Consider the following 57,671-nt stretch of genomic DNA (forward strand, 5'->3'; position numbering starts at 1 on the left):
ACCCTTGCCGTGCTTTGCAGCTACGAGCGAGCACATCTGAGCTGTTGCATTGTGTCTTGCCGAGCCCCACTTGTCGTAGAACTTATATCCGTCGCCTGAGAGATTGCCAAGCTCGGGAGCGTGTGACCAGTCGCCTGTGATAGATCCGAGGAGTACGCCTGCACCAAGTGAAACATTCTCCCAGTTCATTACCCAGTAACCAAGAGGACCATTCTTAAGGTCATTGAGATATCCTTCGTCCTTTGTTGCGAGGTAGAGCCAGCCTGCAGCCCATGCGAGCTCGTCAGCTGATCCGCTCTCGCCGCTTCCGTAGAACTCACAAGAGTAAGTTGCCGGATTCTGTTTGGAGAAGTCGTAAAGTGCCTTAGCGTAAGTAAGATCATCAGGGTTGCCGAAGTTTACATAGTTAGCTGCAAGAGCTGCCGCATATTCAGCAGTTACGTTTGCAGCACCGCCCGTGGACCAGAGCATACGGCCTCTGTCACCCTGAGTCTCAGGTGCTCCCCAGTACTGGTGATCCGTATTGCCTTCGCCTTTTTCAATAAGAACTTTTGAAACGCTATTTCCGTTGAGAACTGTAGCGTCACGGAAGAACTTGGCGAACTTGTCTGTTATAACCTTGAGGTGAGCGGTTTGTCCGGTTGCATCGAAAGCGTCCTTGAATTCGTAGTAGGCCCAGCCGAGAGTAGCTGCTGTGTAGCCCTGAGGCTGACCGAACATTACATGGTCACCAGCGTCGTGGAATCCGCCAGGGACCTCGTCATCTGTGTGGCAATTGCCTCTCCATGAGAGAGCACAATCGGAATTGTTACCGCACATATTGGCATCATAGAAATAGAGGGAATACTGAAGGAGTTTTGCGTAGTTGTCGCCATCTGCTGCATTTGCCGATAGAGAGGGGGTCACTGCTGCAAGAGGGGAAACAAATGCGGTAGCAGCAACTGCGCTGCTGATGATGGCTGATTTGAGCTTTTTTAGTTTTATCATGTTATCACTCTTCTTTCAAAATATTTGCCTATAACATGCTTAGTTTACATTATACAGTGTTTGGCTTAAAAACGAGTTACAAAACAGTTACAAAACGATTACTATATGGTTAATTGTGATATTTTGTTCAGAATTTTGCTATAAAGGACAAAAAAGTGTTATTTTAATTACATATAATTACCAGAATTATATGTAAAAGACTCTAAGGATTGATCAGCATTCCGATGTGAATTCCTATTGAAAGATACCTATAAAAGTGATATAATTAAATTGCTGAATAATATTGATTTGATATGCTTATATCAATGTATTGGATTTATTACGGAGGAGATAAATATGTCAGGAAGATTTTTTGCACTTATGGCAGCTGCTGTTATATCTTTTGCACCTGTTCATAAAACAAGTCATGTTCCGGAGGGCTGGTTCGTATGGCACAGCTACACTGATTACTCAGCTATGGACAGCTGTTTGTATTACATGGAGCCTAATGGAAAAGTAAGAACGATAGATGGGAATTTTGTTCATGCAATGAACGGCAGCTTTGGTATTACTCCGGATAAAGTTGCATTTATGGCAATAGATAAGAAAGCGGACGAATGGGATATTTTCATATATAACGCCGTAGATGGAAGTATTGAAAATATGACTGAACGAAGCGGATTTCGCAATGAAGATCCGAAATGGTCTCCGGACGGAAAAAGTATTGTATTCAAGCGCGGAAAATGGAATAGTACAATTAACGATTTCCAGTATGATCTGGCGCTTTTAGATGTTCAGAACAAAAAGGTTACAATGCTTACAGATGATGTTTCCGAGGAAGCTATGCCTTGCTTTTCTGCTGACGGAAAATCAGTTTATTATGCAGGATATGAGAAGGGTATAGGCTCCATATACCGTATGTATCTGAGCAATGGGAAACGAAGAGTTATTTACAGTGAAAATGGAGTAAATGCCTATTATCCTATTGTTAATGGTAAAGATCTGTATTTTACTAAATGGCTGAGCAGAAACGATCATCATGATCAGTTGATGCATTATGACGGCAGAAAGACTGTAAGACTTTCATTTAATAGATCGGACTGTGATTTCTCAGATATTTGTCCGGTAGGATTCGGCTCATATATCTACAGCAGTACACAGCACGGAGATTATGATCTTTATTATTTTAACGGCAGGGAAGCTGTATTGCTTTCAAAGATCAATTCAGAAAGAAATGAGCTCGGTGCAGATTTCTTTGCTCTGAGTTGATTTTCTTTGCTTGCATAAGTCACTATTTTTTTGCCAATAATAGTCGTTAATTTGAAGATAACGAGTGAAATACATGCATTCTGCTTGAATAAACCGTTTCCGCTATTGGGGCGAAAAATGTGTATCTGAAATGAAATATGAAAAAGTCAATATCCGAAAATAACGAAATATAGGGAAGTGTTGGGACTGCTCCGAATAATGGATTACTACCATCTTATTCTGGCAGTGTGGGGGTGAATTTCTTATGTTCCACAATACAAAAGGCTATAAACAGGCGTTCACGATAGCTAGATGAACGCCTGTTTATTTAACTAAATATCGAAGTGTAAATAAATTGTAAAGACAAAAATAAAGAGTATAACCACCTAAAAAACACCAATAAATGGAAAATATACTGATTAATTCCGGCTGCGAGCCTATGGCGTTGCTTACAACATTCAGAATAGCAAATAAGTTTCAAAAACTTTTTTATCTATATCGCAGGCGAAACTTCCATTGAAAATCATAATATTCTAACTCCATTTGAAACGAAAATGAATTCAGTTATCGCTTCAATAGAAATCATTTTTGATACGTATCAAAAAGTTTTTTCTTGTCATAGTGCACCAAAAAGAGAAAAGTGATTTGTTCCAAATAACAATTTTTATGTTTTACTATCGGTAATAACAAAAAATTCACATTATTCCGTGGATATAATGATATAATTAAGTAAAGCCTATGGCTCGATATGTAATAAGGGGTGATCATATGAGAAAAAACAGGTTGATATCATGCATGGTCTCATTAGCTTTATCAGTCAATATTTCAGTCGGAAGTCTGAGTATTTCACTGCCTGTCAGTGCTGAAAACAACGTTACTGCTGATGAATTGACCGGCATATCCGAAAATGAGTATGTAGGCACGGAACACGCATATGATCCGTTGGCTGAGCTGAAGGCAGCTGAAAAAGAGAAAAAGTTCAGAGAAACAGCCAATATTTCCGAAAATAAGGTTGTTTTCTCGATACTTGATGTGCGTTCGGACAATAAACAGGGGGACTATCTGAACAACAACAGCGACATTTGCTGCAAATATGGACTTTATGGCGTAAGCATGGTTTATGAAACATCTGCTGCGGAGAAAGATACTTATGAAGTCTTTTATGAGGCTTATACTTCGTCAGACGACGTATGGAGCGTTGTGGACAAGCTTACCGAGGACGAAAGCATAGTTTCGGCTGAACCTGTTTTCGTTTGGAAAAAGACTGCCACAGGCGCCCCTGTTGAAGTTTCTGAGGAGGAATTTGACCGTGCAGCTCATTTTAAGCTGCTTTGAAACAGAAAAAGTCTGGAAAAGCCTTAAAAACAGCAGATCTCCGGGCAAGGGCGCGATAGTTGCTGTTATCGACACAGGCGTTGACTATAACCACAAGGATCTTGCCGCAAATATATGGACAAATCCGGGAGAAAAACCGAATAACGGAATTGATGACGACGAAAACGGCTATGTTGACGATGTTCACGGCATAAATGCTATAACAGGTAGCGGCGACCCTATGGACGATCATGGTCACGGAACTCATGTTGCAGGTGCTATCGCCATGACCGCAGGAAACGGCGGCGGTATTGGTCTTGCTTATGGAGCGCAGATCATGTGTATCAAGGCAGGAAGGTCGGATGGAACCTTTGCAAGCTACGATATCGCAAAAGCTGTCAAATACGCCGTAGATAACGGCGCTGATATAATAAATATGTCTTTCGGCGGCGTGGAAAAGTCGCAGGTGGTCGAAGCTGCTCTCAATGAAGCTGCTGAGTCCGCTGTGCTTGTTGCTTCTGCAGGCAATGACGGCCTGCCTACAAGCGAGGCATATTCAAACGGCTACAAGAACTGTATGGACTCATATCCTGCAGGATACAGCTGTGTTATAGGAGTTATGGCCTCGGATAATTATGACCGTCTTGCAAGCTTCTCGAACTGGGATTACTTGTCGGGAAAAGGCTGCGAATATGAAATGACAGCTCCCGGTACTGATATCTACAGTACCCTTCCTGATAACAGATATGCAGTATGGAGCGGAACTTCACTGTCAGCTTCTATGGTTTCGGCAGCAGCAGCTATCATCAGAAGCGAATATCCTAATAAAAGCAAGTATAACGCAAAATATACCACTGGACAGCTCATAAATGCCCCAAAAAGCAGGGCTTCAGCCGAGCCTGCGACCGTAACTGTTCCTGTTTCCACAACCTCTGAAACTGCCACATCTGTCACCACAAGCACCACAACTTACGTAAAATCGGAAGACCCACTGGTAAATGCAGATGTTGACGGCATAGAAGGCATAACAAAGGACGATTTTGCATATATGCTGAAAGGGCTCGTTGGTATAAATGAGCTCAGCGGAAGCATGGGCGATGTGAACTGTGACGGAGCTGCCGATATGTTCGACGCAGTCAGCATACTAAGGCTCTGCAATAACCGTGATTCTCTGAAAGATATCATGGATTCAGCTACTATAAGCAAGGAAATTATATATTTTAACATACCGTCTGTCAATATCGAAGAGGACGGCAGCTGCACAAAATATACCTTTACATATAATTCAAATCTGCCATTCAAGGCTATAACGGGACAGCTCAAGTTCAACGGCAAGCCTTATTCGGGAGAATTTGACGATATAAAGCTTATCGAGTCCTCGAGCGGCGAGATACTTTACGAATTCAATCCTGAAAACGGTAAATTTGCCGCATACTGCGAAAACAACGGCACCAACGGCAGCTTTACCATATCGACATATGAGGGCAAGGACGGTTCCTACGCTATTGACATGAACAGTCTGACCTTCTATGACGAGAACGGCAAGGAGTTCCGCGATTTTGAACTGAGAACCTTCCGTCCTGAACTCACTAAAAAGTCAGTTGAAGCTCAGAACGTTGCGACAGCAGCTGCTGTCGGCAATCCCACGGCTGTGGCTGTATATGATAAAAAGGTGGAGTATCCACGGCTTAACATAATTGACAGCCTTACTGTCCAGCCGCGACCCGACCTGCGGATAATGGACGTTGTAAAGTCGATTCTACCGATATTTCCAAGGTAAACAACGGCGACGGCATAATCCAGCCGGGCGAAACTGTAGGACTCGGAATATCAATTTGGAATAAATGGGGAGCAGCCTCCGACGTTAATGTAAAGATAGAAGCTGTAGGAGCTGACGGCAAGGCTAATCCATACGTTGAGGTGCTGGATAAGACTGTATCTTTCGGCGATATACCGTCGTTCAGCGAAGCTGATAACGGCTTTGCACGCGACAGCGACGGCGTTAAGGGCGTTTCAAAGCCGATACGTATCAAGGTAAATGATAACGCGCCCAATGACGGAAAAATGGAGTTCAAATTGACCGTTACTGCCAAGAATGGATTTGATTTGGAAGATAAAGAGGTCTATACCGTAACTGATGAGTGCTCGTTTATAGTTCAGAATATTCAATATCTCAGAGGCAAGATTAAGAAGGATATTACTCTTGACAGGTCGAGATTTTGGATAATTGATGAAGATGTTACTCTTAGTAGAGATGTAGCTATGAACATAAAGCCGGGAGCACAGGTGAATATTAATGCTACATTAAACGCAGAATCAGGATATTTTTTGTGTAAAGGAACAGAGGATAATCCAATCATATTATCTGGTTCCGGAAATTTGCGTGGAGGCTCAAAATCGAAATTATATTATACTGAAATAAGCGGCATTGGTTTTTCACTTAATTACTGTGACCATTGCAAGTTTAATATAAAAGATCATAGCTATAATAAGAGTATTGATGAAGCTTCAAATTCTGTTTTTAATGGTTCTCCTCCTACAAGCGCAGTAATGATGGTTCATGCTGGAATATTTTGTTTAAAGGCGTATAATTGTTTATTTAACTATGTTGATGCTTGTGTCGACCATGGCAACAACACTTTCACATCTTATGGAGAATATAATAATAATGTTGTAATAGTTAATCCAAGCGAGTATAAGGAAACTATACCATTCTTTCATAACCGAATCAACAATAACGCATTTCTAAATAATTATAATATTACTCCTCCGTCATATCAAAGTATAACATTTAGTTTTAAGGAGATTCAAAATAACGAGCCTGAAAAATACCATGCAGAAGCATGGGATTGTATGAACTTGTGTGGGAATTGCAACTATTACGGAACAGATGATCCTGAATTGATAGGCATTCCAAAAGGTGCTGAAAAAGAATATCCGGGAATAGAAAAATCATATCTTAAACTTGATTCGCCTGAAATTGAAAAAATATATCCATTTATGACAGAAGCATATATTACGGATAATTATGGTGAAAGGCTTGACAATGTCTATTTAAACCAAGAAGTAACACTTCATATATTTTTTAATCGTGATATGGCTCGGGATATTCAGCCTCAAGTTACAATTGGATATCCTTATAGGGTAGATAGATTTAGAAATCCTGATGGAAGTTATTATGAAGTAGGCGAGGCCTCATATACTTATGATAATTATGCTATAAACGGTGACTGGATTTCAGCAAGAGAATGGGCAGGTAGATTTGTATATAACGGCGAAGGAGCATATATCCGCTCCGAGGGCGCGGTAGCAGCCGACGACCGCTGGCTCGTCACTGGAAACGACGGTGGAAGATTTGGCTTCAATGTTGTAAAGCCTGCGACTGTACAGGCTATTACTCTCAAGGGTACGGGCAAATCAGGCGCAAATCAGCTCACATGGTCGCAGGACGAAATGGAAACTCTTGCAGGCTATAACCTGTACCGTTCAATCGATAATGAGTATTTCACAAAGCTTAACAAGACTCTCTTATCAAATGAAGAGTTGCAGTACACTGATACCGAGGTTATTACAGGTCAGAAATATTACTACTATTTTACTGCCGTCGATACGGACTTTAAGGAGTCATCGCATTCAAATACGGTAGAATGTATTCCTCTTGACAGCGCAAAACCACAGATAACGCATACTCCCGTAACCTATTCAGAACCCGAAAAGGCTGTTATTATCAGCGCCAATGTTACCGATAATGTCAAGGTTGATTATGTAACCCTGTATTATAAGTATGCAGATGAAAAGGAATGGAACAAAATAAGCATGAAAAATCCTACGGGCGCAAACTACAAGCATACTTTTTCATCTTATGAAGTCAAAAACGGAGAACTGATGTATTATATTGAAACCTCCGACGGTATCAACAAGTCGTTTTTCGGAACCGAAAAAGAGCCTTGTATCATTGAAATAATGCCTGTTTCACAGACAACCGTTGCAGCATCGACTACCTCGACAACCACAACAACGATGTATAATTCGGGTTATTCGTATACAAGTACCTCAACAAGTATTCCTCAGAAGGAAAATCTTATACTGAACGGAGTAGGCGTTTCAGGCGTTAATATGCTTAACTGGTCGTATAACGGTAATCGGGAGATACTTGGCTATTCATTGTACCGCACAGAAGTAATTAATACTGCTTGGTATAATACGACTGCAAATTACAAGAAGCTCAATGATTATATTATCCCGACAAATGAAACGAAATATACGGACAAAGATGTTCTGCGCGATCACGAGTATTGTTATTACGTTACGGTAGTGTATACGAATTGCAATGAATCAGCACCTTCAAATATAATAAATTGCAGTCCTTATGATACGTTAGATAACGTGTGTCCGACAATAAGCAATGTCCACAATTCAGGTGTTATCCCTGATATAGGCATAACTATCTTTGCCGATATTGCCGATGATTTCGGCGTGAAAAATGCTATACTTTATTATAGGAACAGAGGGGATTACTCCTGGAATACACTGACTATGGAGAATACTACAGATAAAACGTATTCGGCAACAATTCCGCTTTCAAAAATCAGAACAGGTATGATAGAGTATTATATTTACGCTCAGGATTCAAGAAATACGGCGGAATACGGCAGAAGATCAGTGCCTAAATCTTTGAGCATAGTTGTGCCTTTGACTGAAACTACTACCACGACCGTAACTACTACCACGACAACAACAACAACTTCAACTTCTACAACAGTTACATCAACGACTGCTGACGTATCAACTTCGCAAACAACAACTACAACGACTTCTCCGCCTTTGGAACTGCCTATAAATTCGATAGCTGTAAGCAATGGTGAGGAGTACAAGATACCGCTTGACCGCAGTGATGTTTCGTTTGTTTCGGATAATACCGATGTTGCGGTGGTTTCACCCGACGGAACGATAAAAGCTGTTGGAGCTGGTGAAGCTACGATCACAATTACAGACAGCCGGTATAACGTAGTTAAGCTTAAAGTCACTGTAAGTGCGGTGGAGGATTATAAGCTTGGCGATGTGGACAATAACGGAATAATCGACGCAGTCGATGCTTCTGCAGTTCTTGCGTACTATGCGCGTATTTCCACTAATCAGGACGGAGGATTTACCGAAAAGAAAAAGCTTACCGCAGATGTGAACCGTGACGGTATCATAGACGCGGTCGATGCAGCAAAGATACTTGCATACTATGCCTATGCTTCCACAACAACAAGTGAATTGAAGCCGATGGAAGAATTTTTAAAGAAATAGCTGTGTAATATTGCCAACAGCCTGTACATTTGAAAGTACAGGCTGTTGTGTTTTTTACTCTCCATTGTAATGGGGCACTTATATCCCACTTTAATGATATGTGCGCTCTACGAGATAAAATGTATGATATCTGCTGAATACAATATGGGAATTGAACGTTTGCCCAGTGGTAAATTTGAAACAACTGCACTGAGTCTAAAACTTAAAAAAGAAAAGTATTACTTTGAAGCTCTTTTTGAATTGTAAGCATGTACACCAATCCAAAAAATTGAAAAAACAATAATATAGGCAAATATCAAAGAATGTAATTGCTTGAAAAGATAAAATCAGACTCTGGCAGTGTGGGAATTTAGGAAAAGTAAGCTTTTCCTGCCGGGGCACAAGAAAAAGATGGCTGAGATTGAAAGGAAGCATTAAATTGAGTAATTGACTGATTTCGGCAGCGAATATCCAGAGCATACCCTGTTTTACAGGCGTTTATGAAACCGTTCAATTATAAGGAAACTTAAAACCTTTTCCCGAAATATTGACATAAAAAATAAAGAATGATATAATAAATAGGCGTTAAAAATATTATCTTTCTATATTATATCTTTATAATAACTTTTGATATGCTTCAACAATTATTCCTGAAAGTTGATATTAGCCTGTAAAGCCGTCAGAACAGGCTATTGATCATAGATAAATACACCAATTATATTTGCACTTATTACTCCGCTAAAAAACACTTTTTGTTGCTGTAAATGTAATTAGAAAGAGGATTTGATGAAAAAAACAAAAAAAATTCTTGCCTTGTCCGTGGCAGCAGTTATTTTATCAGGCATAACAGCGCCTTATTCCGGGATGAGAGCTGTTAATGCGGCTGATAATACTGCTTCGGAAAACTATGTATTTAGGGCCGGGGAAGTCCTGATAAACGTAAGTGATCTCGGTATCAGCGGTGATATCTGCGAGACATCTGATATTCCCGATATAAGTTCGGGTATAATGAGCTTTCTTGATGACAAAACCGAGATAGTATCACATTCAGATATCTGCGGCAACGTCTTTGAGATCACAGAGGGAGCATACAGCAGTTCGGATTACTGCATAGGAGCTTCAAGGCTCATAGCAAATAAGGAGATAGTTTCAGAGAAAAACATAAGACTGAATGCTGAAACTGTCTCAAGCGGTGAAAGAACTGTTCTTTACTCAAAGAGCGGAGATATTTATGTCAATGCTCTGCGATTTGCTTTCAATGGTATCATCTATGCGCCCAATGGCACGGTATATATCAACAGCCATGATACGGAAATAGTCGGCGCGGTAATAGCAAAGAAGATAGTTATTGAGGGCAGCCATGCAAGCCTTTCTTCAACAGCTGAAACAATGTCAATGCTGAATGACCTTGAGTTTATTCGCAATGACAGGATATCGGAACCTGTTTCGTTCTATAACGGCGAGAACGGAAACATAACGTTCATGTTCAGTGGAGATGATGAGCTGTGCAGCAAATCTGTCTATGCAAGATATGACGGAGGAGGTTTCAGAAAAATCACCGAAACATCTGACAATACTATATATCTTGATACAGGTGCTTTTGCAGAGACTGCCGATTATATGATAGCCGCAACGGACAAGTTCGGCAATAAGATCAGGAGCAGGATATCCACATTCAGAAAAGAAAATGATAGAATAAGCAAAGCGGTCATCGACACTGACGGTGATGAAATACCCGACGCTTATGAGGCAATGCTCGGAACTTACCCCTATTCAGCCGATACTGACGGTGACGGTTTTAACGACGGATATGAGCTGCTTACACTTTATACTGATCCGCTTATTTTTGACAGTGACAGCGACTTTGACGGTGATAAGCTTAATAATTATGCTGAAATGCTCTCAGGTTCAGACCCGTATCTCATTGACAGCGACTTTGACGGCATATACGATAATGCTGATGCTTCTCCCCTTGAACCTCAGGACGGAGCTGAACTGAAAATCATGGATGATATCACTGTTAAGACAGGTAAATTTGATATTGTGCACCGTTTTATAAACGATAACGGCGAGAAATGTGAATCAGTTTATAACTGGCTTACAGATTCCGTCAGAACAAAGTCTGTCGGAAACAAAAGGGTTTATGGCATATTTGACGCTGAACACCGTTGTATCGATATGGTAACGGTGACACCTGACGAGTCTGTAGTCAATGCATATACATATGACGGAGATGATCTCAGTTCCGTTTCGCACAATGGAAACAGGTATGAGTATACCTATGATGAGAACAGAAATCTTACAGGTGTGACCATAAACGGTTATGAGCTCCTTAACAATGAATATTCCGATAATCAGCTGTCTGCTGTTCACAGTGAAGATACCGATGTAGAGTATAGCTATGACAATGACGGACAGATAGTCGGAATTGAATTTGACGGTGAAGAAGCATATGAAGTGGATTATGATGAAAACGGCTCCGTTACTGCGCTGTATGACCACATAAATAATACCACATATGAATACAGCTACGATAAAAATGGCGATAACAGCGTTTTGAGCTCGGTGGAGACAAGCAGCGGATTTGGCTATGAGTATTCCGGAGACGAGAGGTCTCAGAACGTGGTATATAACGACAACGGAACGCAGAAGTCGCAGAATACCGTAATTACAGGGGACGTATTCAATAAAAGCTATAATGCCGATACAGCGCTCATTACAGGCAACAGCAGCGTTAATACAGTGGTTGAAGGCTATGAGCATTTCAATCAGATTATAAGCGTGAATGATAATGAAATCTTATCAGCTCAATGGCAGAATTCCGAATACGGTACCGAAAAGATAGAATTCGGAGACGGGAGAGCTATTGATTATGATTACGACAGAAATGCCAATATTTCTGCAATTAATATCAATGATAAGAACAGGTCGTCCTATGAATATGATGATCTTAACAGGCTTGTCCGCGAAAATAACAGGGCAGCCGGCAGGACATATGTGTATTCCTATGATAAGTACGGAAATATCCTTTATGTTGCTGAATACAGCTTTACGGAAGGGGAGCCCGGAGAGCCCTTAAATATAACTTCATACGGATACAATGATAGTTCATGGAACGATCTTCTTACAGAGTATAACGGGCAGAGCTTCACATATGATATGTCGGGAAAGCCTTTATCATACCGTAGCGGAATGGTTTTCGGCTGGGGAAAATACGGGAAGCTTGAAAGTGTTAAAACCAGTGACAGTGATATCGTTTATACGTATGATATCAACGGCGCCAGAACTTCTAAAACAGTAAACGGAGCAGCAACTTCCTATAACTATGAGGGCGATAAGCTGATCGAGCTCAAGAACGGAAATGACAATATTTGGTTCATATATGACGAGGGCGGCAGCATTATCGGAATGGAACATGGCGATGAGGCTTACTATTTCAGTAAGAATGCTCAGGGAGATATTGAGCGCATTGTTGATAGCAGAGGTACATATGTCTGCGAGTACAGCTATGACGCATTCGGAAATATTGTATCAGTCAGCGGTGACAGTTATATTGCTAAACTCAATCCTTTCCGCTACAGGAGCTATTTCTACGATGAAGAAACAGGCTTTTACTATCTTAATGCAAGGTACTACGATCCTGAGGTGCGCCGTTTTATAAATGCTGATGATGTGCAATATATCGGCGCTAAGGGCTCGGCAGCAAGCTACAACCTTTTTGCATACTGTGAAAATAATCCCGTAATGTACAGCGACCCAGGCGGAAATACTTTTAAATTCAACCGTTATTTAACGATTTCCGGAACTTTTGATAGCAGTCCCGTGTATTCAGCCTCAATATGGAACGGTTTAAGGAAATACAAAGCAAACTGCTATTGCTATGCTCTGAATATGTATGCAAGTGACAGTATATGGGAGCCAAATCAGTATATTGCTGTGAATCCCGGGAATATCAGTGGGGCGGATTTCAATTTGCGTCCGGGAAACAGCTATGCAGAAAAGATAATTAACGCACTGAATGCTGATATTCAGAAAATGAGTGAAGATATCGGCTATGTCAGCAACAAATATCTTGAAGCCTGGAACTGGATATATGCTGATCCTGCCTACGGTTCGGGCTATGATATTGCCCTTGTACTGGACCTCAGTAATGGATATACGGATTATCACTGGTACAGAAAGGACAGTAACGGAAGGTGGTCGCACAAGCCCGGAAATACAGAAGTGCGTGATGTTGACGCTTCTGGAAATCATATCTATGATCCGCAGAACGCAGACAGGGATTACACGAGCACTACAGGTCTGAATTACAGTACCTATGTCGGTACATTCAGGATATATCGCTATGCTGTATGGTGATATATATTATGAAAAAGTGCTCGTTAAGCTAACATATAATTTAATATGAGACAGTTATGTTATTGAGATAAAAGAATACATTTTTATAGGATTGAATGGAGAGGCATGATGAATTATGGCAGGTAAGTATATACAGATTTAAGAAAATTATTTAATAGCAATTAATGGTTAGAACTTATTGTATAAATCTGATACAATATAACATATTGTTGCATGAATTAAGTGCAATAATGCTTGCAAAGTTGATATTCTGCTTTAAACGAGCTTAATACTGCCTTTTGGACAATTGTCGTAATACAATAGAAGCAATTACTTTGGTCGGATTTGTTCGGTTTCATATTTATTTCCGTAAAAAATATTTTTTGAAATATGTTACACTTTACATGAAGAATGCGTTATTATAAAGGGAGAAATTATTTTAATAAAATAAGGCATATGTAACAAATATTCTTTGATGCTCATTGATCGGCGCATTTTGATCTGAGTTTTTTGCGTCGAATCCTGAACATAAATACTAAAATACTAATAAGGAGGAACCATTTATGGAAAACAAATGGAAAAAAGCTGCTGCATTTGCAATGTCATTAGCACTTGTAGCAGTAAATTCAGCAGGTTCATTGTCAAATTCCAACATGATCGTGGCAAAAGCCGCAGAAGCAACCGTGGAGTCAAGTGAAACAGCAGGAACTGTTTCCAAACAGGGAGAGGATGAGTCGTATTATGACGCAGAGACAGAAACTCTTCATCTTAAAGGCTATGTAAGAAACGGTGACAATCATACAGGCCTTATTTATCCTGACGGAATTGATGGTGCTGTCATGCATATTGTTGCTGACGAAGGAACAGTACTTCCTGTCGATTCAAGCTTTTTGTTCTATGAGAAAAGTATAGAAACAATTGATCTGAAAAATGCAGATACTTCCAATGTAACAGACATGTCACATATGTTTGCTGGTATGCTTAAAATAAAATACCTTGATCTCAGCGGTTGTGATACATCAAATGTAACGAATATGTCTGGTATGTTCAGTTCATGGTGGCATAGTGCTGACTATATTAATATCAGCGGATTGGATACATCAAAAGTCACAGATATGTCAGATATGTTCACTTTCAATGACGTAGGACCATTTGACCTGACAATTTTCGATACATCAAATGTAACTGATATGTCTAATATGTTTGGCTGGAGCGGTGCTGATGTACTTGATCTGAGCAGTTTTGATACTTCAAAGGTTACGGATATGTCCGATATGTTTTATGTAGCAAACCCTAAAACTATATATGTTGGTCCTGGCTGGACAACCGAATCTGCTATCGGTGCGGATATGTTTGGGGAATGCTATGATATCGTTGGCGGCGCAGGAACAGTATATGATCCTAACCAAACTGGCATAGAATACGCTCACGTAGACGGCGGTTCGGAAAATCCGGGATACCTGACATTTAAAGATCCCCAAAAGGACGAGTCATACTTTGACGCAGAAACAGGAACACTTCACCTTAAGGGCTATGTAAGAAACGGTGGGGAAGAGACAGGTCTCGCTCTGCCCGAGGGCGTTGAAGGAATAGATGTTATTAATATTGTTGCTGATGAAGGAACAGTACTTCCCGAGGATTGCAGATGGTTACTGTTAGGTCTTGACTCCGTCGAAACGATAGATCTGAAAAATGCAGATTCTTCCAATGTTACGGATATGTCATATATGTTTGGCAATACTAATCTGTATTTAGCATTGTATGAAGAGGATTATTTGCCTTACTCACATATAAAGTCTATTGACCTTATAGGAATGGATACAAGCAACGTAACTGATATGAGTTATATGTTTGCAGGCTGTTTGGAACTTGAATCTCTTGACCTGAGTAGCTTTGATACATCAAATGTTCAAAGTATGAAATATATGTTTTTGATTGACGCGGCTCTTAAATCTCTTGATCTCAGCAGCTTTGATACATCTTATGTTTCTGATATGAGTAATATGTTTGATTTATGTTTCGGTCTTGAACACATTGATATCAAAAGTTTTAATACAATGTACGTTAATGATTTCAGTGGGATGTTCAATGGCTGCAGATCTTTAACATCTCTTGATATAAGCAATTTTGATACGAGATGGGCAAAGGATATGAACCGTATGTTTACGGGATGCGAAGAGCTTTCAGATATCGATCTCAGCAGTTTTGTTACAAGACAAGTTACTGATATGAGTTATATGTTTTGTAATTGCGACAAGCTCAAATCGCTTGATATTAGTAACTTTGATACAGCATATGTTACTGACATGAGCAATATGTTTGGAGGTTGCAATTCTCTTGAAACAATAATAGTCGGTAATGGTTGGTCGACCGAGTCCGTCGAAGAAGCCTCTTATATGTTCTACCGTTGTGAAAAGCTTAAAGGCGGTGAAGGAACAGTATACGATGAAAAACATATTGACATAGAATACGCTCATGTTGATGGCGCCAATGATAATCCCGGATATTTCACTCCTATGGATACTAATGGTGACGAAACATATTATGATGCAGAGACAGAGACCCTTCACCTTAAAGGCAACGTCAGAAACAGCACTAATGGTACAGGCATTATTTATCCTGATGTAATTAATGGGGACATCAAGCATATTGTTGCTGATGAGGGAACAGTACTTCCTGTTGATTCCAACCATCTGTTCAGCCATACGAGCGCAGAAACGATTGATCTGAAAAATGCAGATACTTCCAATGTAACTGATATGTCTTATATGTTTGAATGGGGATATAGCATACAAGCTATTGATTTCACAAACTTTGATACTTCAAAAGTTACGAATATGGCAGGGATGTTCTCAAATTGGTATCATACTACACCTCCGATTGACATAAGTGGTTTTGATACAAGCAATGTTACGAATATGTCGGGTATGTTTTCAGCTTGTACCGCAGAGTCGTTTGATTTCAGTCATCTGGATACTTCAAGTGTTACTAATATGTCAGGTATGTTTATGTGGGGTGGCTATGATTCACTTGATCTGAATAACTTTGATACATCAAATGTAACTGATATGTCTAATATGTTTGGTTGGAATTATGGTATAGAAACTATTGATATCAGCAGCTTTGATACATCAAATGTTACTAATATGGATAGCATGTTCGCAGCATGTGGAAGGCTCACTACTGTATATGTAGGCCCAAACTGGACTACAGAAAATGTTGTCCTTACTCCATGGTTCCCTATGTTTACGGACTGCGAAAGTCTGATAGGCGGCGAAGGAACAAAGATTTCATCAGACCATGATATTGATTATGCCCATGCAGATGGCGGCAAGGAAAACCCAGGCTACTTTACTCTGAAAGAGAATAATAAAGACAAATCATATTTTGACGCAGAAACTGGAACACTTCACCTTAAGGGCGAAATAAGAGGTGCAGGTTACGATAAGGGTCTTGTACTTCCTGCCGGAGTAGATAGAAATAAAGTTAATCATATTATTGCTGAAGAGGGTACTGTTCTTCCGGAAGACTGCAGTTATTTCTGTATACGCATTCCAAATCTTGAAACAATAGATCTCCATAATGCTGATACTTCAAATGTTACGGATATGTCTTATATGTTTATGCCCGTTGACGACGAAAATTATGACATGAAAGAGATCAATATAAGCAATTTCGATACATCAAAGGTAACAAATATGAAGGGTATGTTCAAATGGTGCACTATGGCCAAAGCACCTGATTTCAGCAGCTTTGACACTTCAAATGTTACTGATATGTCTGAGATGTTTGCATACAGTACAATGATCAGGGAACTTGATCTCAGCAGCTTTGATACGTCCAATGTTACGGATATGTCTGGAATGTTTGCAAAATGCATTCTTCTTGAATCAATAGATGTAAGCAGTTTCAATACATCAAAGGTTACAGATATGTCTGAGATGTTTATGCTGACCCCTGTTGAATATCTTGATCTTAGTGGCTTTGATACGATCAATGTTACTGATATGTCGAATATGTTTTGTGGATCACATATCCGTTCAATTGATACAAATGGTTTCGATACAAGAAATGTGACTAATATGCAGGGAATGTTTTTCAATTCTTGCATTGAGTCGATAGATGTAAGTAAATTCGATACATCAAATGTTACTGATATGTCCGATATGTTCGATGCTTGTGGTCGTCTTGAATTACTTGACATGAGCAGTTTTGATACATCGAATGTAAAAAATATGGCGGGTATGTTTGCTGGATGCAATTCACTTGAAAAAATAACAGTCGGAGATGGCTGGTCAACTGAGTCGTTAGAAGAATCAGCTTGTATGTTTTCGGGCTGCGAAAAACTCAAGGGCGGTGCAGGAACAGTATATGATGAAAATCATACTGACGCAGAATATGCACGTATCGACGGCGGCAAATCCGCTCCCGGCTATTTTACATCTGTCAATGGTAACAGCGAAGAGGATACAACTATTGTTATAGTCATTCCTGAGGAAACAATGAATGTGATTTCATATCTGTATGATAGCATAAGTGATCCTACGATCAAAAACATTGCTTCTACAGCAAAGAACTTCCTTAGCAAGTATTTTTCTTTCAGAATAATATGATAGTTAATGATGGAATTGGGCTTAAATTAACCTCAAATTCCGTGCAAACGAAAAATAGTGCAATAAAATAGTATGTGATGAGACCGATTGCGAAAGCAGTCGGTCTTATCTGTATATTAGCAAATGATTATTTGACACTTACGAATATAGTCCATTGCAGGGACCATGACCGGTATAGAATAATAATTACTTTGAAAAAGGCAAGAGGCTTTACAATGTCATTCGCGTTATCAACAGAGTTGACTTTTATCGTGGACAGAGTTATAATATTTAGAGGATTTATATAAGGGAGAATGATTTTTATGAAAATGACAAGATTTATATCAGTAATTAGTGCGGCGGCAATATCCTTGTGCTGTATCTCAGTGAGCAGCGCTGCGGCAGCAGTATCGGCAAATAATGATATATCTGCGCTTTCTGCCAATAAGCAGGCAGGATATAACCCGTGCAATAAGCAGGATAACAAGGAAGTGCCCTATGACGGCTCAAAATGGTTACAGCCAAAAAAGTGGGGCTCAACAAAGGTTGATCCTAATAATTATAAGGGGAAAGCAAAGCTGTGGTTCGATAAAGTATCGATTACTGTTAATGATGCAAGAAGTATGGCTGATGCCGGTGAGGTTCAGCGTATATGCTTTCATGCGTCAGGTATACAGGATAAAGTATCGACAATGGAATTTCATATTTATTATGATGCAAGGCTGACTTCCCAAAAAATAGGACGCTCTCCAATATTAGCCGGAGGTGCGGCGGCTGATTTTTCACCTGTTACGACATTTATATAAGATGGAGCTATTAAGTGGTCAGCATGTGCGGAAGGTGATTACTCATATGACGGCGATCTGTTTTACATGGATTTTATTCTACCTAAGAACGCTAAGGTCGGCGATATTTATCCTATCGGTATTGAATATTATTATGACGGAGCATTTAGTGACATTTTTTATAATTATCACCAGGATGACGAGGGAAAGCTGCAGATGGCCCATGTTTTTACCAAAGGAATACAGAATGGGTATATTAAAATAGTAAAAGGCGGTGCGCTTGGCGATCCAAATGGTGACGGCGATATAAACGCCGTGGACGCTTCAAACATTCTTTCTGTTTACAGCAGGATATCCACCAAAAAGGCAGCGCTTACAGATACGGAGCGAGCATACTGTGATGTGAACAAGGACGGTTTCGTAGATGCAGTTGACGCTTCCAGAGTCCTTTCATACTATGCTTATATTTCTACGAATAAGGGTAAAAATAAACTTGACTTTGTGACATATGTGATGAATTCATAATAATGCGAACCGTCTATGTGGTCGGTACATGGCTTTTGATTCAACTGAACACGAAAAAAGGACTTCTCAAATGAGAAGTCCTTAATAATTTATATTACTTTTTCTTCTTTGACGGCTCTGTGTATTTGCCTGCCTTGAAGTCCTTGATAGTTTCCTCAGTGAGGTCGTTATCCATGCCGAGGATATAGAGGGAGTCGTTCATACGGTTCTTGAGTTCCTTTTCGTATGCCTTTTTGTCAGTAGTTTCGCCGTTGATTTTATAAACCACTTCTGCATTTTCGTTCTGTTTCATGGCATTTTCGCTGTCGCCGTAGGTGAATACCTGTGCAAGCTTGTAATTCGGCTCGAAGGTATAGATACTTCCTGCGGTATAGCTCGGACTGTCGACCTTTGAATAGATCTCCTTTGCCTTTTCGTCATAGCCGATAGTGCCCTCGGAGTTTCCGAAGCTTCCGATCGGAACAGGACAGCCGTTCCATGAGAACATCTGAACGTAAGGCGCATAGTGATAAGCTCCTGAAATGAAGAGCTCAGGGACGTCATCGCCGTTTATATCCATAAGCGAGAAGTGATTGTTGTCGTTTTCTTTTTTGGTTTTTAGGTAGTCGTTGAGGATAGCTGCAAAAGCGTCCTTCCAGTCGTCATATTCGCCGAGAGCCGCTTTTATAACGTCTTCGTCGAAGCTGTGATCCTCGCCGATATCCTTTGTAAAGCCCGAGAGGAAGTGATTATAGTCCTCGACGAATTTTTCCTCTGTAACGAATTCGCCGTCCTCCTTGACAGCCAGGTTTGAACGCTGGAACGAGCCAACATTGGCGAAAGCCTTGCCCTTGAGGCGGTAGAGCTGTATATTCATTACCTGTATATCGTCACGGGTCCTTGTGGTAGTGATAAGGCTCCTGTCCATTACATAATTGAGCATTTCGCACTCGGTAATGGGGTCAAACTGAGTATACAGACCATTGCTGATAGTTTTGATGAGGTAGGTCTTGTTACCGGGCTGACCATAGGAGATTACCAGCTCTGGTACCAGGTCGTCGTTGATATCATATACGGTAAAACGGGCTGTATCATCGTATTTGTCGGATTTTTTGAAGTCCTCGAGGGCTTCGCGGTAGACCTTTGACCAGTCGAGGTTTGCAACGGTGGTCATATCCTTGGTATCACCCATTACAGGCATTTCCGATGGATCAAGGTCGAGTACGGGGTCTGTAGGTGCAGGTTCGGTAGGTCCTGTAGTTTCGGAAGTACCGTTATTATCGTCGGTTGCGTCCGCAGAAGCAGTCACATCGGGAGATGTTGTGGTGTTATCGTTTGAGTTTCCGCTGTTTTTGCTTGTACAGCCGCAAAGCAGCGCAGTTATACAAAGTAAAGCTGTAAGCTTTTTCATGTTCTGACCTCCAATGAAGTTATAATAGATCGTAAGTATTATAACATAAAAAAAGGGATTTGTCACCACAATTATTGCGATTTTCGTTAATTTTTCACTTTTCTGAGCTGCTTATGATACATTTGTGATAGCATGATCGGACACGGCAAAATAAAATCCCCCGTACATCGCATACGGGGGAGAAAAAACTATATCATGTCTCTTGTGTGATCTCAGTGGTATTATCGAGTTCAAGCCCCGAAACAACGGCGCACAGTTTTCTTACAGTGCCGTTGTCGAACTCGATGGTAACGACGGTATCGCCGCCGAGGGGCAGGGTGTCGATCACAGTACCCCTGCCGAAAAGGCGGTGTATAACGCGGTCGCCTTTTTTGATCTCAGCATTTTCGGGCATAGCGTTTAACCCTGATCGTAATACACATTTGCCGCACCGATGCCTGTGTCAACATCGAGCTTGTACTTTCCGACCTTGCGATCGAAGTCCTCCTGCGGATTTGTAAGTCTGAATGTCATTTCGCCCACGCCGCCGTCAGCGTCGATGTCGCCGTTGATAGTGCCGATGAACTCAAACTCGCCAAGTCCCTGATCGGCGTCAATACCCCCGAGAACTCCGCTGATGTTAACATCTCCGGCACCGCCGTCGATCTTGAATTTGCCCTCACAGTTGATATCTGTGATATTTACTTCACCTGCGCCGCAGTTGAAATCGCCTGTGCTGCATTTGACATTTTTTAAGTTTACCTCGCCTGCGCCGCAGTCAATTTTCATCTTGTTGCAGAGGATATCGGAAACCGTTGTTTCACCGGTGCCAAGTTCAAGAATGAAGCTGTTGTACTCCTTTTTGGGGAGCAGAATAGTTACAGTCGTTTCATCATCTTCATTTTTCCAGAAATCCACAAGGTTGTGTAATTTTATCTTCTTTTTTGAGTGATATGTGCGGAAAGTTCCGTTTTTTACTTCGGCACCGAAGCCCTCGGGAACGTTTTTAGCGTCAACATATATATTGTTGTCCTCGCTCTGTTCGATAGAAAGGTCAGCCCAGTCTATCTCCATATTAAGTTCCTTAACGTCTGAAACGCTGAAGCTTTCGCTGTAGTCTGTAAGGTGGAGGCTCGACTTTGCGCCGAATGCCCTGAAAAGCGCATATCCAAGTATAAACAGGATAAGACCTGCAAGTATGCAGATGAGCCATACCCAGCTGCCGCTTTTTTTCTGAGGAGCTGTCTGAGCTCCCTGTGTTACTTCATTATTCTCATACATTTTCTTTCTCTCCTTTTTTGAAAAGACTCATTATCCAGTTCCAGAAGCGTTTTACTGCTCTTCCGCAGGCAGGTATCAGACTGCTGAATGCAGGTTTGCAGATGAGAAGAACGATACCTGTTACAACAAGACCTGCGCCTATGAACATGAGCGCAAGGAACGGCGACTCAAATATAGTAGCCAGACCGCCAATGATGAGGGCTATAGCAGCTACAGCCGCTGCAAATACCAGCGAGCATACGACTACTATAATTGTGAACAGCAGCGAGCAGATAACGATAAGTACGGGGAGCCATATGGGGAAGGTGAGTACGCCTATCAGTATCCTGAGCGCCCATGTGCCGCCCGATGTCTTTTTTACGGGCTGAGCTGCTGCATTATTGTTGAAGCTCTGTGCCCCTGTGTTCTGCGGAGGCATAACGGGAGCGGGATCAACGTGGATACCGCTTTCGCGGAGAATATTTACCGCAACATCTTCGGGCGAACCCATAGAAGCAGCAGTTTCCTCCTCCTTTCCGAAGCCTGCGTCGAGGAAGACCTCCTCATAATAAGTCAGGGCGTCGTTGATATCCTCTTTGGGAAGTCCGCCTTTCTCAAGGCTGTTCCTTAATCTTGTAAGAAATTCAAGCTTGTTCATTATTTTCAGCTCCCTCATTCAATAAAATACTGTCGATCTTTTTCTTATGGCTTCGCCATTCCTCGCGATATTCCTCAAGGGAATCGTTACCCTGGGAAGTGATACGGTAGTATCGTCTGTTCCTGCCCATAAACTCCTTGTCATATGTTTCAAGAAGCTCGTTTTTCTGCAATCGTCTGAGGACGGGGTAGAGGGTAGATTCGGAAATGTCCACAGCCTTACGCAGGTATTGGGTTATCTCGTAGCCGTAGGTGTCATTGTTCTGAACGATAGAGAGCACCATTGCGTCGAGAAGCCCTGCATTGATAGAAAAACCCATAGTGCAGCTCCTTTCCTAAAAGATATAATATTTTAGCGCTTGTAATATCTAAGCTCTGACAATATTATACGACGTATAATATTGTTTGTCAATACAATATTATGAAATTTAAGTAAGACTGTATATCTGCACAATACGACCCATGTGAACCTGTCTTCTTATTGTCAGAATATAACAAAAGAGCCCGCCTGAGCGGACTCTTTATACTTGATTATTCCTTTCATATCATTGGCAGATATTTTACTGAACAGTTCTGAATACTTCGGCAACATCAATAGGATCGGCATTCCGTTTTGTTATATTGCCGTTTGCGTCGCGTATGTATTCAACTCTATAGATAAGAGCTCTTTTGTTATTATTTGTATTCAGAAGATATACGCTTAAAGATGATATCTTTTCAACATCGTCGGCTTCAAGCTCTATAGGCACGCTTTTTGTTTCGGGGCACAAGAACACGCCGAAATCATAAGTCGTGTCGCTACCGTCAGTCTTCCTTAAAACGCCGTCTAACTGATATCTTCCGTTAACGTCATCGGGAAGTCCTATAGTAGATAACATCAGCCTTTCGTTGGCCGTGTCGCTGCTGTAATAGAGAGTTATCTCATCGCCCTCCCTTACAGTTTCACCTGCTGGTGGGGTCTGAGCTACTACTATATCATTTTCTTTGGAAGAGCGGACGGCTTCTGTAATGACCTTGAGACGTCTGTAGCCTGCCATTACGGTCGCGTCCTTAATGTTCATTCCTGCATAGTCTTTCATAGTGAATTCTTCCGCTGAATCTTCTTTGCTGACGTAAAGCGTTACCTCCGAGCCCTGAGGCATTCTTTCGCCTTCTGCTGGCTGTGAGCTGATAACGTAGTTCGGCTGTACCTTATTATCATAGGTCATTATCGGAAAGACCTCAAATCCACTATCAATGAGCAGCCTTTTTGCAAGCTCGAACTGCATACCTGCAACATGAGGGACTGTAACAAGTTCTTCATCAGCATTCTCGATGATATTTCTTATCGAATCCTTAATACTGTCTGATATTTCAAATACGGCTTCACAGCGATTGAAATAACAACATACAATGTTAAAGCTGTATATTTCCATCTTATATGCTGTTGATAATTCTTCACTAGCAAAATAAATAGTATATTCGGGCGGTTCCTGCAAATTCAGATTTTTTTTATCTAAATCAGTTGTGTATTGTTCTGTTTCCTGCCATTCAGCTGACCGCAGAATTTTTTTAATATTTTTGGCGCTGTCTTCGGATATTTCGTATGTTTCAGACGGTTTGGGGCTTTTTTCGACTAAAGTAAGTACGTTTCCAAACATAAATGGCATTTTATCGGGAGATATATTATCCTTGACGAATTCGTATTCTTCAAGGACAGATGAGAATAATCTGTCTGCGCTTTCTTTTCCGATATTATAGGATTTTTGGATTATTGTATTTCCGTCATCAGCGTTTGAAAAATGAACGTTTACCAAACCGTTGTCGTAGAACATGAAATCCAGTCTATAATTGGTGTCGTAGTCCTTATCAAGATCTATGAAGGAACAATCAATTAGTATATCTTTATCGTTTATGTAATCATTGGGATCAACTTCTTTCCAGTCAAACGAAACGTATGATTCGGCCAGTTTGGCAACGTTTGTACAAATCATTTCATACGTTTGAGTGTATATGTAGGTTAAAATGTCTGATTCAAGATATAAATGACAGCGTTTTACAGCGAACTCATGTTCTTCGTTCAGTATAGGATTGTAAACTTTTACGTATTCGTCAAAAGCATAATCAGAATCGATGAGAGGAGAATCCTTGCCGCTTTTTTCTGTAGGTTCCATATTATTAGTAGTATTATTATTTTCCGTGACTGATGTAAAACTGCTGTTATCAGTTACAGAAGCATCCAATGTTTTGTTTTTGTTCAGCAATGCCCAGCCGCCTGCTGTTCCGCCTGCAATTACGGCAAGCACAGCGGCAGCCGAAACAAATTTGTGCCAGAATGTTTTTTTGTATATCTCCACGCCTGATACTTCAATAACGGGAGTTTCATTACTTTCTTTGGTTCTTTCGTTGTATATCTTTCTGCTCATTGCAAACATCCTCTCCTTGTCACTTTCGGAGGCGGGGCAGCTGTCGGCAATTCTTCTTATATCAGCGTCGTCTGCATTTTCGAGTATTTCAAGATCAAATCCATTATCTTTCATACCTTTACCTCCTTACAGTGAAATGTTCATCTCGGTGAGCTTTTTCCTCAGCTTTACCAGAGCGCGGCTGCACCGCATACGGACAGCTTCGGGGGTCATGGACACTATCTCGGATATTTCCTTTGAGTTCCGCATGAAAAAATACTTCTGCATTATTATTACCGAATCGGGTTCTCCGAGGAGCTCCACACAGTGCAGGAGCTTTGAGCGCATATCCTTTTTATCCACTATTTCCTCGGTGTTGTCGGGAGCTTCAAGCTGTTTTGCCTCGTCGTCGTCAACAGAGAACGTACTTATCTTTTTATTAGTAAGCCTTCTGTACACATCGGATGCCTTTCTTCTTGCGACCGTGCCGATGAAGCCTGTGATATCGCCGCCCCACTCCCTGCTCTCGTCGTAGTATATGTAGATATCGGCAAATGAGTCGCTGACGCATTCTTCGATATCCTCGCGGCTTGCACAGCTGCGGAGCTTGCTGAAAACAATGGTATAAACGTAGTTGAAATATTCGCTGAAAAGAATACGCTGAGCCTGTTCCTTTGATTCAAGGGAAGTATTTCTGTATTCTTCATGTGTCATGGTCTCACCTTCTTATGTTAAAGCTTTTATAATGCATTGTATCGGCTTTCACTCTATCTATTCCCGTGACAGGAGAGAAGTGCAACGGGAAAGGATATATTTTTATGTTTTAATTAATCCCCCTGAAAAAGATACACACATATTATACTATTAAACAGCTTCAAAAGCAAGAAAAAAACAGCCGGTACAAGCGTACCGGCTGTTTAAAAGCGTTAAGTTGTTTCAAGCTGGGTAGCTGCTCCGATGAAAAGTGGAACATTGTTCTTGTCAACTATCATGTAGACGAAAGGTCTGTCGAGGTAGATGTAGACCTTTTTCTTTTCGATAGGAGCTGCCGCACCTTGGCCCATGATGACCGCTGTTGCAGCTGCTGCCTTTGTGCCCTTCTCGGTGACTTCTATCTTGGTCTTGTGGAGAACGTCGTCGATGTAGAGGGGCAGCGAATCAGGTACTGAAAGGTCGTTTATCTTTGAGAAGTCGGCGATATTTTCGTTGAATGCTGTTTTCATGCCGAGCTCAGGGAGAATTTCCTTGAGCGACTCGCCGTAATTGTACTTGAACTTTGGTATCATTACGTAAAGGTCTACAGTAGCGGGATCCTCGCACTCCTTGAGCCCCTTTGCAAGAGCCGTACCGTCAAGGTTCTTGATGTACTCGTTGAAATCAACGTCCTTGTGAGGAAGTATTCCCACGAAGCTGTAATCTCCGCCCATGTAAGGCTTCTTGAAAGCGTCAGCATTACCGAGGTCGAAGTACTGCCTCTCCATGCTGTCCATCTTCTTGATAGGCGTCTTTTCGCCGTCAAGACCTGTGAACTCGCCGTCAGTTGTATTAAGATACGGGCTTGCCCATTCAGCCTCGAAGTACAGGGTATTTATGAGCATCATCATGGAGTTGTCTTTGATGTTTGCAGGCGTGATAAGAGTAGGTATCATGCCCTTTGTGTTCTTATTTACCCAGCTGTTGACGTCTTTTACGATCTTATCGGGCACGAAGTCGCTCTTGTATATCTCCGCGTTGTAGAATTTCTTGTTTGCTTCAAGGAATTCGTCGTATACCTTGAAAGTCGGGTCGTCCTTGAACCATATTGAGTCTGCAAGATATATCTTTTTCTTCTCTTCATCGGGGAGATTGCTTATGTAGTAAGCCATGTACTCGTTCATTTCGTCCAGTGAAAGACCGTTTCCGAGCACCTTTTCCATTTCCTCGCGGGTCTGTCCGTCAGCTCCGTTAGCAGTCATTGAAAGGGCAGCTGAAATGGAAAGGGGAGAGATAAGCAGGTTCTTCACGCTGTCTTGCTTATATTCATAGCATTTTTTGAGCACATCAACGCCGAAATTCATTTCTGCGCCTGCAAATTTCTCGTCCGTGGCAACTCCCTCTGAAGACTGTACGCTTACGGTATTGTCAAGGCGGACGCTTCCGATATTTGAAGCTCCGTTGAAGGACTTGGAACTTCCGAGAGTGAAATCTACCACCTGTCTGAGGTCATTTTCATCTATGACGGTATCATAGTTTATGTCTGCATTTAGGAACTGGTCCTCGGAGAGCTTGTCCGAAAGGGTTCCTGCGATATACTTCTTATAGGTAAGGACGTCGAATGAGTCAACGATACCGTCATCGTTGATATCGCCGTAGAAATGCTCATTGGGGTCTTTTACGGAGATGATCTCGTCAACATCGAAAAACCTGTCTATGCTGCCGTAGCCCCAGTAGCCCACTTTTAAAAGATCATCATACTTCTGGGTAGAAGCAAATTTGATATTGACTCTCTGCTCGGGCACAAGATCCTTGACAAGCTCGTAGCTTGACGTATAATCGTCGGGATATACGCCTGTTGAACGCGAGTCGTGGAGCTCTATCTCCTTGAGGTCTTCATACATAAAGTAATTATTGCCCCTTGACGGGAGAATACTGATAGTTATACTATAGGGACGAGCATTGATACTGTAGATATATGCGTCAATGAACTCATATTCATACATACCTGTTTTTTCGTTATACGAGACCTTTATGAACTCGTTTTCTTCTTCTTCGGTCTCGGCTGAAACAGCAGGCGGAAAGACCGGCTTGATGCTGCCTGCAAATCCGAATACAAGGGCAGCGCTCATTATTCCTGCTGCTATACGTTTGATTTTTGTCATATCACCCATAATAAAAAACTCCTCTCATGTCATATCGCGGATATAGCTATCCGTGCTTTCAGTATAACACTGTAAACAGGATTTGTCAATAAAGAATGGGGATTTTCACTAATATAAATTTGAATCGGATGATTTTTTTGTGGATTTATTGGCCGCAAAATTTAAGGGCGGCAAAGCCGCCCTAACTAATGACTATTCACTAATAACCGGTCACTCTTATTCGTGATAGTAAGAATCAATATTGAAGTACTCCTCCATAGTGAGGCCGCTGTTGTGTATAGCGTATGAAAGGTCTGTACCGACATAGCGAACGTGCCATGATTCATACTGATAGCCTGTTATGCTCTCCTTGCCCTGTGGGTAGCGGAGAATGAAGCCGTACTCGTGACAGTGGTCAGCCAGCCATTTAGCCTCTCTGGTATTATCAAATGAGCTGTCTATCTGATTCACGTCGATGGCAAGTCCCGACTGGTGCTCGGAGTATCCGGGACGTGCTGAATATCTGTCAGCTTCAGCCTGTCCGTCGCGTGCAACGTAGTTGTTGTATATCTGAGCCTGATAGTCGTATGAACGGAAGCCCGAAGCAAAATAAATGTAGAGTCCCTTCTTTGAAGCGTCGCTTGTCATCTTGTAGAACTGGTTCTCACAAGTGGGGTCAAGTCCCGGAGCAAAATCAGCTGGGAGACTGTATGACTTGTTTGCTATAAGAGCGCCCTGTATGTATGTTATTCCCGCAATGTCATGCTTTGCAGGTGCAGGAGCGTAGTCAGGGTCCTCAGGTGAGGGAGCCTCTGTCTTTATTACGTCCTCGGCAGGAGCTTCACCGCCTGCGGCAACAGCTTCGCCTGTTGTGGCATTTTCGGCAGCAGCGGTCGTCTCTTCTGCAGCAGTAGTCTCTTCCTCAGAAGCAGCTTCAGTGGTGATTTCTTCGGTTTCCTGAGCAATCTCTGTTAATGCCTCTGTTGTAACGGCAGCAGTAGTTGCTGCTTCTGTCGGCGACGTAAACTTCCTGCGTGAGGAAGCGGTTCCGTCATCGGTCTTTCCGCAGGCTGTGCAAGAGAGCGCAGCTGCGATTGCTAATGTAATAAGTATACTTCTTTTCATTTTTAAATCCTCCTTATGCGGATAGCGTTTTCTGTAAAAAACAATCGTGACAGGTCAGACGAGTGTTACATAAAAAACATTAATTTTATATTTTGACTTAATATGCTGCCTGCACTCCTATTTTATCACATTTAGTCGGATATTGCAAGTCCGGTTAAAAATCCGTGAATATTGACATAAAAATGCTTGTGTGCTATAATATACCCAAAAATTAGAGGAGATACTGCAATGGATGGACTTATCATAAAGCACAATGAACTGAGCGCAGAGGAATTTATAGAGCTGTGGGAAACTGTATGGGGACAAGGTCCGTCCTTGGAGCAGACAAGACTTGCTATGGAAAACACCCTGTTCAGGGTATCTGTCTCTGACGGGGAAAGGATAGTGGCTATGGCGCGTGTTATCGGCGACAAGGGGCTTGATTACTATATCAAGGACGTTATTGTCCGTCCCGAATATCAGGGCAGGGGAATCGGACGTATGCTCATTGAAGAACTGCTGAAATATATAGATGATAACGGCGTCAGCGGTACGGATATCTTTGTGGAGCTCTGTGCTGTTCCCGACAAGATACCTTTCTATGAGAAATTCGGCTTTGATTTTAACGAAGCAAAGCGCCTGAAAATGTATCACCATGTAAAATAAGAACTGCCCCGAAGCACTGCTTCGGGGCATAATTATAATGTTCAGTTATAATGTTCAGTCCACAAATTCCATTGTGAAGAGTTTGGAGAGGATACTTCCTGCGTAGGACTTCATAAGTGCCACATATTCCGAGCCCTCAACGTCGCCGCCTATGCCGAGTATCTCGTATGTTACCTTGCCTTCGCGGAGCTTCTTGTGCAGCTCCCTGAAGCCGTTCCTGATATAGAACTGCCTGCGCTTGAGTCTTTCCTCATAGTTCTCCGACGACTCTTCAAGCTGCTCGATAGCGAGGAAAAGTCTGCGTCCCTTGTATATTTTCATGGCATTCTGCAATATAGCGCTGCCGATGCCCTTGCCGCGGCAGTCCTCGGAAACAGCAAGGTAAAAGACGTAGGAGAGGTCGCGGTAGTTGACGATATAAAGCATTCCTGCCCACTCGTCATTGCAGTGTATTGACCAGAAGTCCACGTTCTTTTTCTTGGCTTTCAGCACAAGCATGAGGAAGGGCGCCCGCTCGTCATCGGGGAAGGCTCTCATGTAAAGCTGCTTTATCTTGCGGAAATCAGGGCTTTTTGTTTTAAGCTTTGTGAAATTGAGTTTCATGGCGTACCTCCTGTTCAGCTGTTTTCTATGCAGTAGCACACCTCGCCCTCAGGGAAGATGCCCTGCTGTCTGAAACGTTCGACGTTATCAGTTCTTTTCATTGCGGACTTTTCAAGCACACGTCCCGACTTCTTGTTTTCAGCGCGGTGATAGGCTTCAAGTCTGCGAAAATCCGTTGTTGCGAATATCTCCGAAATAACTGCGGAAAGAGCTTCCCCTGCATAGCCGTGTCCCTGAAAGGCTGAGCCGATGCAGTATTCTATCTCTGCGGTGCGGATATCCTCATATACGCGGCAGAAGGCTATCTGTCCGATGTTCTGACCGCTTTCCTTTTCAATGACAGCCCACCTGTAAAAGCTTTCACTTTCGTATCCGCTGATGTATTTGTCAAGAAGCCCCTTTGCTTCTGCGGCGTCAGAGTATACAGGCTCGCCGTATTCGTTCTGAACCGACGGGTCAGACGCCCAGTTGCGGAGCATATCATCGAGGTCCTTTGCTTCAAATCTTCGCAGCAGGAGCCTCGGAGTATCTATAGTATGAGTGCCGCTGTGCTGCATGATAAAGACCTCCCTTACCGGTTTATAGTATAATTATAACATATAAATGTTAACAATTCAAGCAATCGCGGAATGATAGCGGCGTAAAAATCAATTAAGCCGCGAACATGGCAGGCGCTTGACGTATTGCTGCTCATATTGTATAATTAAAATGATATGATGAAAAGGAGCTATAAACATGATACAGGACATTTATCCAAGCAGACTTGACAACAGCTTTCGCAGGATAACTCCCGCGGACTGTCCGGGAAAGAGTATTGCCGTGTGCTTCAAGGACGGCAGGATACTTGCCGACACAAGCGGCAGGGATGTGATATTTCCGCGTGTTTCGGAGGTTTCGGTCAATGCGGAGATGATATATCTTTTTGCGGTGGACGACGAGAAGTTCTTCCTTGTGCGCGGTAATGAGGACACAAAGGTGAAAAACGGCAGCTTCGGCTATTATACCACCCGTGAACTGAGAGACAAGTGCAGGGGAAAGTACCTTTTTGCGGCTTTCACGGCTTTTCACCTTGCAAAGTGGTATGATGACAACAGATTCTGCGGAAAATGCGGCGGAAAAACAGGCTGCGATGACGCGGAAAGAGCTCTTGTGTGCGCGGACTGCGGAAACAAGGTCTACCCGAGGATAAATCCTGCGGTTATCGTTGGAGTAACCAAAGGGGACATGATACTTATAACACGCTACAGGAGGGGATTTGCCCACAATGCCCTTATCGCAGGCTTTACGGAGATAGGCGAGACTCTCGAACAGACCGTACAGAGAGAGGTAATGGAAGAGGCAGGACTGCACGTGAAGAATATACGTTATTACAAGTCCCAGCCCTGGGGAATGGCTTCCGACCTGCTTGTGGGATTTTACTGCGACGTTGACGGCAGCGATACCATAAAAATGGACGAGTCCGAGCTTAAATACGCGGAATGGGTAAGCAGGAAGGACATTGAGCTGCAGCCGTATGAGCATAGTCTGACCAATGAGATGATGAAGCTCTTTAAAGAAGGAGGAAGCTGCTGAAAAAGCGGCTTCTTTTTTGTTATGTAAAAAACTGTGTATTATGCAATGATATAACCAACAAAAGCCTATACATCAACTTTAACAGCGATTTTATCAATTTTATGATTTTCGGTTGACTTTTTTGGTGGAAAATGTTATAATATATGTGTGTGATATAGTCAGAGAATTATTCGATCTTTTTTCACAGGGGGGTGGAAATATGTTTGCGAATACTGATCTCAGACTCGGTACCTATATGCCTGTTGGCGATATTATAGTATTATCCTTGTGCCTGGTTATGAGTATATTGATAAGACAGACTCACATCGGAAAAGAAAAGACAGGCTTTCATATCATTATGCATATCCTTTCATTTGCATTTGTTGCAGCAGTGGCAAACATTCTTTTCCAGACTCATATGCAGAAGGAAGAACTGAACATTCCTTATATATACATAATAAGGATCATTCATCATGTTCTTTTCATGCTCATAATGATCTTCTACATAAGGTACATACAGGGCTGCTTATGGATACCTACAAAAGGAAACAAGAAGGTCAGGATACTAATAGTTGTTTCAGTGGTATTAACAGTTATTCTTGATGTTCTGGCTTCATACTTCAAAATCGGATTCTACATAGATAAGGATCATGATTATAATGCAGGTCTGGACATTTTTGAAGTAATGTACCTGATATTTATGATAAATATCGTTTATCTGCTCATAAAGTTCAGAAAACGCCTGCTTATGAAGATATTTACGGGAATCGTCAGTGTGCTGGTCATATCGAATCTGCTTCTTGTCATACAGGCTTTCAACAAGCAGATATCGTATACATCTATCTGCTGTTTCCTGCCTATAGTCAGCATTATCTTCTTTTTCCACTCCAATCCGTTCAGTATTGATACGGGTGCTGTCTCGGGAGAATTCTTTGCGGAAGAGATCAAGGAGAATCTCGCAAAGGGAAACGAAATGGTCATTATGTGCTGTCATATGCCGGGTTTCTCCTCAAAGATAACTAAATCTGCTGAGCTTAGAACGGAATTTTACGAATTTTTCCGCAATAACGTCAAAAAGGCTATACTTTACAGCTTCCCGAACGACAGCTTCGTAATGACGATAGTAAAGCAGAAAAACACTGAGACTGATAAGCTCGTCAGCAAAATGCTGGACGATTTCAGAAAGAGCCACGAAATTTTCAATATTGATTACAAGATAATCATCATGGAGTCCTCCGACATAATTACAAATGTCAGCGATTATCATAACATAATCGACTATACCGACATGAAAATGCCGTTTAACTCAATTGAGCGGGTTACTCCCGATGATATAAAGGACTACTACGACAAGCACTATATTCTTAGCGAGCTTGAGGATATAGCAGCTAAAAAAGATCCCTTCGACCGCCGTGTGCTGGTCTACTGTCAGCCTGTTTACAACCTCAACACAGGTCAGTACGATACAGCCGAAGCGCTCATGCGCCTGAAACTGGACAAAACGGGAATGGTTTTTCCTGACCAGTTCATACCGCTGGCAGAGCAGTTCAACCTCATACACAACCTGAGTATGATAATCCTCAACAAGACCTGCTTTGCGCTGCGAGGCCTTCTCAACGAGGGATATATAGTGAAGCGTATTTCCGTTAACTTCTCGGCTATCGACCTGAGATACGATTCGTTCTGCGACGAGGTCAAGGGCATAATCGAGAGAAACGGCATAGAATACGGAAAAATAGCCGTCGAGATCACCGAGAGCCGGAGCGACGCGGACTTCAATCTTATGAAGCAGCGTGTTATCCAGCTTCAGGATCTGGGAATAAAGTTCTATCTTGACGATTTCGGAACAGGTTATTCAAACTTTGAGCGTATCATGGAAATTCCTTTCGATATCATCAAGTTTGACCGTTCGCTGCTGATAGAGTCGCTGAAAAACGCCTCATCGCAGTACATGGTAAAGACCTTTGCCAATATGTTCCACGACCTCAAGTACTCCATACTTTTCGAGGGCGTCGAGAACGAGCATGACGAGAACCGCTGCAAGCTCATGATGGCGCAGTATCTGCAGGGCTACAAGTATTCAAAGCCCATACCTATAGAAGAACTAAGGAAATTTCTTCTTCATGCATAATTTATAAAGAGAGCGATAAGAATGTCTTATCGCTCTCTTTATATTTTTTTTGTGTCTTTTGCAGTAAAAGGAGAAAAAATCATTGACCTTATTGTCAAAATATGATATGATATTAGATATAAATAAGTCTCTCTGAGGAGGAGATAACAAAATGAGCAAGAGCAAGAAAATAGTGAAACGTATCGTGATCCTGCTGGTTATACTCTTTATAATCGGCGGCATAGTGATGTTTGTGAGAAGCGCTATCCGCGGAGCAACACAGAACATAGTGATGCGCTCCGATACCTGCGGTTTCGTGAAGCGTCAGGACCTTACGAGCTATGCAAGCTTTTCGGGACAGATATCCAGCAGCGACAAGCTGATGGTGACAGCTGACCCTACGCTGAAAGTAAGCAAGCTCAATGTAAAGGTGGGCGACAACGTCAAGGCAGGGGACATTCTCTGTGAATTCGACAGTAAGAAGCTCCAGGAAAAGTACGATAAAATGGTGAAGAACAGCGAAAAGGCACAGGGGGCTTCACAGCACAGCCACGACCTTATCGTAAGGAGCTACAACAAGGCAAAGACCGAAAGGGATTCAATGATATCCAAGGCAAAGTCTACATATGATACAGCCGTTTCAAAGCGGGACAGCGCCTATGAAACATACAACAAAATGATAGACGAGTACAACAAGCTGTACAGCTTACAGATAGACGCATACAACGCATGGGCAAATGCCGCTGATAACGACCCTGACAAGGATTACAAGAGGCAGGTCCTTGATGATATTTCCAAGGAGTTCGTTGTTTCCGAGAAGGAGCTCAAGGCTCTTGAGGAAAGCCTCCCCGAGCTTGATTCCGCTGTCAGCGCAGCAAATGAAGCATACAATACAGCTGTTGAAACCGGCGACGAGCTCCTGCAGAAAGCACAGGACGCTCTTGACGATGAGAAGTACTCTCTTGACGACGACTCCGATGACAGTCAGATAGAGGAGCTTCGCGAGAGAATAGAAAAATGTACGGTCAGAGCCGAAAGGGACGGAGTCGTTACCGAGCTCAATATTTCCGAGGGAAGCGTTCCCGAGTCGGGAAATATCATGACTATCGAGAATACTGCCGATCTTATCGTTGCAGGTAAGGTCAGCGAGGCTGATATCCTCAAGGTAAACGAGGGTATGGAAGCCGAGATAAAGACAAGCGCTACCGAGGACAGGATAATCAGGGGCAGGATAAAGCGTATCGAGAAGATAATCTCCTCAGGTCAGGCAAAGTACGATCAGGGCGGATATACCGTTGAGGTAAGCGTAGAGGAAAAGGACAGCGGCCTTCTCATAGGAATGTCCGCAAGCGTCAAGATAATCCTCGACAAGCGCGAGAACGTCCTCAGCGTTCCGTATAACGCTGTCCGCGGCGGCGAGAACGAGGGATATTTCATTTACGTGGCAACTCCCCAGGAGAACGATATGTACAGCATATCAAAGCGTAAGGTATCAAAGGGCTTTGAGGGCGATTTCTACACAGAGATAATATCGGGCTACGTCAACGACGGAGATATCGTACTTACTGATCCTATGGGCGTATCCGACGGCGATATTATCCCGCTCAGCGTCCCCGAGGAGTAATGCCGATGAAGACGATCATCTCTATGCACGGGATAATAAAGAAGTTCTACATCGGAATGCCCAATGAGCTTGAGATACTTCACGGTCTCAACTTCAAGATAAATGAGGGAGAGTTCGCGTCGATAGTAGGACCTTCGGGTTCGGGAAAGAGTACGCTGATGAACATTATCGGAGCTCTCGACCGCCCTACAGAGGGAATATATATGCTCAACGGCATAGATGTGGCTCAGCTCAACGATTCCGAGCTCAGTGCCATAAGGAACAAGGAGATAGGCTTCGTTTTCCAGAACTTCAACCTTGTTTCCCGTACAAATGCCATAGAAAACGTTGAGCTCCCCATGCTCTATGCGGGAGTCGGCAGGAGAGAGCGCAGACGCCGCGCTGAAAAACTGCTGGAAATGGTGGAAATGAGCGACAGAGCTACCCATAACCCAAACGAGCTTTCAGGCGGTCAGAAGCAGAGGATAGCCATTGCGAGAGCTCTTGCAAATTCACCGTCCATAATACTTGCGGACGAGCCGACAGGCGCCCTTGATTCCGTAACGGGACACATGGTAATGGATATATTCCATAAGCTCCACAGGGAGGAGCACAAGACCATCGTCCTCATCACTCACAGCAAGGAGCTTGCTTCCGAAACTGACAGGATAATCACCCTGAAGGACGGAAGGATAGTATCGGATACGGGAAAGGCAGGTGGCGAAAATGTTCTTCTTTGAAAATATACGTCTCGCCATTGCGTCTCTCAGGTCCAATAAAATGAGAGCCATACTTACCATGCTCGGCATAATCATAGGCATAAGCGCGGTAATAACCATTACAACTCTCGGAAACTCGCTGAAAAAGACGCTTTCCAATTCTTTCAACAAGCTTGGCGGTCAGACATTTGATGTTGAATACCGTTTCAGGTATGAAGAAAATGAGGGTGAAGACGGCATTGCCATGTACAGACCCATGACTGATGACGACTACATAACCGATGATATGCTCAAGGAGCTTGAAGAGCTCTATCCCGGCAGATACCTTGTCAGCCGCTCCACCGAGCTCGGCGTCGGAAAGGCAAAGAACAAGAAGGGCGATAAGCTCAATGTCACCATAAGCGGCGTGACAGAGGGATATATGAAGGCTGATAATCTCAGCAAGATACTCAGAGGAAGAACTATAAACGATGACGACGACAACGGAAAGAAACACGCGATAGTGGTTTCCGATGTCTTTGTAAAGCAGTACTTCGGCTACGACGACGCCAATGCTGTGGGAAGCGATATAAGTGTAGACATCGAGGGCATATGCGATACCGATTTCACCATCGTGGGAGTATACAAATACCCGAAGATATACGAAAAGTATCAGCAGTCCACTTCCAACTTCATGGACAGGGAAACCCCCGTGATGATACCATACAGCACCGCCAAAAAGATATCACACTCTCTCACTGACGACGGACGGGAGTGGTATATGACCTTCGTGCTGAATGATAATTCAGTGGACAGGGCTAAGGCGGTAAGTGACGCTGAAAAATTCTTCAAGGAAAAGTACAGGAACAACAAGTACTGGGGTACCAAAATATACGACCCTCAGAACGAGCTCGGCATAGTGAACAAGGTGCTGAACATTGTCACGCTGGTAATATCTGTAATTGCTGCTATATCGCTTCTTGTAGGCGGTATCGGAGTTATGAACATCATGCTTGTAAGCATTACTGAGAGAACACGCGAGATAGGCGTAAGAAAGGCTCTCGGAGCTAAAAAGCGCCATATCAAGACCCAGTTCATCGTCGAGGCTATAATTCTCTGTCTCATAGGCGGAATAATAGGCGTTCTTCTCGGAATATTCAACGGATACCTCATAGGATATATTGCAAGGTACGCTTTGGGTCAGATGCCCGAGTATCAGGACTTCGTTGCCCTTTCGGTGCAGCCCTCGCTCAATGCGATACTGCTGTCACTGGGATTTTCAATGCTTATCGGAGTATTCTTCGGAAGCTATCCTGCCGGAAAGGCTGCAAAGCTCGACCCTATCGAGGCGCTCAGATACGAATAATATCATTTTATCAAAAAAGCCGATGTCTTATAAAGACATCGGCTTTGATCATTTTTTTATGCGTACAAAATAGGATTCGTCGTCCTCGTGGTGGATATAACCGCCGTTTTTCATCATAGCCCTGAGAGAGGCGGGATTGTCTTTGTGTACTCTCAGGTATATCTCGTCCTCGGGAACCACCTTCCGTGCGATATCGACTATAAGTCCGAGCCCCTCAGTCCCGAATCCCTTACCGCGGTATTCAGGAGCGATATAATATCCGATATGACCTGCACCGTTTTCAAGGGACTCGCAGAGATAGTGCCTCAGGTCGAGTTTCCCGACTATAGTATCGTCGTTCCACAGGAAATAAGATGTCATGGGAACGTAGCCCTCGGGCAGCATTTCTCCCCGCGAGTTGGCTATGATAATATCAAGAGCAATTTTGAAGCCATGGCGGTTCACGCCGTGGTATTCGTTTATATAGCCGTTCTCGTCCATAGGTATATCACGGACGAAAAGGAACTCCTTTTCAAAGTCGTCAGTGTTTGCAGGTTTAAGATAAAGCATGGTATCTCCTTATACATTTTTAATTATGCCGCTAAATGCAAGTATCTCAGCCATGTGAGCTTTAACATTTTCCTTGTATTCGACAGAGCAAAGTCCGAGATGACCACAGCAGCTTATTTCCATGTGTCCGTAGAAATGCTCGATAGTACCTATTATTTTATCGCATTCCTTCATATTGGGACCTGTCCTCAGGGCGACGGAATAGCCTTTTTTGCCGCTCCTGAGGCTTGCATGGGGTTCATGGGTATTGCACCAGGGCGTACATCTGTCGATAAACGCCTTGAACTGTGCAGGTACGTCCGCCCAGTAGGAGGGAGCGACGCAGACAATGATATCAGCGTTTTCAAACTCTGCGATGATATCGTCGAAGCCGTCTTTCTGAACACATTCAGCGGTCATGGGGCAGCTCCTGCATCCCCGGCAGAAGCCGAATGAATAGTCGCTGATACAGACAGCTTTGGTCTGAAACTTTTCGCTCAGCTCACGGTAAATGATATTTACGATCTCCGCAGTAGCGCCGTTGCGAACGGGACTGCAGTTTATAACAAGAGCCTTCATATCCAAAACTCCCAATTCGCTATAAATTAATCGTATTTTACCATACAATTACGAAAATGTCAAGAAAAAATCACTTCCGAGAGCACGGAAGTGACATTTTCTTATTGTGAGCTTATAAAACTCATCGGGTCGACGAACTTGCCGTCATGAGTAAGTTCGATATGCAGATGAGGAGCTATACTGCTTTCGATATCCGCAGTTTCACCCACGCAGCCAATTAAGCTGCCGCGTTCCACCTTGTCACCCTGCTTAACGGCAAGGTCTGCTCCGAGTCCGCAGTATTTTGAGATATAGCCGTTATTGTGGTCGATAGTTACCGAAACGCCCCAGAGCGGATCATTAGCAACGTCTTTAACTTCTCCGTCGGCGATGGCGCAGACATTGGCACCGACCTCCGCAGCGATATCAGTACCGTTATGGGTCTGCCATGTGCCTGTGGTAGTGTTTTTTACAAGCTCCCCGTTGCTGAAGTCACCGAGGACAGAGCTGATATCCGAAAGGGGAGATACGGCTCCCGACAGATCGGCAGCTGCGGGCTGCACCTGTTCTGCGAAGCTGTTTTCGCTGAAGGGAGCGTCAACGCTTATTTCCGCAGCAGGCAGTGTCTGAGGCGGTATTTCCGTTATGCTCGGAGCAGTCACCGCAGTTGTCACAGTATATGCATGAGCGGCGGTAGTTTTGGGTATGTTGGTAACGCGCCTGTCAACGGGAGCTTCATGCACGATGCTGTTTTTTTCGGCAGGGGGCTTCACCTGGGTTATCCTGTCACCCTGTTTATGAGCGAAAAGGCAGGCAGCACCTATCATAACGGCGCTTATGCCGAGTGCGGCATAGAAGCCTTTTGAGCCTTTTCCGTAGTACTTATCGGTCAGTTCATTTTTCTTCACACTAACACCTCCGACCATATTATTGACATATCATCGGATTTTATACGCAGTAACAAGTAATTAGTGATTAGTGATTAGTGATTAGCAGCAGACGCCTTTCACGGCGTTTCATGTAGGGGGTGATGTTATCTGCCCGAACCATTTTTTGTAGGGGCTTTTTATATCAAAAATAGGAACGCCGATACGGCGTTCCCAAATAATATCTAATCACTTATTACTGATCACTAAAAACTTCAATATCAGTTATTGTCGGGTTCCTGTGAGACCTCGGGAGATAAACTGCTTGTATCTGTTGAAGACGCAGGCGGAAGTGTTGCAACAGGAGCAGCTGTCCACGGTTCGGTCGCCTGAGTCGGCGGCTCTGTGGGCTGAGTCCACGGCTGCTGATAAACGGTGGTGGTCCCGGGTTCTGTCTGCTGCTGGATAACCGCTGTAGTTGCCGTAGTTTCAGTAGTCTGAGCAGTGGTCGTCGTTGTAGTCGTAGTGGTTGAAAGCACAGGGCGCACCTCGTCGGGGAGCTTCGGCTTTGTTGGCCCAACGCCGTGAAGTCCGTAGCACTCCTGATAAGCGAGAAGAATGTCCCTTATCATATATTTTGAGTATTCACCGTGTTCAACAACGCCTGCAAAGGCGATCTCGGGATCGTCTGCGGGAGCAAATCCGATGAAGAATGAGTTCTGATCGAGAACGTTTGCGCCGACCTGAGGAGTACCCGTTTTTATAGCCACATCGAAGCCGAGGTTGGTAAGCGAATACCTGGCAGGCATACTGCGCGAAGCGTCTATCATACCGCCAACGATATAGTCATAGAGGTCCGGAGTATTCAGCTCTATCTGATTAGCGACCACAGGTTCGGTCTTTCTGATGAGCTGACGTGAGCCGTAGGTGTAATAACTGTCAACGATATATGGCTGATATCTCACGCCGCGGTTTCCGATAGTGCTTGCTGCAACAGCCATTTGCAGGGGAGTCATACCGCAGTCCTGGTTACCGATACCGGCCTGTATAACGCAGCCGATCACCCATTCCTGACCGTGTTCTTCAAAGGTCTCGGGGTTACAGAGATATCCCTCTGCGTCGCCTGTTTCAATGCCCGTATGGGAGCCGAGACCGTACATTTTGGCGTATTTAGTGATATTGTCGATACCGAGCAGACGCGACAGCTCATAGAAATAGCAGTTGCACGATACTTCGATAGCGCGTCTCATGGTAATATTTCCATGGGTGCCCGTACAGGAGTAATGTCCGCCGTAGAACCAGTAGTCGTGACCGCAGAACAGAGGAGTTCCGCCTGTTACAACGCCCTCGTTGAGACCAGCCGTAGCGGTAATGGTCTTGAAGGTGGAACCCGGACGGTACAGACCGTAGGTGCAGCGGTTTACAAGGGGAGAATCCTCAGCCTGTAAGAAATACTCGTAATTCTCAACGTAATCCTTGAGGTTGTAGGTGGGAGCTGTAGCCATGCCCTTTACCGCGCCGGTTTTTGCGTCAAGTACGCATACAGCGCCGCATTTGCCCTTGAGAAGGCTTGGCATGGGGTTGATAGCAGGGAATGTATAGTTGAGGAAGTTATCGAGGATATCCTGCAATTTCAGCTGAAAAGCGCCGTCAACGGTGAGCTTTACTGTCTCGCCCGAGGTAGCCTCGGCAATAGTCTTAACGTCGCGTACAACTCCGTCCTTAACGGCTATCTGTTCCTCGCCGTTGAGACCGCGGAGGGGAGTTTCCATAGCGTATTCGATACCGCTTTTTCCGAGGGTATCGTTGTAGCTGTAGCCCTTTGACTTGAGCTCGTCATATTCCTCGGCGTAGATAGGACCTACAGTGCCTATCTCGTGTGGGAGGATATCGCCGCGGACGACTTTTCTTTCGGAAGCGTCCACAGCTTCGATACCGCGGTAGTAATTGCCGAGCTCCTTGAGCTCAACTACAGTTTTCTGGTCGACGTTCTTGGCAAGGAGAAGATCGTTTGTATAAGAGAAGTCCTTGTCTATCATCTGATATCGCATACCTGCGATGATACGTTTTTCCTCCGTGGTATATTCGTCGGATATCTCATAATCGGATATGAGCTTGTCTATGCAGTTATCCGCAGTAGCGTAAACGTTCAGGTTAAGGTCCGATATCAGCTCTGAAACATCTACCTTTGTGAAGTAATATGGCTGTTCAAAGGAAACAGGTATGCTTTCCTCGAATTTGTAGCCGTGCTCCCCGAGAGCCCTGTATATACCGAGGAGTATCCTGTTGCCCTCCTGAAGATCGGTAGGGAAGAAAGCCATTTGAAGTACGAGATCGGTACGGGCGTCATTTGTAACGATGGTATTTCCGCTGAAGTCGATTATCTCTCCGCGGGTAGCCTTTATGCCCTTTTTATAGGTGAGGGTTCCGGGCTCGTACTGCGTGGGAGTTTCTATAGATTCGTCGCCCATTACCTGTATCTTCATGAGCCTCAGTGAACTAAGAAGCGAAAGTGAAACGACGAGCAATATTATAATGATAGATTTGAGATTTTCCGCAAATCCTTTCAAAGGTCTGCCTCCTTTATGATTATGACCGCCACCTGAGTGTGGTACACATACAAACCGCTGTATGCGTACCACACTCAGGTGCGGTCTGAAATGTCATCTTCTGTTTTCGGGCTGAATATTCGTATTGAAAGCTTCCTCGATGGTAAGGTGTTCTTTCGGCATGAGCAGTCGGTTCACGAGCTTCAGCACAAGATAAATAAAGACCGCTGAAATAACAGTGTAGATCCAGACTCTCAGCGAAACCCTGACGAATATGCGGCTGACGTTTTCGTAGCCCCACATCTGATAGTAGAACTTATAGTCCAGTCTGCACTGTATGTATGAAACAACGGCGGTTATTATCATAAAATTGATAAATCGGTCTCTCAGATAAAGCTCAAAAACGAGATTTGCGGCAATGCAGAAAAACGCAAGTATCACCGCATTGTATCCGAAGAGCTTACCGCAGCTTATATCAATAAGAAAGCCGCACATGGCTCCCGTAACTGCCGAGCCGTAGATATTGTTGTTTACAGCGATCCCTATAGCAAGCGGAACAAGGAGTATAGGCTTGTAAAGGGTGCCCGAGGTCATGATGATGAAGCTCAGGAAAATGAGCAGATAGTACACTATCCACCGAAGAGAGGTCTTGATGCGGAGTATATTCTGCTCGCGGGTAGTTCTAATCCTCATCTTCTTCTGCCTCTTCCTCTGCCTCTTCTTCTTCCTCATCCTGATGCTTGCCGCTGAAATCGGTTATAACGATAACAGAGGTAAGACGGGCAACGTCCACGCATGGCTGTATCTCAGCGCATACGGAAAGGCCGTTTGAATCGAAGCCTGTTTCTATGATAGTGCCTATGGGGTAGTCTTTAGGGAAAATACCGCTTGAACCTGCGGTTATCATAAGGTCTCCGCGCTTGAGCTTGTTCTTTTTAGGTACGTGTACCAGTTTTGTATGACCGTTCTCAGAGGAAAGCACATTGCCCTCGATGATACCCTGGTCCGCATTTGAAGCGGAAGCAACGGCAGCTACCGAAAGATCGGGGGAGAGAATAGTTCTCACTGTGGAAACGTGCTTTGAGACCTCTACGGTAATTCCCACAAGTCCCTCAGATGTTACAACGGGGCAGTAGGTGAGAATACCGTCTTCCGAGCCCTTGTCGATAGTAAAGGACTTGAAAGGGTCGTTGGTGACATAGCCCAGTACCTTGCAGGGTTGAGAGAGCTGATAGTCCTCGTGATCCTGCTTTATGGTGACGAACTTTCTGAGCTCTTCCACCTCAGCCTTTATGGCGTCGTATTCCGTAAGCTGAGCGTTGAGCTCGCCGATCTGTTTTCTGAGCTTTTCGTTTTCCTCGAAATAGCTGTCCGCGTTCTTGAGCTTGTCCACGGTATGCTCCATTTTCATGCTTATACCGTTTGAAGCGGCGCGGAAAGGTTTTGTGATGGTATTGATGAAAGAAGCTCCCGAAACGGAATAGCCGCCCTTAGTGACGGCATAGACCATTATTCCCACAAGAAAGGCGAGAAAAGCAAGCAGAACCTTGAATCTGGTGCTTTTTATGAAATCGCGCATGGAGCTCCCCCTTAATAGTACTTGACGTTTTCGGTGAGAGCGTCCTGATAATCGTTGATATTCTCAAGTATTTTGCCTGTACCCTCTGCAACGCAGTCAAGGGGGTATTCTGCGATATAAACCGGCATACCCGTTTCACGGTTTATGAGCTTGTCCAGTCCGCGCAGAAGGGCTCCGCCGCCCGAAAGTGTAATGCCGTGGTCGATTATATCGGCTGAAAGCTCAGGCGGAGTTTCCTCAAGAGTGGACTTTATGGCGTCGATAACTCTTGAAAGGGGCTCAACGAGAGCGTCGCGTATCTCCGCAGAGGTGACTGTAACGTTCTCGGGAAGTCCGTTGAGGAGATTCCTTCCCTTTATTTCCTGTGATTCTTCCTTTTCGCTTGGGAAAGCCGAGCCGATATCGAGCTTGATATTCTCGGCAGTTCTTTCGCCTATGAGAAGATTATATTTTTTCTTGATATAGTTGATGATAGCGGCGTCGAATTCGTCGCCTGCACATCTTACCGAGCGTGAAGCGACTATGCCGCCCATTGAAATAACAGCGACTTCACTTGTACCGCCGCCGATATCCACTATCATGCTACCTGCCGCTTCATTGGTGGGGAGACCTGCGCCGATAGCCGCAGCCATAGGTTCCTCTATGATAAGGACGTTGTTGGCGCCTGCCTTTTTGCAGGATTCGCGGACAGCACGTCTTTCAACGGCGGTAACGCCCGAGGGAATACAGATGATAACGTTTGCCTTTGTGAAAAAAGTACCCTTCAGAGCTTTTTTTATAAATTCCTGAAGCATGGTGGTAGCAATGTCGAAATCGGCAATAACGCCGTCTTTAAGAGGTCTAACGGCGACTATCGAGCCGGGGGTACGGCCGATGACGTCCTTTGCCTCCTTACCCACATAGCGGCATTTATCCGTTCTGGTATTTACAGCAACAACGGAGGGCTCTCTTATTATTATACCCTTTCCTCTCATATATACGAGAGTATTAGCAGTGCCGAGGTCAATGCCAATATCTTTTGTAAACATTATGCAGCTCCTTAAATGCAATGATTCTTTGTATACACATATTTATATTATATCACCAACGGGAAATATGTACAAGATTTTTCTCCGAGAAATTCCCAAGTACGCAAATTTTGGTACAATACGGAAACTAATGGACCCGCAGGCATTAAAAAACTGTCGAAAAGGACGGGATAAACGATTATTTATCGGGAACTACCTTGGGAGCAGTCTTGATATATGCATATATTGCGATGATTATGCAGATTATCTGTGCCACATTGATATTGAAAGTAAAGCCGAATGTGATGCTGAAGAGCTCCATAGAGAACGTGCTGGGAGAGAGGCTTATTCCCCTTGAATAGCCGAGCCATGCAAACGAACCTGATGAAACGTTTCCGATAACTCCTCCGAGAATGCAGGCACAAATAAAGAGAAGCAGAAAATAGAGTGTCTTTTTCATAAATAATATCTCCAATCTTTTGTTTGATATGATCTATTAAATTCCCGATGAACCGAAGCCGCCGTTTCCGCGCTCTGTTTCCGAGAGCTGGTCGCTGACCTCGATATCGGGCATTAATATACGTGTTGGTATCATCTGAGCTACGCGCATTCCGTGCTCAACGGTAAAGGGCTCTTTACCGTGATTTATAAGCGGGACGAACCATGCGCCGCGGTAATCGCTGTCGACAACTCCCACGCAGTTTGCAAGGGATACTCCGTACTTTGACGAAAGTCCCGAGCGGGGATAGATAAGGAGAGCGATATCGTCGGAATCAGGCTCCGCCGTGATACCTATGGGTATCATTTTTATCTCCCCTGGGGCGAGCACAACAGGAGCTTCAAGGCAGGCGCAAAGGTCAAGGCCTGCGCTCCCGGGAGTAGCCCGTGAGGGGATAACAGCCCGTGGATCGAGCTTTTTGAAGGTGAGTTTCATGTTGAGATACCTCTGTAGTAAAGTCCGCGGGTGATATTGCCCTGCGGTTTGCGTCCGCTGAGAGCGGCGCGTGTACTGTCGGCGTCCTCGTCCGAAAGACAGACGACGCCGTAGCTTATGCCGTGTATTTCGCCGAGCCTGTCAAGCATACAAAGCCTGTCGGCATTGAGTATCTCCGCGTAGTTCTCCGAGCATACGACAGGGAACTCCCTGCCTGTGCGGTCGATGAGCTTTTTCGTGCATTTTCCGCATCCGACTTCGTTCCTTATGGGGCAGTTCCTTGTGAGCATGAGCGGCAGTCTGCCGTATATGACAGCTCCTATGGGAAGCTCCGAGCGTACTGCGGCTATCTGCGGAAGAGTTGCTTCCACCGAGAAAACGCAGTCCTCAAGCCCGAGACCGCGGAGGTATTCCGCGCTGAAGGAGTTGAAAACGTTGAGAGTAAAGCTGCCGTGAAGCTTAAAACCGAGCTTTCTGCCGATAGCTATGCAGTCGGGAGTGTGGCAGTAAAGCCTTGAAAGTCCCTTTGTTTTCAGCACGTTGAGCTTTTCCACAAGCTTGTCTTCATCGGTTATGAAGCGGGGCGGCGAAATAATTATTTTATTTATATCCACGCTGCCGAGCATATCATCGCCGAGCAGCCCGATCGGAACTATAACGTACTCCGACAGCTCTGCTGCAGCCACTGCCTGTTCGGCGGTGCGGCAGAATGTGCGGAGCTTCAGCTCTCCGTCGGTATTGCCGCTGTGAAAGCTGCCAATATCGGGAGTATAGTCCGTTATGGTATATTCAGGCGTATTTTTTGCAGTGATCGCAGCTGTCAGCTTTTCCGTGACCTTACGGCGAAGCTCGTTGAGCTTTCCTGCCGGGACAATAAGTCCCTCACCGATGTCCGCGGTTAGTTTTCCGAGGCTGAATACCGTGTCTCCCAGCTTTGAGAGCTGTTTTTCGAGAGCAGCCATGTCAGTAGGGCGGTTCAGAGCCTTTTCGGGAGCTTCTCCTGTTGCGGAAGCCGATATGCTGCCGCATTCCGCAGTTATCACAACAGGCTGTCCTGATTTTATCACTGCATGGATATCAATAGTATAAGCTTTCCGCTCAAAGCGGTAGAGCTCATGTATCTTCGGTATCAGTTCATGGGCGGAAATAACGTCGTCCTTTTCACGGACTCCGAACATATCCTGCCTTTTGCCTGTAAAATAGCCGTCCGTGAAGCCGCTTCGCGAGAAAACTCCGCGCAGGAGCTTCATATCGGGAGCATTGCCATCAAGCGAGGCTTTCAGCTCGTGTACTGCGGAAGCCACATATTCGGGGCGCTTCATGCGTCCCTCGATCTTGAAGGAATCAACTCCCATATCCGCGAGCTCACGGGCATTTGGGAGCAGCGAAAGGTCTTTCAGCGAAAGCGCAGCTCTGTCCTTATTGCCGACGGCAGAAAATGGAAGCCGGCAGGCTTGTCCGCAGCAGCCGCGGTTGGCGGAGCGCGAGCCTATCATTGCCGACATATAGCATTGTCCCGAGACTGACATACACAGCGCACCGTGTACGAATATCTCGGTCTCGATACCGACCTTGCATATACGGGAAATAGTTTCCTTGTCAAGTTCACGTGCAGGGACTACTCTTGCGTATCCGAGGTCGCGGAGCAGTGAAGCTCCTGCGGCTGTATGCACCGACATCTGCGTAGAACCGTGAAGTACGGCGTCAGGTACGCAGCGGCGGATAAGCTCTGCACAGCCCCAGTCCTGAACAATGAAAGCGTCAACGCCGTTTTGGGCGGCAGCCTTTATGTACTCGCAGAAATCGGCAGCTTCATCGTCTGATATCACCGTATTTACAGCAAGATCGAGCATTGCTCCGTATCTGTGGCAGAAAGCGGCGGCTTCCTTTATCTCGTCAAGTGAAAAGTTCGCGGCGCTGCTTCGCGCAGAATAGCGCTTTCCGCCTATGTACACAGCCTGAGCGCCTGACCTGAGAGCCGCACGGAGAGTTTCCATGCTGCCTGCCGGAGCGAGTATCTCGGTTTTATTCATCAAATGCTGTCGCTGAGCTGCTTGAGCTTGACCATATTTTCAAGCTGAGTTATCTTGGACTTGAGAACTTCTATCTCCTTCTGAGCAGCGTCGCGCTCAATACGTGTCCTGCCTGCCTCGTCCACGTACTCCTTAGTCTGGTCGCGGATATTGTCAAGGCGCTGATTAGCCTTGTTGAGGTCGTCGAGGAGAGCCATGGCAACCATTATAGAAGCTGCATAAGGCGAAGAACCGCTTGCTGCGGTTATCTCGTTGATCTTGGTCTCGAGTGCTCTTGCGAGTGCATAAACGTAGTTCGGAGCTTCGGCAGTTTTTATCTTGTACTCCTTACCACATATTATGACCTTAACTTCATTAAGCATTTATATCGTCCTTTCCGTGGCGTATTATTAACCACTCTACATTATACACTATTTCTCGCAAAAAGGGAAGTGTTTTTTGAAAAAAATTAATTTTTAGTGAGCAGTTCATGTTTTGTGGGCTGCTTTTGGCAGTCCGAAGCATATTGCTTTTGTATGGGCTGTATCTGTGGGTCCGATTGTTTATAGAGCTTTAACCTTTATATGCTATTGCGTCGATTTGAAAGAGGATACCTTCTCTGATAAAATCGGTCGTGTAAGCTTTTCTTGTGGGATATCTGCCGTTAAAATGCTTTTTTATTACGTCGGGAAGGTAATTCAGGTCGCTGATATTTCTGAACAGGCAGTCCATTTTTACAACCGAATCCAGTCCTAAACCGGCCAATGCAAGTCTGCTTTTCAGTGTATCGAATGCACCGTTTATCTGTTCTTCTATTGGCCGACCTTCATTTCCCATGCAATATCCGACGAAAACGTAGTCGCCGGCCTCGATAACAGTTGAATCAGCCCAGAACTCGTCTGCTTCAAGTCTTTTTATATTTTCCATCTTAATTATCAACTCTCAGTTCTCATTTTACGGAACGCCGTGGGCGGCGTCCCCTACATGGTTCAATAGGAGCCTGCGGTTTATGTATCGGAATTATTCTTCTTATTTCTTATTGCGGAGACAACAGCAGCAATCAGAAATCCCACAAAAGCTCCAAGTGAGAACGTACCGATGAAAAACATGGGAAACCCTATAGAATATTTCGAGGTGATATTCAAACCTGCTTCACATACAACATAGATAGCAGCAGTGATACAAAGCAGTATTATCTTTGTCTTTCTGCTTAATTTAATTAAGACTGTTAATAATGCAGCGACAATTAATGCAGCGACGGCTCCGCCCAAAAAAATATATAATGAATTCGATTCAAAAAGCTCCTGTACGATAGGTAAATATTGCATAGTTAAAATCTCCTTAATTATTTCAAATGTTTGAATGACAACTGCGGCGGTTCAGTAGTAGCGTTTGAGACCGATGACCTTGCCGAGAACTTCCACCTCGTCCACGATTATGGGCTCCATAGTGTCGTTTTCGGGCTGGAGGCGGTAGTGATCCTTTTCCTTGTAGAAGGTCTTTACGGTAGCGTCCTCGTGACCGATGAAAGCAACGACGATATCACCGTTTTCCGCGTAGCTCACGCGCTTGACTATGACAATGTCGCCGTCGAGAATACCTGCGTTTATCATGCTTTCGCCCCGTATCTTCAGGGCAAAGAGCTCCTGCGGGTCTACGCCCGGAGCTTCAAAGCCGATATATCCCGTGATATCCTGAACGGCTGTTATAGGCTGTCCTGCGGTGACTGTACCCATAACAGGAACGGAAGTAGTTCCGCTGTTCGGCAGTCGGAGAGTGCGGTTGAGATTGCCTGTTTTTTCTATGAGTCCCTCACGGACGAGAGTTTCGATGTATCTGTGGGCAGTTGATGTTGACCTGAAGCCCATAGCGTCCATTATCTCCCTGACGGAGGGGGACATTCCGTCGCTCAGACGGGACTTTATATAGTTGAAAACAGCTATTTCCTTGTCTTTCAGCATATTTTTACTCCTTTGCAAGCTTTTCCAGTATCATTTTTGCTATCTTGTAGGCGTCGCCGCAGCCGAGGGTAATGACCAGGTCGCCCGACTGTGCGTGTTCGCAGATATAATCGCATATCTGTGCGAAGTTGGCGTATTTGCGCTCGTCCGTCCATTCAGCGGACTCGTCCTGCGGGAACCATATGCAGTCCGGTATCTTTTCCGCAAGGTGACGGGTGAAGATACCATAGGTGTTCTTCTCGCGGCTTCCCATGATATCGGTGAGCACGGCGTGGTCTGGTATCTGGAGGACCCTTGCGAAATCGTCAAGGAGCAGCTTTGTACGGGAGAAGGTGAAGGGCTGGAAAACTGCCCATACGTGGCTGAAGTTCATTTCCATAGCCGCATTGAGGGTAGCTTCGAGCTCTGTAGGGTGGTGAGCATAGTCGTCCACAACGGTTATGCCCTTTTCAAAGCCCAACTTTTCAAAGCGGCGCTTGGCTCCGCGGAAGTCCTCAAGACCTTTCTGAATGAACTTGAAATCAACACCCACATAGCGTGAAGCAGCCACAGCCGCAAGAGAATTGAGGACATTGTGTATGCCTGCAACGTGGAGAGTTATTGTTCCGAGCTTTTCGCCCCTGTACATAGCGTCGTAGGTGGTGAGGAGCCCGTTTTCGTGCTTCACGTTCACGGGATAGTAGTCGCAGGAGCTGTCCTTGCCGAAGGTTATTATCTCCTTGCCTGTTATACCCTCCAGGGACTTCATGGAATTTGCGTCCGAGCCGTTGACGATTATGCACTTTGAGGTGTTTTCGTTGAATTTATGGAAGGACCTGATGATATTTTCAAGAGTTCCGAAGTAGTCAAGGTGATCGGCGTCGATGTTGAGTATAACGGATATATCGGGGAAGAATTTAAGGAAGTGGTCCTCGAATTCGCAGGATTCGCAGACCATTATATCGCTTTTGCCTGCAACTCCGCTTCCGCCGATGCAGGGGAGCTTTCCGCCGATATACGCGGAGAGGTCAACGCCTGCGGTAAAGAGTATCTGAGTGATCATGGAGGTAGTCGATGTCTTTCCGTGAGTTCCCGAAACGCATATAGCGTTGTCGTACCAGCTCGTTACGATACCGAGGAGGTCTGCACGTTCAAGAACCGGGACTCCGCTTGCTTTTGCTGCCATGAGCTCGGGGTTGTCAGCCATTATAGCGGCTGTATGGACGATAAGATCGGCTCCCTCGATATTTTCGGCTCTCTGACCGATGAAAACGGGTATGCCCATTTTTCTTACAGCGTCGAGGGTCTCGGTCTCGTTATTGTCCGAGCCTGTGAGATAGTATCCCTGAGAGTGGAGTATCTGCGCGAGAGGGTACATTCCCGAGCCTCCGATCCCGATGAAATGAATGTGCTTTTTGCCTTTTAAGATGTTGATATCCAAAATGATCACCTTTCCTGAATAAATGATATAAAAACGGGACAGACCCGAATATCGCTGTTTGTCCGGCATATGAAAAAATGCCGCGGATAATTGTTATATTATTTTGTCGTGTTTTTCGTATAAAATGCTTGCAATTTTACGAATTCTGAGTTATAATAGTTTACAGGTTTACTTTCAACTGAAATTAATCGTTATAAATATAAATTAATTCAGTTCGCGTACCGTGAGTCACAAAGACTAACAAGGAGGAAAACTATGGAAATTACAGATGTAAAGATCAGAAAGATCATGTCTGACGGCAGGCTCAGAGCGGTAGTTTCGGTAACTATCGACGATATGTTCGCAGTTCATGACATCAAGGTGGTACAGGGCGACGAGAGACTTTTCGTTGCAATGCCAAGCAGAAAGGACGAGAACGGTGTTTTCCGCGATATCGTTCACCCTATCTCGGCTTCCGCAAGAAAGCTTTTCGAGGAGACCATTCTTGAAGCATACGAGAGACAGCTTGCTGTGATCGAGGCTGAACAGCCGGGAGAGAGCGATGAAGCTGTCTGATACAGCCAGACATACAGACCTGCATCATGCAGGTCTTTTTTATTATATGCCGAGGATACGTGCAGCCTTGAGAACTGCGATCTGTGTCTTTCCGTCGCGGATAGTTCCGTCCATGACCTGCTTTACAGCTTCCGTGAGCGGTATGCGCTCAACGTCGAGAAATTCGTCGGGATCGAGGTTCTGACTGCTGAATGTCAGTCCCTTTGCGAGGTACATATAGGTCACCTCGGTGTTGTATGCAGGAGTGGGGAGCATTTCCCCGAGATAGATGTATTCGGAACAGGTATAGCCTGTTTCCTCAAGAAGCTCGCGCTTTCCGCATTCGCCGTGATCCTCGCCCTTTTCAAGCTTTCCCGCGGGAACTTCGCGGGTGACGGTCTGAAACGGATAGCGGAACTGCTTTACGAGAAATATCTCGTTGTTTTCTGTTATGGGTATCACGCATACTCCGCCGTGATGATGGAGCACGTCGCGGACAGCGGTACTGCTGTTTTCAAGCTCTGCCTTGTCGTGAGTAATGGTGAATATCGGACCTTCGTATATGAGGTCACTGGATATGGTTTTTTCCTGTAAATGCATTATCATTTCTCCTTTTTATTGAAAAGACTGTCGCAGTATATCTGTGCGGTCTTTATTTTCTGACATGATGTGTAGTCATAATAGCTGCTGAAACTGTACGGCTCGTTTTTGCCGTCTTTTCTGCGGCAAAGTATGAGATACAGCACAAGCGCTGCAGCTGCACACAGGCTTACTATTATCCCTTCCGTGAGAAAGGGCGTTCTGTAACGGAAAACTATGGTATTCTTTCCGGCGTCTGCCTTTACTGCCATAAAGCCCTCGTTAACGCGTTCGATATCAGCTTTTATGCCGTTTACCTCAGCACTCCAGCCTCTGCTGTAGGGAACGCTGAAAAAGACGAGCTGAGGCTGTTGGAGGTCGATGACCGAGCGGAAGCCATTTTCGTCGTATGAAAAGCTCTCGGCGCAGCACTGTTGCTTCTGGCGGCAGAAAAATTCATAGGTCTTGCGGTTGATGGCAGGGTAGTACTCGGGGTCGAACTCCGTGAGTATATCCTTGTATTTTTCTGCCTGTTCATCGGTGAGAACAAGTGACTTTATCATGATGACCTCGCGCTGAATAGCGCTTTTCTGCCTTGCCTCGTTCCTTGTTATATATGAATCGTAAGCCCAGCCCATAGGGACGAAGAGCTTGTTTTCGTATATCTCGAAATCAGCCGTGTCTCCGACGTATTCAAAGCCCGTGAGCTCATCGGGGATTATAACATCGCTGATATCCTCTTCCTCGGGGTCTTTGTTTGCGTGTCGCGTCTGTACGGGCGGAACTTCCGAAACAAGGCTGCTGTAGCTGTTCCCACCGGACTTTTCCTTGTAGAAGTACTTGACCGATAGCAGACCTCTCAGCCCGTAGTGGTGCAGGGATGGCCTTGAAGCAACGTCGCGTCTTATGCCGATAAAGCTGTAAAAGTCCATGATAGATGGGGTGACGACGCTATGAAAGGCTCTGATTGAGGGGAGTCCCCATATCATAGAGGCGTTTTCGGTGTTGAAGCCTGTATCTGTGCGGAAGAAGCTGCTGCTGCCGACCGCTTCGTATACCTCGTCATCATAGTCGATGAATGAGTTGATGTAGTGTTTCGCGGAGCTGACGCTGCTTGCAGAGTAGAGGGTCGTGGTGAATATACATATTATGGACGCCGCCGAGGTCACAAATACCATGAACGCGGTGCTGAGAGTACCTTTTTTCTTCCTTTGCAGTATATGATATGCACAGACGAGGAAAACTGCTGCGACTGCAATAGTCGCCCAGAAATAGGGGGTATCCTCGGGCATGGAGAAAAGCTTCGGCTTTTCGCCGTTTTCGGGCTTTCGTGGGATAATGCCCACAAGCGCGAACAACACAAGGACAGCTGCACTGACTTTAAGGCCGAAGAAGCCGTCTGAGCCTTCGTCGTCAAGGGTATGAGCGGTCATCATAGCCATTATCAGTATGGGCATATAGAACCACCGCGCGTAATAGTAGGAGTTCAGCGCCTGGAACAGGCTGTTCAGCACGGGAACGAATGCGAACAATATGCAGACCGCCGTGAGCTTTGCCGCCCAGTGCTTCTTTTTCAGCCGCATGAATGATATCACGCCCGTCATGGAGAATAATGGGAGATATCCGCCTATCGAAGCCCACAGTTCGTAGTTCTGGCTGAAAAGAATTGGATATCCGGGGGGATCGCAGGGCATGAAAAAGCTCTGTATTATGTGCGGTATGAGAGTCCTGTCGGCGTAGGATATCATTTCCGTACCGTAAAGCCTCTCGCCCAGTCGGAAATTCCCCATAAGAGCCATTGCCGAGGGCAGAAGTATGAAAGCCGCAAGGAGAGTCCCCAGTATCGCTTCGATCATCAGCGGCAGGAACCTCCGCCATGTTATGCGGAAATCAGGACTCCTGAAGCGGCAGATGCAGTAAATAACGAGAAATACTGCCTGACCTGCGAAGAAATAGTAGTTTATACACGCCATAAGCGCTGTTATAAGGGCAAAAGCGCCTCTGCGGCGGTTGTTCACGCACTCCTCCAGTGCTATGAGCATGAGTGGGAAAAATGCGGTGACGTCCTGGAAATGGTTGAAAAAGATGTTGTATATCTGAAATCCCGAGAACGAGTATAGCAGAGCTCCCGTGAGAGCGGCGTTGCTGCCGCGGACGAACCTGCGTATATAGGCGTAGGCGGTAAGGGAAGCTGTGCCGTGCTTTACGGCAAGCACCACAGGCATGGCGTGAAGCATGAGACTTCTCGGAAGAAGGGCTGTCAGCCAGAAAAACGGACTGCCGAAGAGGTAGAACGAATATGACGTCATAAAGTCGGAGCCCAGGTCTGTGAGCCAGTTCCAGCCGAACTGACCGTTTCTGACTGCCGAGTTCGCAAGGCAGTAAAATGGTATCTGCTGGGCGTTGTAGTCGCCGTAATATATGAAATACCCTTGCTCCGTCAGCATCATGGGAAGCAGCGAGAACAGCATAGTTCCGAAGCCTATGAGGAATGCTGTCAGGTATTTTTCTTTTGTACAGCCGCGCGTCATGAAGCTCCTTTTCACAGCAGTGTTCTCCTTTAAAAATAGATATACACATGAATTATACCACAAACGTCTCGGAAATGCAACAAAAAACGAATATATTTTCGATTATGGGGACATGGCGTGGGATATAGTATATAAATTATGATATATTTGTTGACTTTAATAACTAATTATGGTAAAATATAAACGGATTTTCCCCATTCCATTCAGCGTATCATGCAATATAATGTGGTATGGTGTGTTGTAACGGGCAGATCTATATTTTTCACTATTATAACAAAGAAGGAGTAAAAACTATGAAGAAACTTATCAAACGTGTTTGCAGCGCTTTAGTATCGCTTCAGCTCATTGTCTGCGCATCGGCATTGCCTTCAATTGCGGTAGGAAAAGCAGGCGGAAACCCTTATGGTATCAATGACGTTGATCCTCAGGACTCAGAGATCAAGCCTACGCTTTCACTCTCGCAGGTTAAAGGCACAGCAGATTCTGTTGTTACAGTAGAGCTTTCAGTAATCGGTGCAGATGAAAAATATTGCTATACAGACCTTCACATCAAGTATGACTCAAGACTTAAGCTTGTTTACAGAGACGATGAATACGCTGAAAAAGGACCTGCAGGAAAGAAACTCAGCTATACACAGGAAAAGGACGGAGAGTCAGGAATTCTTTTAACAACTTCCGCCGACAAAAATTCAGGCAGAGACGGTGTTCTGTGGATTATGGATTTCCAGCTCCCTTCAGATGCCAAGATGGGAGATGTATACCCTGTATGCATTAATTACAAGGAAGGCGACCATTTCACAAATTTTGAAAATGACGAAGCCGGTAAGCTTATGGAAGCATGGGTGTTCACAAACGGTATCGAGCAGGGCTGTATTACAGTAGGCAACGAGCCTGAGGATAAGCAGGAGACTACTACAACTACTGCTAAGATCACAACGACAACTACCACAACCACAACAACTACTACCACAGCAGCAACCACTACAACAACTGTAACGAAAAAGGTCGTGCAGCCGCAGCTTTCGCTTTCAAAGGTAAAGGCATCTGAAAAAGGCGGCGCTATTGTGTCAGTTGACCTCAGTGTCAGCGGAGCAGACAAAGAATATGCAAATACTTGTCTGTTCGTAAAGTATGATGAAAGACTTAAGCTTGTAAACGGAGAGGCTAAAAAAGGTCCTGCAGCTGAGGAGCTTGAAGCAGGTCAGGCACAGTTTTCGGATCCTGAAAACCAGATATGCCTTGTTACAGCAGGCAGAGGCAATGATGGAAGAGACGGAGTTCTGTGGACATTTGATTTCCAAGTTCCCTATGACGTTAAGGACGGAGACATATTTGATGTAGAGTTCGTTATTGATGATGGTTGTATTTTCCAGAACCGCGATATGAATGAAGACGGAGAAGAAATGGAGACCTGGGCAAAAGAACATGCTGAGAACGGTTATATCGAGATCTCTGACGAGATCGAAATTGAAGGTCCTGTTTACTCTTTGGGCGATATAAACGGCGACGGTATAATAAACGTAAGCGACGCTGTACTGGTATTTGCTGTAATGATAAATCCCGGAAGATTTTCCGAAGAGCAGAAGCTTGCTGCTGATATAAATGGGGACGGCAGAGTAAACATTGTAGATTATGTTTTGATACTCTTGCAGATCTAATGACACTCATTTACGCTGCATTGCGTAGATTCTGAACGTTTTTACTGTAAATAGGATTTTTTATGCGGAATGCTCCCTATTTAAGGGAGCATTTTTGTCATTTCACGGCAGTTGCATTTTCTCAGCATATGTGTTATAATTAAAAGAATGCTTATGACAAAGGAATGGATAACGGAAATGGAAGTTTACCTTGACAATGCGGCGACCACCAAGCCCTGCGCGGAAGCTGTTGCGGCGGCTGTGGAAGCAATGACCGAAAAATACGGCAATCCCTCCTCGCTCCACCGTGCGGGACTGAATGCACAGCTCCTCGTTGATGACGCGAGAAAAGCAATAGCTTCGGCGATAGGTGCGGAAAGCGATAATATATGCTTCACCTCGGGAGCTACCGAGAGCAATAACCTTGCCCTCCGCGGAGCTTCGGCTGCTTACGGCAGGAAAAGGAAAAAGATAGTTATATCGGCTGTGGAGCACGCTTCTGTTGAGGAAACTGCCGCAGACCTGGAGAAAAACGGCTTCGTTGCGGTGAGAGTTCCTCCCCGTGAGGACGGACGGTATTACGCGGCGGACTTTGTCAATGCCTGCGACGATGATACCTGCCTTATCAGCATGATGTACGTGAATAACGAAACGGGATATATCCTGCCTGTAAAGGAGACTTTTTCTGCGGTAAAACGCAGATTTCCTGGTATAATCACCCATACTGACTGCGTTCAGGCTTTTATGAAGCTGCCTGTCAGGGCTAATGCACTCTGTGCGGACCTTATCTCCCTCAGCGGTCATAAGATACACGGCGGCAAGGGCGTGGGAGCTCTTTACATCAAAAAGGGAGTCCGCGTACTTCCTGTAGTTACGGGGGGCAAGCAGGAAAAGGGCATACGCTCGGGTACTGAGAGCGTTCCCATGATAGCGGCTTTCGGAGCGGCTGTGAAAAAGCTTGTCCCGACTATCGCTGAGCGCTATGAAAAAGTGGCCGGACTGAAAGCGTATCTGCTGGATAAACTCGGCGGAATCGAGGGCGTTGCGGTAAATTCTCCCGAGGACGGCTCGCCCTATGTGGTGAATATCTCGGCAGTGGGCAAGCGCTCGGAGATAATGCTCCACTTCCTTGAAAGCAAGGAGATATACGTTTCAAGTGGTTCTGCCTGTTCAAAGGGACAGCAGAGCGGAGTTCTCGGACAGTTCGGCATACGTGACAAGCGGGCGGACAGCGCTCTGCGTATCAGCATGACCGCGGAGACTACCGAGGAGGAGCTTGACCTCTTCTGCGAGGCTCTCTGCGAGGGCATGGAAAAGGTGAGAGGATAACAGTTTACATATATAATAGTATAGGAGAACAGCTATGAAAGAACTGATACTTGTAAAATACGGTGAAATGGCACTGAAAGGTCTCAACAAGAAGACCTTTGAGGATATGCTCATAAAGAACATAAAGCGCAGACTGAAGCCCCTCGGTCATTTTCAGATGACCAGCGCTCAGTCTACAACATATATAACTCCTCTTGACGAGGACATCGACCTCAACGAGGCAGCCGACAGAGTGGGCAAGATATTCGGTATAGCCACCTACTGCCGCGCCTGCGTATGCGAGAAGGACTTCGAGGACATATGCAACAAGAGCTATGAGTATCTTGAAGATGTGCTCAGCTGTGCAAAGACATTCAAGGTCAATGCAAAGCGCTCCGACAAGGCATTCCCGATGAAG

47 protein-coding genes (1 of these 47 running past the window's edge) are annotated in these 57,671 nt (G+C 44.6%); 18 read left to right on the top strand and 29 right to left on the bottom strand.

Annotated features, from left to right (window positions below):
• The coding region (locus IKW96_RS13585) for a glycoside hydrolase family 9 protein (RefSeq protein ID WP_296576016.1) at window positions 1-987 on the bottom strand (987 nt) is incomplete at its 3' end.
• Window positions 988-1,224: 237 nt separating this feature from the next.
• On the opposite strand from IKW96_RS13585, the gene IKW96_RS13590 reads away from it, so the two are divergent.
• From IKW96_RS13590 to IKW96_RS13625, 8 genes are all read left to right on the top strand, one after another.
• Window positions 1,225-2,235, top strand: a complete 1,011-nt coding sequence (locus IKW96_RS13590; RefSeq protein WP_296576018.1) for a DUF5050 domain-containing protein — start codon at window positions 1,225-1,227, stop codon at window positions 2,233-2,235.
• A gap of 747 nt (window positions 2,236-2,982) precedes the next feature.
• Window positions 2,983-3,549 (top strand): hypothetical protein, encoded by a 567-nt coding sequence (locus IKW96_RS13595; protein ID WP_296576021.1) that lies wholly within the window; start codon window positions 2,983-2,985, stop codon window positions 3,547-3,549.
• Window positions 3,524-5,308, top strand: coding sequence for a S8 family peptidase (locus IKW96_RS13600; RefSeq protein WP_296576025.1), 1,785 nt, complete (start codon window positions 3,524-3,526; stop codon window positions 5,306-5,308). The genes IKW96_RS13595 and IKW96_RS13600 overlap by 26 nt, the downstream gene beginning before the upstream one ends.
• Window positions 5,309-6,624: 1,316 nt before the next feature.
• A complete protein-coding gene (locus tag IKW96_RS13605) occupies window positions 6,625-8,823 on the top strand; it encodes a dockerin type I domain-containing protein (protein WP_296576028.1) in 2,199 nt (732 codons plus the stop codon).
• A 765-nt stretch (window positions 8,824-9,588) separates the two neighbouring features.
• Complete coding sequence (locus IKW96_RS13610; RefSeq protein WP_296576031.1) at window positions 9,589-13,161, top strand: RHS repeat-associated core domain-containing protein; 3,573 nt, start codon at window positions 9,589-9,591, stop codon at window positions 13,159-13,161.
• 542 nt (window positions 13,162-13,703) lie between these two features.
• Window positions 13,704-17,753 (top strand): BspA family leucine-rich repeat surface protein, encoded by a 4,050-nt coding sequence (locus IKW96_RS13615; protein ID WP_296576035.1) that lies wholly within the window; start codon window positions 13,704-13,706, stop codon window positions 17,751-17,753.
• A gap of 302 nt (window positions 17,754-18,055) precedes the next feature.
• Window positions 18,056-18,538, top strand: a complete 483-nt coding sequence (locus tag IKW96_RS13620) for a hypothetical protein (protein ID WP_296576039.1) — start codon at window positions 18,056-18,058, stop codon at window positions 18,536-18,538.
• A 66-nt stretch (window positions 18,539-18,604) separates the two neighbouring features.
• Complete coding sequence (locus IKW96_RS13625; RefSeq protein WP_296576043.1) at window positions 18,605-19,042, top strand: dockerin type I domain-containing protein; 438 nt, start codon at window positions 18,605-18,607, stop codon at window positions 19,040-19,042.
• Window positions 19,043-19,136: 94 nt separating this feature from the next.
• On the opposite strand, the gene IKW96_RS13630 is transcribed toward IKW96_RS13625, so the two are convergent.
• The 9 genes from IKW96_RS13630 to IKW96_RS13670 form a co-directional block, all read right to left on the bottom strand.
• Window positions 19,137-20,432, bottom strand: a complete 1,296-nt coding sequence (locus IKW96_RS13630; protein WP_296576046.1) for a hypothetical protein — start codon at window positions 20,430-20,432, stop codon at window positions 19,137-19,139.
• A gap of 193 nt (window positions 20,433-20,625) precedes the next feature.
• Window positions 20,626-20,826, bottom strand: a complete 201-nt coding sequence (locus tag IKW96_RS13635; protein WP_296576049.1) for a hypothetical protein — start codon at window positions 20,824-20,826, stop codon at window positions 20,626-20,628.
• Between the two features lie 5 nt (window positions 20,827-20,831).
• Window positions 20,832-21,692, bottom strand: coding sequence for a DUF4097 family beta strand repeat-containing protein (locus IKW96_RS13640; RefSeq protein WP_296576052.1), 861 nt, complete (start codon window positions 21,690-21,692; stop codon window positions 20,832-20,834).
• The gene (locus IKW96_RS13645; protein ID WP_296576055.1) at window positions 21,685-22,329 is read right to left on the bottom strand and encodes a DUF1700 domain-containing protein; all 645 of its coding nucleotides are present in this window, start codon (window positions 22,327-22,329) and stop codon (window positions 21,685-21,687) included. Before IKW96_RS13645 ends, IKW96_RS13640 begins: the two co-directional genes overlap by 8 nt.
• Window positions 22,316-22,648: a PadR family transcriptional regulator gene (locus tag IKW96_RS13650; RefSeq protein ID WP_296576057.1), complete on the bottom strand. Its 333-nt coding sequence runs from the start codon at window positions 22,646-22,648 to the stop codon at window positions 22,316-22,318. Before IKW96_RS13650 ends, IKW96_RS13645 begins: the two co-directional genes overlap by 14 nt.
• Window positions 22,649-22,888: 240 nt before the next feature.
• The gene (locus IKW96_RS13655; RefSeq protein ID WP_296576059.1) at window positions 22,889-24,847 is read right to left on the bottom strand and encodes a PASTA domain-containing protein; all 1,959 of its coding nucleotides are present in this window, start codon (window positions 24,845-24,847) and stop codon (window positions 22,889-22,891) included.
• Window positions 24,848-24,859: 12 nt separating this feature from the next.
• Window positions 24,860-25,426: a sigma-70 family RNA polymerase sigma factor gene (locus IKW96_RS13660; RefSeq protein WP_296576062.1), complete on the bottom strand. Its 567-nt coding sequence runs from the start codon at window positions 25,424-25,426 to the stop codon at window positions 24,860-24,862.
• A 212-nt stretch (window positions 25,427-25,638) separates the two neighbouring features.
• Complete coding sequence (locus tag IKW96_RS13665; RefSeq protein WP_296576064.1) at window positions 25,639-27,579, bottom strand: serpin family protein; 1,941 nt, start codon at window positions 27,577-27,579, stop codon at window positions 25,639-25,641.
• Between the two features lie 207 nt (window positions 27,580-27,786).
• On the bottom strand, window positions 27,787-28,674 hold the full coding sequence (locus IKW96_RS13670) for a M15 family metallopeptidase (RefSeq protein WP_296576068.1): 888 nt from the start codon (window positions 28,672-28,674) through the stop codon (window positions 27,787-27,789).
• A gap of 228 nt (window positions 28,675-28,902) precedes the next feature.
• Here IKW96_RS13670 and IKW96_RS13675 point away from each other — a divergent pair, with 228 nt between their 5' ends.
• Window positions 28,903-29,319 carry a GNAT family N-acetyltransferase gene (locus IKW96_RS13675; protein WP_296576071.1) on the top strand — a complete coding sequence of 139 codons (417 nt, stop codon included), beginning with the start codon at window positions 28,903-28,905 and terminating at the stop codon, window positions 29,317-29,319.
• 54 nt (window positions 29,320-29,373) lie between these two features.
• On the opposite strand, the gene IKW96_RS13680 is transcribed toward IKW96_RS13675, so the two are convergent.
• Together IKW96_RS13680 and IKW96_RS13685 are read right to left on the bottom strand one after the other, a co-directional pair.
• Window positions 29,374-29,922: a GNAT family N-acetyltransferase gene (locus tag IKW96_RS13680; protein ID WP_296576074.1), complete on the bottom strand. Its 549-nt coding sequence runs from the start codon at window positions 29,920-29,922 to the stop codon at window positions 29,374-29,376.
• A 14-nt stretch (window positions 29,923-29,936) separates the two neighbouring features.
• Window positions 29,937-30,479, bottom strand: a complete 543-nt coding sequence (locus IKW96_RS13685; RefSeq protein ID WP_296576078.1) for a GNAT family N-acetyltransferase — start codon at window positions 30,477-30,479, stop codon at window positions 29,937-29,939.
• A gap of 178 nt (window positions 30,480-30,657) precedes the next feature.
• Here IKW96_RS13685 and nudC point away from each other — a divergent pair, with 178 nt between their 5' ends.
• From nudC to IKW96_RS13710, 5 genes are all read left to right on the top strand, one after another.
• On the top strand, window positions 30,658-31,494 hold the full coding sequence (gene nudC / locus IKW96_RS13690; RefSeq protein ID WP_296576083.1) for an NAD(+) diphosphatase: 837 nt from the start codon (window positions 30,658-30,660) through the stop codon (window positions 31,492-31,494).
• Between the two features lie 199 nt (window positions 31,495-31,693).
• Complete coding sequence (locus IKW96_RS13695) at window positions 31,694-33,604, top strand: EAL domain-containing protein (RefSeq protein ID WP_296576085.1); 1,911 nt, start codon at window positions 31,694-31,696, stop codon at window positions 33,602-33,604.
• A gap of 151 nt (window positions 33,605-33,755) precedes the next feature.
• On the top strand, window positions 33,756-35,207 hold the full coding sequence (locus IKW96_RS13700; protein ID WP_296576089.1) for an efflux RND transporter periplasmic adaptor subunit: 1,452 nt from the start codon (window positions 33,756-33,758) through the stop codon (window positions 35,205-35,207).
• Between the two features lie 5 nt (window positions 35,208-35,212).
• Entirely contained in the window at window positions 35,213-35,926 is a 714-nt protein-coding gene (locus IKW96_RS13705) for an ABC transporter ATP-binding protein (protein ID WP_296576092.1), read from the top strand.
• Window positions 35,913-37,250, top strand: coding sequence for an ABC transporter permease (locus IKW96_RS13710; protein WP_296576097.1), 1,338 nt, complete (start codon window positions 35,913-35,915; stop codon window positions 37,248-37,250). The genes IKW96_RS13705 and IKW96_RS13710 overlap by 14 nt, the downstream gene beginning before the upstream one ends.
• A gap of 48 nt (window positions 37,251-37,298) precedes the next feature.
• On the opposite strand, the gene IKW96_RS13715 is transcribed toward IKW96_RS13710, so the two are convergent.
• The 15 genes from IKW96_RS13715 to murC all read right to left on the bottom strand — a co-directional run bounded on the left by IKW96_RS13715 (window position 37,299) and on the right by murC (window position 50,664).
• Window positions 37,299-37,799, bottom strand: a complete 501-nt coding sequence (locus tag IKW96_RS13715) for a GNAT family N-acetyltransferase (protein WP_296576102.1) — start codon at window positions 37,797-37,799, stop codon at window positions 37,299-37,301.
• Window positions 37,800-37,808: 9 nt separating this feature from the next.
• A complete protein-coding gene (locus tag IKW96_RS13720) occupies window positions 37,809-38,357 on the bottom strand; it encodes a flavodoxin family protein (RefSeq protein WP_296576105.1) in 549 nt (182 codons plus the stop codon).
• 101 nt (window positions 38,358-38,458) lie between these two features.
• Entirely contained in the window at window positions 38,459-39,244 is a 786-nt protein-coding gene (locus tag IKW96_RS13725) for a M23 family metallopeptidase (RefSeq protein ID WP_296576107.1), read from the bottom strand.
• A gap of 239 nt (window positions 39,245-39,483) precedes the next feature.
• Window positions 39,484-41,772, bottom strand: coding sequence for a penicillin-binding transpeptidase domain-containing protein (locus IKW96_RS13730; protein ID WP_296576110.1), 2,289 nt, complete (start codon window positions 41,770-41,772; stop codon window positions 39,484-39,486).
• A gap of 93 nt (window positions 41,773-41,865) precedes the next feature.
• Window positions 41,866-42,444 (bottom strand): hypothetical protein, encoded by a 579-nt coding sequence (locus IKW96_RS13735; protein WP_296576112.1) that lies wholly within the window; start codon window positions 42,442-42,444, stop codon window positions 41,866-41,868.
• Complete coding sequence (gene mreC / locus IKW96_RS13740) at window positions 42,434-43,330, bottom strand: rod shape-determining protein MreC (protein WP_296576115.1); 897 nt, start codon at window positions 43,328-43,330, stop codon at window positions 42,434-42,436. Before mreC ends, IKW96_RS13735 begins: the two co-directional genes overlap by 11 nt.
• A gap of 11 nt (window positions 43,331-43,341) precedes the next feature.
• A complete protein-coding gene (locus IKW96_RS13745; RefSeq protein ID WP_296576118.1) occupies window positions 43,342-44,358 on the bottom strand; it encodes a rod shape-determining protein in 1,017 nt (338 codons plus the stop codon).
• A gap of 178 nt (window positions 44,359-44,536) precedes the next feature.
• The gene (locus IKW96_RS13750; protein WP_296576120.1) at window positions 44,537-44,797 is read right to left on the bottom strand and encodes a DUF4321 domain-containing protein; all 261 of its coding nucleotides are present in this window, start codon (window positions 44,795-44,797) and stop codon (window positions 44,537-44,539) included.
• A 36-nt stretch (window positions 44,798-44,833) separates the two neighbouring features.
• The gene (gene dut, locus IKW96_RS13755) at window positions 44,834-45,271 is read right to left on the bottom strand and encodes a dUTP diphosphatase (protein ID WP_296576123.1); all 438 of its coding nucleotides are present in this window, start codon (window positions 45,269-45,271) and stop codon (window positions 44,834-44,836) included.
• The gene (locus tag IKW96_RS13760; RefSeq protein ID WP_296576126.1) at window positions 45,268-47,304 is read right to left on the bottom strand and encodes a U32 family peptidase; all 2,037 of its coding nucleotides are present in this window, start codon (window positions 47,302-47,304) and stop codon (window positions 45,268-45,270) included. Before IKW96_RS13760 ends, dut begins: the two co-directional genes overlap by 4 nt.
• Window positions 47,304-47,666, bottom strand: coding sequence for a cell division protein ZapA (locus tag IKW96_RS13765; protein ID WP_294752151.1), 363 nt, complete (start codon window positions 47,664-47,666; stop codon window positions 47,304-47,306). The genes IKW96_RS13760 and IKW96_RS13765 overlap by 1 nt, the downstream gene beginning before the upstream one ends.
• A gap of 190 nt (window positions 47,667-47,856) precedes the next feature.
• The gene (locus IKW96_RS13770; RefSeq protein WP_296576130.1) at window positions 47,857-48,210 is read right to left on the bottom strand and encodes a RidA family protein; all 354 of its coding nucleotides are present in this window, start codon (window positions 48,208-48,210) and stop codon (window positions 47,857-47,859) included.
• An 80-nt stretch (window positions 48,211-48,290) separates the two neighbouring features.
• Window positions 48,291-48,611: a hypothetical protein gene (locus tag IKW96_RS13775; protein WP_296576133.1), complete on the bottom strand. Its 321-nt coding sequence runs from the start codon at window positions 48,609-48,611 to the stop codon at window positions 48,291-48,293.
• 51 nt (window positions 48,612-48,662) lie between these two features.
• Window positions 48,663-49,244: a transcriptional repressor LexA gene (gene lexA / locus IKW96_RS13780; protein WP_296576135.1), complete on the bottom strand. Its 582-nt coding sequence runs from the start codon at window positions 49,242-49,244 to the stop codon at window positions 48,663-48,665.
• Window positions 49,245-49,248: 4 nt separating this feature from the next.
• Window positions 49,249-50,664 carry a UDP-N-acetylmuramate--L-alanine ligase gene (murC, locus tag IKW96_RS13785; protein WP_296576137.1) on the bottom strand — a complete coding sequence of 472 codons (1,416 nt, stop codon included), beginning with the start codon at window positions 50,662-50,664 and terminating at the stop codon, window positions 49,249-49,251.
• Window positions 50,665-50,919: 255 nt separating this feature from the next.
• On the opposite strand from murC, the gene spoVG reads away from it, so the two are divergent.
• Window positions 50,920-51,219: a septation regulator SpoVG gene (gene spoVG / locus IKW96_RS13790; protein ID WP_296576140.1), complete on the top strand. Its 300-nt coding sequence runs from the start codon at window positions 50,920-50,922 to the stop codon at window positions 51,217-51,219.
• A 42-nt stretch (window positions 51,220-51,261) separates the two neighbouring features.
• Here the strand turns inward: spoVG and IKW96_RS13795 are convergent, their stop codons facing one another.
• Together IKW96_RS13795 and IKW96_RS13800 are read right to left on the bottom strand one after the other, a co-directional pair.
• Window positions 51,262-51,798: an NUDIX hydrolase gene (locus tag IKW96_RS13795; protein WP_296576144.1), complete on the bottom strand. Its 537-nt coding sequence runs from the start codon at window positions 51,796-51,798 to the stop codon at window positions 51,262-51,264.
• A gap of 2 nt (window positions 51,799-51,800) precedes the next feature.
• Complete coding sequence (locus IKW96_RS13800; protein WP_296576147.1) at window positions 51,801-54,323, bottom strand: YfhO family protein; 2,523 nt, start codon at window positions 54,321-54,323, stop codon at window positions 51,801-51,803.
• A 278-nt stretch (window positions 54,324-54,601) separates the two neighbouring features.
• Here IKW96_RS13800 and IKW96_RS13805 point away from each other — a divergent pair, with 278 nt between their 5' ends.
• From IKW96_RS13805 to thiI, 3 genes are all read left to right on the top strand, one after another.
• Window positions 54,602-55,966, top strand: coding sequence for a dockerin type I domain-containing protein (locus tag IKW96_RS13805; protein ID WP_296576149.1), 1,365 nt, complete (start codon window positions 54,602-54,604; stop codon window positions 55,964-55,966).
• A gap of 153 nt (window positions 55,967-56,119) precedes the next feature.
• Complete coding sequence (locus tag IKW96_RS13810) at window positions 56,120-57,274, top strand: cysteine desulfurase family protein (RefSeq protein WP_296576154.1); 1,155 nt, start codon at window positions 56,120-56,122, stop codon at window positions 57,272-57,274.
• 34 nt (window positions 57,275-57,308) lie between these two features.
• Window positions 57,309-57,671, top strand: the start of a protein-coding gene (gene thiI / locus IKW96_RS13815; protein WP_296576156.1) for a tRNA uracil 4-sulfurtransferase ThiI. It continues 816 nt past the right edge of the window; only the first 363 of its 1,179 coding nucleotides appear in the window; its start codon is at window positions 57,309-57,311; its stop codon lies beyond the right edge, outside the window.

It is taken from the genome of Ruminococcus sp., assembly GCF_017549005.1.
Classification (GTDB): Bacteria; Bacillota; Clostridia; order Oscillospirales; family Ruminococcaceae; genus Ruminococcus.

Coding starts and splice junctions, on each gene's coding strand:
- IKW96_RS13595 (WP_296576021.1), top strand. CDS start 2,983: ATGAGAAAAAACAGGTTGATATCATGCATGGTCTCATTAGCTTTATCA.
- IKW96_RS13605 (WP_296576028.1), top strand. CDS start 6,625: ATGGCTCGGGATATTCAGCCTCAAGTTACAATTGGATATCCTTATAGG.
- IKW96_RS13610 (WP_296576031.1), top strand. CDS start 9,589: ATGAAAAAAACAAAAAAAATTCTTGCCTTGTCCGTGGCAGCAGTTATT.
- IKW96_RS13615 (WP_296576035.1), top strand. CDS start 13,704: ATGGAAAACAAATGGAAAAAAGCTGCTGCATTTGCAATGTCATTAGCA.
- IKW96_RS13620 (WP_296576039.1), top strand. CDS start 18,056: ATGAAAATGACAAGATTTATATCAGTAATTAGTGCGGCGGCAATATCC.
- IKW96_RS13625 (WP_296576043.1), top strand. CDS start 18,605: ATGGATTTTATTCTACCTAAGAACGCTAAGGTCGGCGATATTTATCCT.
- IKW96_RS13630 (WP_296576046.1), bottom strand. CDS start 20,432: ATGAAAAAGCTTACAGCTTTACTTTGTATAACTGCGCTGCTTTGCGGC.
- IKW96_RS13635 (WP_296576049.1), bottom strand. CDS start 20,826: ATGCCCGAAAATGCTGAGATCAAAAAAGGCGACCGCGTTATACACCGC.
- IKW96_RS13640 (WP_296576052.1), bottom strand. CDS start 21,692: ATGTATGAGAATAATGAAGTAACACAGGGAGCTCAGACAGCTCCTCAG.
- IKW96_RS13645 (WP_296576055.1), bottom strand. CDS start 22,329: ATGAACAAGCTTGAATTTCTTACAAGATTAAGGAACAGCCTTGAGAAA.
- IKW96_RS13650 (WP_296576057.1), bottom strand. CDS start 22,648: ATGGGTTTTTCTATCAATGCAGGGCTTCTCGACGCAATGGTGCTCTCT.
- IKW96_RS13655 (WP_296576059.1), bottom strand. CDS start 24,847: ATGAAAGATAATGGATTTGATCTTGAAATACTCGAAAATGCAGACGAC.
- IKW96_RS13660 (WP_296576062.1), bottom strand. CDS start 25,426: ATGACACATGAAGAATACAGAAATACTTCCCTTGAATCAAAGGAACAG.
- IKW96_RS13665 (WP_296576064.1), bottom strand. CDS start 27,579: ATGGGTGATATGACAAAAATCAAACGTATAGCAGCAGGAATAATGAGC.
- IKW96_RS13670 (WP_296576068.1), bottom strand. CDS start 28,674: ATGAAAAGAAGTATACTTATTACATTAGCAATCGCAGCTGCGCTCTCT.
- IKW96_RS13675 (WP_296576071.1), top strand. CDS start 28,903: ATGGATGGACTTATCATAAAGCACAATGAACTGAGCGCAGAGGAATTT.
- IKW96_RS13680 (WP_296576074.1), bottom strand. CDS start 29,922: ATGAAACTCAATTTCACAAAGCTTAAAACAAAAAGCCCTGATTTCCGC.
- IKW96_RS13685 (WP_296576078.1), bottom strand. CDS start 30,479: ATGCAGCACAGCGGCACTCATACTATAGATACTCCGAGGCTCCTGCTG.
- nudC (WP_296576083.1), top strand. CDS start 30,658: ATGATACAGGACATTTATCCAAGCAGACTTGACAACAGCTTTCGCAGG.
- IKW96_RS13695 (WP_296576085.1), top strand. CDS start 31,694: ATGTTTGCGAATACTGATCTCAGACTCGGTACCTATATGCCTGTTGGC.
- IKW96_RS13700 (WP_296576089.1), top strand. CDS start 33,756: ATGAGCAAGAGCAAGAAAATAGTGAAACGTATCGTGATCCTGCTGGTT.
- IKW96_RS13705 (WP_296576092.1), top strand. CDS start 35,213: ATGAAGACGATCATCTCTATGCACGGGATAATAAAGAAGTTCTACATC.
- IKW96_RS13710 (WP_296576097.1), top strand. CDS start 35,913: ATGTTCTTCTTTGAAAATATACGTCTCGCCATTGCGTCTCTCAGGTCC.
- IKW96_RS13715 (WP_296576102.1), bottom strand. CDS start 37,799: ATGCTTTATCTTAAACCTGCAAACACTGACGACTTTGAAAAGGAGTTC.
- IKW96_RS13720 (WP_296576105.1), bottom strand. CDS start 38,357: ATGAAGGCTCTTGTTATAAACTGCAGTCCCGTTCGCAACGGCGCTACT.
- IKW96_RS13735 (WP_296576112.1), bottom strand. CDS start 42,444: ATGAGGATTAGAACTACCCGCGAGCAGAATATACTCCGCATCAAGACC.
- mreC (WP_296576115.1), bottom strand. CDS start 43,330: ATGCGCGATTTCATAAAAAGCACCAGATTCAAGGTTCTGCTTGCTTTT.
- IKW96_RS13745 (WP_296576118.1), bottom strand. CDS start 44,358: ATGTTTACAAAAGATATTGGCATTGACCTCGGCACTGCTAATACTCTC.
- IKW96_RS13750 (WP_296576120.1), bottom strand. CDS start 44,797: ATGAAAAAGACACTCTATTTTCTGCTTCTCTTTATTTGTGCCTGCATT.
- dut (WP_296576123.1), bottom strand. CDS start 45,271: ATGAAACTCACCTTCAAAAAGCTCGATCCACGGGCTGTTATCCCCTCA.
- IKW96_RS13760 (WP_296576126.1), bottom strand. CDS start 47,304: ATGAATAAAACCGAGATACTCGCTCCGGCAGGCAGCATGGAAACTCTC.
- IKW96_RS13765 (WP_294752151.1), bottom strand. CDS start 47,666: ATGCTTAATGAAGTTAAGGTCATAATATGTGGTAAGGAGTACAAGATA.
- IKW96_RS13770 (WP_296576130.1), bottom strand. CDS start 48,210: ATGGAAAATATAAAAAGACTTGAAGCAGACGAGTTCTGGGCTGATTCA.
- IKW96_RS13775 (WP_296576133.1), bottom strand. CDS start 48,611: ATGCAATATTTACCTATCGTACAGGAGCTTTTTGAATCGAATTCATTA.
- lexA (WP_296576135.1), bottom strand. CDS start 49,244: ATGCTGAAAGACAAGGAAATAGCTGTTTTCAACTATATAAAGTCCCGT.
- spoVG (WP_296576140.1), top strand. CDS start 50,920: ATGGAAATTACAGATGTAAAGATCAGAAAGATCATGTCTGACGGCAGG.
- IKW96_RS13795 (WP_296576144.1), bottom strand. CDS start 51,798: ATGCATTTACAGGAAAAAACCATATCCAGTGACCTCATATACGAAGGT.
- IKW96_RS13805 (WP_296576149.1), top strand. CDS start 54,602: ATGAAGAAACTTATCAAACGTGTTTGCAGCGCTTTAGTATCGCTTCAG.
- IKW96_RS13810 (WP_296576154.1), top strand. CDS start 56,120: ATGACAAAGGAATGGATAACGGAAATGGAAGTTTACCTTGACAATGCG.